Annotated in this window: 50 protein-coding genes; 30 read left to right on the forward strand and 20 right to left on the reverse strand. The window is 47.9% G+C overall.

Annotation, left to right across the window (positions count from 1 at the left end; genetic code table 11):
- Positions 1-132: 132 nt before the first annotated feature.
- The 6 genes from V3O24_RS03925 to arfB all read right to left on the reverse strand — a co-directional run bounded on the left by V3O24_RS03925 (position 133) and on the right by arfB (position 4754).
- Positions 133-309, reverse strand: coding sequence for a hypothetical protein (locus V3O24_RS03925; protein ID WP_181049942.1), 177 nt, complete (start codon positions 307-309; stop codon positions 133-135).
- Between the two features lie 186 nt (positions 310-495).
- Positions 496-1713 (reverse strand): glycosyltransferase, encoded by a 1218-nt coding sequence (locus tag V3O24_RS03930; protein ID WP_331306293.1) that lies wholly within the window; start codon positions 1711-1713, stop codon positions 496-498.
- The gene (locus V3O24_RS03935; protein WP_331306294.1) at positions 1713-1895 is read right to left on the reverse strand and encodes a hypothetical protein; all 183 of its coding nucleotides are present in this window, start codon (positions 1893-1895) and stop codon (positions 1713-1715) included. Before V3O24_RS03935 ends, V3O24_RS03930 begins: the two co-directional genes overlap by 1 nt.
- Positions 1896-1953: 58 nt before the next feature.
- On the reverse strand, positions 1954-3183 hold the full coding sequence (lplT, locus tag V3O24_RS03940; protein ID WP_104425120.1) for a lysophospholipid transporter LplT: 1230 nt from the start codon (positions 3181-3183) through the stop codon (positions 1954-1956).
- 99 nt (positions 3184-3282) lie between these two features.
- Complete coding sequence (locus tag V3O24_RS03945) at positions 3283-4074, reverse strand: UDP-2,3-diacylglucosamine diphosphatase (protein WP_104425119.1); 792 nt, start codon at positions 4072-4074, stop codon at positions 3283-3285.
- A 257-nt stretch (positions 4075-4331) separates the two neighbouring features.
- Entirely contained in the window at positions 4332-4754 is a 423-nt protein-coding gene (arfB, locus tag V3O24_RS03950) for an alternative ribosome rescue aminoacyl-tRNA hydrolase ArfB (RefSeq protein ID WP_104425118.1), read from the reverse strand.
- Positions 4755-5024: 270 nt separating this feature from the next.
- Between arfB and V3O24_RS03955 the strand changes: the two genes are divergently transcribed.
- The 5 genes from V3O24_RS03955 (at position 5025) to dtd (ending at position 8663) form a co-directional block, all read left to right on the forward strand.
- Complete coding sequence (locus V3O24_RS03955) at positions 5025-6029, forward strand: class 1 fructose-bisphosphatase (protein ID WP_331306295.1); 1005 nt, start codon at positions 5025-5027, stop codon at positions 6027-6029.
- A gap of 93 nt (positions 6030-6122) precedes the next feature.
- Complete coding sequence (locus V3O24_RS03960; RefSeq protein ID WP_331306296.1) at positions 6123-7352, forward strand: pyrophosphate--fructose-6-phosphate 1-phosphotransferase; 1230 nt, start codon at positions 6123-6125, stop codon at positions 7350-7352.
- 167 nt (positions 7353-7519) lie between these two features.
- Positions 7520-7759: a hypothetical protein gene (locus tag V3O24_RS03965; protein WP_331306297.1), complete on the forward strand. Its 240-nt coding sequence runs from the start codon at positions 7520-7522 to the stop codon at positions 7757-7759.
- 56 nt (positions 7760-7815) lie between these two features.
- Positions 7816-8220 (forward strand): gamma-glutamylcyclotransferase family protein, encoded by a 405-nt coding sequence (locus V3O24_RS03970; RefSeq protein WP_331306298.1) that lies wholly within the window; start codon positions 7816-7818, stop codon positions 8218-8220.
- The gene (dtd, locus tag V3O24_RS03975; protein WP_331306299.1) at positions 8217-8663 is read left to right on the forward strand and encodes a D-aminoacyl-tRNA deacylase; all 447 of its coding nucleotides are present in this window, start codon (positions 8217-8219) and stop codon (positions 8661-8663) included. Before V3O24_RS03970 ends, dtd begins: the two co-directional genes overlap by 4 nt.
- Positions 8664-8807: 144 nt before the next feature.
- Here dtd and V3O24_RS03980 read toward each other — a convergent pair whose 3' ends face one another.
- The gene (locus V3O24_RS03980; RefSeq protein ID WP_258076708.1) at positions 8808-8939 is read right to left on the reverse strand and encodes a hypothetical protein; all 132 of its coding nucleotides are present in this window, start codon (positions 8937-8939) and stop codon (positions 8808-8810) included.
- A gap of 203 nt (positions 8940-9142) precedes the next feature.
- Here V3O24_RS03980 and yegQ point away from each other — a divergent pair, with 203 nt between their 5' ends.
- The 5 genes from yegQ to V3O24_RS04005 all read left to right on the forward strand — a co-directional run bounded on the left by yegQ (position 9143) and on the right by V3O24_RS04005 (position 13003).
- A complete protein-coding gene (gene yegQ / locus V3O24_RS03985) occupies positions 9143-10483 on the forward strand; it encodes a tRNA 5-hydroxyuridine modification protein YegQ (protein ID WP_331306322.1) in 1341 nt (446 codons plus the stop codon).
- 70 nt (positions 10484-10553) lie between these two features.
- Complete coding sequence (gene rraA / locus V3O24_RS03990) at positions 10554-11039, forward strand: ribonuclease E activity regulator RraA (RefSeq protein WP_331306300.1); 486 nt, start codon at positions 10554-10556, stop codon at positions 11037-11039.
- Between the two features lie 36 nt (positions 11040-11075).
- Positions 11076-12023, forward strand: coding sequence for a 4-hydroxy-3-methylbut-2-enyl diphosphate reductase (gene ispH, locus V3O24_RS03995; RefSeq protein WP_104425112.1), 948 nt, complete (start codon positions 11076-11078; stop codon positions 12021-12023).
- A 227-nt stretch (positions 12024-12250) separates the two neighbouring features.
- Positions 12251-12610, forward strand: a complete 360-nt coding sequence (locus V3O24_RS04000) for a rhodanese-like domain-containing protein (protein ID WP_104425111.1) — start codon at positions 12251-12253, stop codon at positions 12608-12610.
- Complete coding sequence (locus tag V3O24_RS04005) at positions 12611-13003, forward strand: S4 domain-containing protein (protein ID WP_331306301.1); 393 nt, start codon at positions 12611-12613, stop codon at positions 13001-13003.
- A 108-nt stretch (positions 13004-13111) separates the two neighbouring features.
- Here the strand turns inward: V3O24_RS04005 and V3O24_RS04010 are convergent, their stop codons facing one another.
- From V3O24_RS04010 to V3O24_RS04020, 3 genes are read right to left on the reverse strand one after another with little or no spacing between them, the layout of a single operon-like run.
- The gene (locus V3O24_RS04010) at positions 13112-13444 is read right to left on the reverse strand and encodes a TusE/DsrC/DsvC family sulfur relay protein (RefSeq protein WP_331306302.1); all 333 of its coding nucleotides are present in this window, start codon (positions 13442-13444) and stop codon (positions 13112-13114) included.
- Positions 13435-13725, reverse strand: coding sequence for a sulfurtransferase complex subunit TusB (tusB, locus tag V3O24_RS04015; protein WP_104425108.1), 291 nt, complete (start codon positions 13723-13725; stop codon positions 13435-13437). Before tusB ends, V3O24_RS04010 begins: the two co-directional genes overlap by 10 nt.
- Positions 13725-14045: a multidrug efflux SMR transporter gene (locus V3O24_RS04020; protein WP_104425107.1), complete on the reverse strand. Its 321-nt coding sequence runs from the start codon at positions 14043-14045 to the stop codon at positions 13725-13727. Before V3O24_RS04020 ends, tusB begins: the two co-directional genes overlap by 1 nt.
- A gap of 270 nt (positions 14046-14315) precedes the next feature.
- Here V3O24_RS04020 and V3O24_RS04025 point away from each other — a divergent pair, with 270 nt between their 5' ends.
- The 3 genes from V3O24_RS04025 to xseA all read left to right on the forward strand — a co-directional run bounded on the left by V3O24_RS04025 (position 14316) and on the right by xseA (position 17288).
- Positions 14316-15035, forward strand: coding sequence for a flagellar brake protein (locus V3O24_RS04025; RefSeq protein WP_104425106.1), 720 nt, complete (start codon positions 14316-14318; stop codon positions 15033-15035).
- A gap of 123 nt (positions 15036-15158) precedes the next feature.
- Positions 15159-15896: a flagellar brake protein gene (locus tag V3O24_RS04030; RefSeq protein WP_331306303.1), complete on the forward strand. Its 738-nt coding sequence runs from the start codon at positions 15159-15161 to the stop codon at positions 15894-15896.
- A 27-nt stretch (positions 15897-15923) separates the two neighbouring features.
- Positions 15924-17288: an exodeoxyribonuclease VII large subunit gene (xseA, locus tag V3O24_RS04035; protein ID WP_331306304.1), complete on the forward strand. Its 1365-nt coding sequence runs from the start codon at positions 15924-15926 to the stop codon at positions 17286-17288.
- Here xseA and thpR read toward each other — a convergent pair.
- Positions 17275-17814, reverse strand: coding sequence for an RNA 2',3'-cyclic phosphodiesterase (thpR, locus tag V3O24_RS04040; protein ID WP_331306305.1), 540 nt, complete (start codon positions 17812-17814; stop codon positions 17275-17277). The two genes, xseA and thpR, sit on opposite strands and share 14 nt — an antisense overlap.
- A 523-nt stretch (positions 17815-18337) precedes the next feature.
- Here thpR and V3O24_RS04045 point away from each other — a divergent pair.
- The 17 genes from V3O24_RS04045 (at position 18338) to V3O24_RS04125 (ending at position 40602) form a co-directional block, all read left to right on the forward strand.
- A complete protein-coding gene (locus V3O24_RS04045) occupies positions 18338-18922 on the forward strand; it encodes a DUF4255 domain-containing protein (protein WP_104425102.1) in 585 nt (194 codons plus the stop codon).
- The gene (locus V3O24_RS04050) at positions 18919-19734 is read left to right on the forward strand and encodes a hypothetical protein (RefSeq protein ID WP_104425101.1); all 816 of its coding nucleotides are present in this window, start codon (positions 18919-18921) and stop codon (positions 19732-19734) included. The genes V3O24_RS04045 and V3O24_RS04050 overlap by 4 nt, the downstream gene beginning before the upstream one ends.
- 4 nt (positions 19735-19738) lie before the next feature.
- Positions 19739-21415 carry a phage tail sheath C-terminal domain-containing protein gene (locus V3O24_RS04055; RefSeq protein ID WP_331306306.1) on the forward strand — a complete coding sequence of 559 codons (1677 nt, stop codon included), beginning with the start codon at positions 19739-19741 and terminating at the stop codon, positions 21413-21415.
- Between the two features lie 48 nt (positions 21416-21463).
- The gene (locus V3O24_RS04060) at positions 21464-21937 is read left to right on the forward strand and encodes a phage tail protein (protein WP_104425099.1); all 474 of its coding nucleotides are present in this window, start codon (positions 21464-21466) and stop codon (positions 21935-21937) included.
- A 6-nt stretch (positions 21938-21943) separates the two neighbouring features.
- Positions 21944-22426 carry a phage tail protein gene (locus V3O24_RS04065; RefSeq protein ID WP_104425098.1) on the forward strand — a complete coding sequence of 161 codons (483 nt, stop codon included), beginning with the start codon at positions 21944-21946 and terminating at the stop codon, positions 22424-22426.
- 14 nt (positions 22427-22440) lie between these two features.
- The gene (locus V3O24_RS04070) at positions 22441-22920 is read left to right on the forward strand and encodes a phage tail protein (protein WP_104425097.1); all 480 of its coding nucleotides are present in this window, start codon (positions 22441-22443) and stop codon (positions 22918-22920) included.
- A gap of 4 nt (positions 22921-22924) precedes the next feature.
- Positions 22925-23098, forward strand: a complete 174-nt coding sequence (locus tag V3O24_RS04075) for a DUF5908 family protein (protein ID WP_181049940.1) — start codon at positions 22925-22927, stop codon at positions 23096-23098.
- 1 nt (position 23099) lies between these two features.
- Positions 23100-23807, forward strand: a complete 708-nt coding sequence (locus tag V3O24_RS04080; protein ID WP_104425096.1) for a hypothetical protein — start codon at positions 23100-23102, stop codon at positions 23805-23807.
- Between the two features lie 12 nt (positions 23808-23819).
- The gene (gene vgrG, locus V3O24_RS04085; RefSeq protein ID WP_331306307.1) at positions 23820-25460 is read left to right on the forward strand and encodes a type VI secretion system tip protein VgrG; all 1641 of its coding nucleotides are present in this window, start codon (positions 23820-23822) and stop codon (positions 25458-25460) included.
- Positions 25461-25514: 54 nt separating this feature from the next.
- Positions 25515-25691, forward strand: coding sequence for a hypothetical protein (locus V3O24_RS04090; protein WP_331306308.1), 177 nt, complete (start codon positions 25515-25517; stop codon positions 25689-25691).
- Between the two features lie 2 nt (positions 25692-25693).
- A complete protein-coding gene (locus V3O24_RS04095; protein WP_331306309.1) occupies positions 25694-26116 on the forward strand; it encodes a GPW/gp25 family protein in 423 nt (140 codons plus the stop codon).
- A complete protein-coding gene (locus V3O24_RS04100) occupies positions 26109-26543 on the forward strand; it encodes a hypothetical protein (RefSeq protein ID WP_104425093.1) in 435 nt (144 codons plus the stop codon). The genes V3O24_RS04095 and V3O24_RS04100 overlap by 8 nt, the downstream gene beginning before the upstream one ends.
- Positions 26544-26553: 10 nt before the next feature.
- Entirely contained in the window at positions 26554-31050 is a 4497-nt protein-coding gene (locus V3O24_RS04105) for a baseplate J/gp47 family protein (protein ID WP_331306310.1), read from the forward strand.
- Between the two features lie 45 nt (positions 31051-31095).
- Entirely contained in the window at positions 31096-33480 is a 2385-nt protein-coding gene (locus V3O24_RS04110; RefSeq protein WP_331306311.1) for a tail fiber domain-containing protein, read from the forward strand.
- Between the two features lie 74 nt (positions 33481-33554).
- Positions 33555-37190, forward strand: coding sequence for a hypothetical protein (locus tag V3O24_RS04115; RefSeq protein WP_331306312.1), 3636 nt, complete (start codon positions 33555-33557; stop codon positions 37188-37190).
- An 11-nt stretch (positions 37191-37201) separates the two neighbouring features.
- Positions 37202-39271, forward strand: a complete 2070-nt coding sequence (locus V3O24_RS04120; protein ID WP_331306313.1) for a contractile injection system tape measure protein — start codon at positions 37202-37204, stop codon at positions 39269-39271.
- The gene (locus V3O24_RS04125; protein WP_331306314.1) at positions 39271-40602 is read left to right on the forward strand and encodes an ATP-binding protein; all 1332 of its coding nucleotides are present in this window, start codon (positions 39271-39273) and stop codon (positions 40600-40602) included. Before V3O24_RS04120 ends, V3O24_RS04125 begins: the two co-directional genes overlap by 1 nt.
- Before the next feature lie 49 nt (positions 40603-40651).
- On the opposite strand, the gene V3O24_RS04130 is transcribed toward V3O24_RS04125, so the two are convergent.
- The 9 genes from V3O24_RS04130 to V3O24_RS04170 form a co-directional block, all read right to left on the reverse strand.
- The gene (locus V3O24_RS04130) at positions 40652-41278 is read right to left on the reverse strand and encodes a YkgJ family cysteine cluster protein (protein ID WP_331306315.1); all 627 of its coding nucleotides are present in this window, start codon (positions 41276-41278) and stop codon (positions 40652-40654) included.
- A 5-nt stretch (positions 41279-41283) separates the two neighbouring features.
- Positions 41284-41895, reverse strand: coding sequence for a hypothetical protein (locus tag V3O24_RS04135; protein ID WP_331306316.1), 612 nt, complete (start codon positions 41893-41895; stop codon positions 41284-41286).
- 90 nt (positions 41896-41985) lie between these two features.
- Positions 41986-43533: a DUF4157 domain-containing protein gene (locus tag V3O24_RS04140; protein ID WP_331306317.1), complete on the reverse strand. Its 1548-nt coding sequence runs from the start codon at positions 43531-43533 to the stop codon at positions 41986-41988.
- Between the two features lie 506 nt (positions 43534-44039).
- Positions 44040-44597: a hypothetical protein gene (locus tag V3O24_RS04145; protein WP_331306318.1), complete on the reverse strand. Its 558-nt coding sequence runs from the start codon at positions 44595-44597 to the stop codon at positions 44040-44042.
- A 37-nt stretch (positions 44598-44634) separates the two neighbouring features.
- Positions 44635-50655 carry a DUF4157 domain-containing protein gene (locus V3O24_RS04150; protein WP_331306319.1) on the reverse strand — a complete coding sequence of 2007 codons (6021 nt, stop codon included), beginning with the start codon at positions 50653-50655 and terminating at the stop codon, positions 44635-44637.
- Between the two features lie 173 nt (positions 50656-50828).
- Positions 50829-51281: a hypothetical protein gene (locus V3O24_RS04155; protein WP_331306320.1), complete on the reverse strand. Its 453-nt coding sequence runs from the start codon at positions 51279-51281 to the stop codon at positions 50829-50831.
- Between the two features lie 60 nt (positions 51282-51341).
- A complete protein-coding gene (locus V3O24_RS04160; RefSeq protein ID WP_219820902.1) occupies positions 51342-52754 on the reverse strand; it encodes a DUF4157 domain-containing protein in 1413 nt (470 codons plus the stop codon).
- A gap of 262 nt (positions 52755-53016) precedes the next feature.
- On the reverse strand, positions 53017-53862 hold the full coding sequence (locus V3O24_RS04165) for a sulfurtransferase (protein WP_104425081.1): 846 nt from the start codon (positions 53860-53862) through the stop codon (positions 53017-53019).
- 4 nt (positions 53863-53866) lie between these two features.
- A complete protein-coding gene (locus V3O24_RS04170; protein ID WP_331306321.1) occupies positions 53867-54835 on the reverse strand; it encodes an NAD(P)H-quinone oxidoreductase in 969 nt (322 codons plus the stop codon).
- Positions 54836-55810 lie beyond the last annotated feature (975 nt).

Below are 55810 nucleotides of genomic sequence, written 5' to 3' on the forward strand. Positions count from 1 at the left end.
GCATGAAATAACTTGAGCAAGTTTTATTTTTCATTTTTTAACCATGAAGGACATGAAGCGGCATGAAAGGTTTAAGTCTTCATGTCCTTCATGCTCTTCATGGTAATTGCCTAAATTAATTTAGGCACGATCCTAAGCAAAATAATCGGTAGCGCCAAACCAATCTACCGGGTTTGGGTTTGCCGGAGTCGGCTTTTCAATGATCAATTCGTCAAGGATATATTCCAGGCCGTAAAAACTGCCGTTATCGAAAGCCTGATTCATCGGAGCGGCAATATCGTTATAGGTATCGGAATTTTGGGTAGCCATTTTTTACCTTCTTGTTTTTCGGACTGATGTACAAAATTAAGTGTAATACAGATCTGTTTTTTGTCATCGGAAGCGATGACTTTTGTAATGTTTTGCAGGATGCGCTTTGTTTGCTGAATAGAAACTGAAGCGGTAAATGCGGATAGGGGACGCGGTTAAAATAGACGGTGCTGCACCTTAGGGGGCTTACCGCGTTGCGTTGTAATTGATAAGGGCTACCCGCTCGCTGACCGGCCCCGCTGCCAATGCAATCGCCGCCCGTTGATTTTTGGTAAATGATAAGGGCGGAAGGCGGTCTTCGAGCAGGGTATCGACGATGGTCGCCGAGGCATTGGGTTGGGCAAAACGCAAGGCATTGAGTTTCATGCGAGCCAACCGGTCAGGATCTTCCAGCAACCGCTCCAGTTTAAACGGGAGGGTGGTTAAGTCGTTGCATTTGACGGCGATACCCTCTTCCAAAAGATGATCGCTGTTTCTTTCCTCTTGCCCTGGGATGGGGGACACCACGCACATGGGGAGCCCGCAGGCGATAGCCTCGGAGGTCGTCATGCCGCCGGGCTTGCCAATGAAAATATCGGCCATTTTCATCAGTTTGTGCATGTCGTCGGTGTAACCCAGGACTTTAAACCGGGAGCTTCGGCTATCGACTAATTGCAGGACGCGCTGTCTCAGTTCATCGTTGCGTCCGCAAATAACCACCGTTTGCGCGTCGCTATTCAGGTTGAGCATCCGCTCCACCATGAACTCGGTAGGCCCCACGCCAAAGGCTCCCGCCGACAGCAGCAGAACCGGTTTTTCCGGGTTCAATCCGAGTCGAAGCCGTTCTTGTTCGCGGTTGACGGGTTGTTGAAAAACGGGGGCGATGGGAATGCCGGACACCGTGATTCTTTCGCTGGGAATCCCGAGCATTTCAAGATGAGCCCTGGTTTCATCGATAGCGACAAAATAGCGATGGAATGAACGCGACAACCACATCGCATGAAAATCGAAATCCGTTACCACAATCGACAGGCGCGCTTGCAACTGCCGGGTTGCAATCAGGTGGGAGATGATGCCGGCGGGCATGTAGTGGGTGCAGACCGTAATATCCGGGTCGAATTCCCGGATAAATCGCACCAGCGGCTTGGTGTTCAGCCGGTCTATCATGTGTCGCATTCTATCCGTGTGCCAGGGTTCATCGCTGGTTTTATACCACCAACCGAGGAAATTCGGCGCAGACCGCACCAGCGAGGTATAAAAGCTGGAATAGAAATCCCGGAACAGCTTGTTGGTGTATTGCAGTGCATCATTATTGATGACTTCGGCAACCCGGCCGTCAGCGGCAAAGGAAAGCTCCAACGCTTCAGCCGCTTTGATGTGGCCGGTTCCCGCCCCCGCCGACATAATTAAAACCCGTTTTTTCATCAGTGCATGACAAACTTGTTTGATGTGCCTGCAATTTGGGCAGGATAGTCATGTAATTGTGCCATTTGCCCGGTTTCCCGATATTTCTTGCCGACAAGCGTTTGGGCGTGATGGAATGCCGGCGGCTCGGTCAGCCCAATAATGACGTCGGCGGCGAGCAAGGGGTGAATAGGATTAGGCATGGCATCCTCCTAAAAAAGACAATCGCGGCAGATCAAAAACCAAAATCAACATTCCCTTCTATTCATCCTGATCATGGCCATGTATTTTGGCTAACCAACCCATTGTCATCGATACAAATAGCCCAAACACGACCACAATGGTATGCACCGAAAATCCGGCGTCAATCATCAACGCATAAGCGCCGAGCATCAATAAAATACTGAGATTTTCGTTGAAGTTTTGTACGGCGATAGAGTGTCCCGAGCCCATCAATTGATGTCCCCTGTACTGCAACAATGCGTTCATCGGTATCAAAAAACTGCCGGCCAGGACGCCAATCAGGATCAGCATCAGCGCTGCGGGCCGCCAATCGGTGACTAATGCCATGCCTAATACAACGAAGCCCATGGCTATTCCCAAGGGTAATACGTTTACGGCATGTTCCAACGGCACAGCCTTGGCCGCCACCACGGAACCGATGGCAAGGCCCACCGCAACCAAGGCAGTCAATTGAGTGGCTTGTTCCAGGTCGAGCTTTAGCGATACCGCGGCCCAGGCGAGAATAATGAAACGCAAGCTGGTTCCCGCGCCCCAAAATAGTGAGGTTACCGCGAGGGATACCTGGCCCAACGGGTCTTTCCACAGCAGCAGGAAAGATCGCCAAAAATCCGCCAACAGGAATCCCGGCGTTCGATTCGGCAAGGTGTGTTCAATGGGCAGCTTGGGAATATAGCAATTGAGTATCGCGGCCGCGAGATAAAAACCCAAGATGACCAAAATAGCGAACTCGGGGGCGGTATCAATGCCTGCATTGAACTCAAGCCCGCCCAGTCGCTGGATAATTTGATCTTCAACACGATGACCAATCAATAATCCTCCAACTATGGCACCCAGAATGATAGCCGCAACGGTCAGGCCTTCCATCCAGCCGTTTGCCCATACCAATTTATCGGTTGGCAGATATTCGGTCAGAATGCCGTACTTAGCCGGCGAGTATAAAGCCGCGCCAACGCCGACAAAGCCATAGGCGAGCAATGGATGCAAACCCAACAACATGGCGGCGCAACCGATTATCTTGATGCTGTTGCTAATGAACATGACCTGGCCTTTCGGCAAGGCATCGGAGAATGCGCCGACAAACGGAGCGAGAACGATAAAGGCGAAGACGAAAAATTGCTGCAATACAGGGGTTTGCCAGGAAGGGGCATCCAGGCTTTTGAGCAGCGCAATGGCAGCGAATAGCAGTGAGTTATCCCCCAGTGATGAAAAGAACTGGGCCGCAAGAATGGTGTTAAAACCGCGATTCATCGAATGTGTACCCCTGTGCGACTTTGCGGAAAGCAGAATCATTGCACTCTTAAATGGTTAATATGAATTTATTGGATTTATATGTCGTTTGTGGTTCATCTATCTGTGAATGTCGGCTTCCAGAGGCTCATGATGGGCAATGGCCGACTCGGTCTTGTGCCATTTTATGAGTTCCAACGTTCCATTGGCGTGCTCCACTATCGCGGTGCAGCTTTCCACGAAATCCCCGGTGTTGATATATAAGAATCCGTCTATATCCTTCATTTCAGCGTGGTGTATATGCCCGCAAATAACACCGTCCAGGCCCTGGTCTTTAAGCGTATTGACGATGCTTTCTTCATAATCGGAAATAAACTGAACCACATTCTTGACTTTGAATTTAACGAAGGCGGCAAGGGAGAAGTTTGAGTGTATGCCAAACCAAAGCCTGACCATTCGCAGCAGGCGATTGACCTCAATGAGAAAGTCGTATCCGTCGCTGCCTAGTTTGGCAAGCCACTTGTGGCATTTGGCAATGGTGTCATATTCGTCGCCGTGGACAATCAGGAATTGCTTTCCCGTGGATGTGGAATGCACATCTGAATTTTTGACGGCGATGTCGCCAAAGACATAATCGTCGTATTGCCTGATATTTTCGTCGTGGTTGCCGGGTATATAGATAACCTGAGTGCCGTGTCTTGCCTTGCGCAGGACTTTTTGAATCACCGTATTGTGATCTCTGGGCCAATACATTTTCTTGGAAAGCGACCAAAAATCGATAATGTCGCCCACCAAGTAAAGTTTTTCACTCTCGTTGTACTTTAGAAAATCGAGTAAAACATCGGCTTGGCATTGGGTGGAACCCAGGTGCAGATCGGAGATCCAGATGGTTCGATAGGTGTTATTATCCATAATCAATCTTTTAGCAGTGTGTTACAAGCACAGGCGCTTTGTCGATCCGTTTAACCGGTAATTATTGTTCAGGCGGCTCGCCAAAGAAATTGAATTGTTTTTCGCATAACCATGATCATGGGTGACTTATTCCGAAAGGCGGCGTTGGTTAGGGAGCAATATCTGCCCGTAGAGAATTAAAGTTACCAATTAAGTTCGACGGCGTTTTGATGTTAACAGAAACAAATGAAAGTTATGTTACAAGTCGGGGAGGCTTCCTAAAAAGGTGTTAATTTAATAGCTCCTCTTAATGACTTAAGCCGGCCTTGTTTGGTTTTGCTATCCAGGCGCCTTAGCTTCGATCCGTTGGTTGGCTTGGTGGCTTTGCGCTTTTTGTGCGTGACAGCCGCGCTTTGAATGAGCGTCTGTAGCCGATTTAAGGCGTCTTCTTTGTTCTTTTCCTGGGTGCGGTACTGTTGCGCCTTGATGATAATTACGCCCTCTTTTGAAATGCGTTGGTCATTTAAAACCAGCAGTTTTTCTTTATAAAACGCGGGTAATGAGGACGCGCCGATGTCAAATCGTAAATGAATGGCTGTTGAAACTTTATTGACATTCTGCCCGCCGGTTCCCTGTGCGCGAATCGAATGAACTTCAATCTCGCTGTCCGGGATGCTGACTTGATTGGATATTTGCAACATGGGTATCAAGCTCTATGGTTAATCAAGTGATTTTGCATGTATTGAGTATACGTTATGGCGGGGAGTTGTGATCCGGCTATAGGGTGATAACATCCATATTAGCCACATCAATGCCGCCTTTTATGATTTACAATATGCGATTGATATATAAACAGGTAGTTTCTTTGTTTAGCAAAGAGCTATTGCGCAGAACCTCGCGTTCACAGACGCTGTATGTAATTATTGAAAGTATTTTTTAAACAAGACTACACACCATCGGAGCGATAAAGAATGACCAAGCATGTTACTTTGACCCAGTTTATTATTGAACAGCAGCGCGAGTTGCCGGGTGTATCGGGAGCGTTTACTTCATTGCTGAACGATGTAGTGACAGCCTGTAAGAAAATTTCGCACCTGGTTAATCAAGGCAATCTGATTGGTGTGCTGGGCAGCGCCGATTCCGAGAATGTGCAAGGCGAAGTGCAAAAGAAGCTGGACATCATCACCAACGACATTATGGTCGATGCGCTGAACTGGACCGGTCATTTGGCAGGTATGGCGTCGGAAGAAATCGATGACATTATCCTTATTCCCCCGCAGTATCCAAAAGGCAAGTACTTGGCGCTGTTCGATCCGTTGGACGGTTCTTCAAATATCGATGTCAATCTGGCGGTAGGCACCATATTTTCGATATTGCGTTGCCGTGAGGGTGTGGACCCGGCGCTGGAGGATTTTTTACAGAAGGGGGCTGAGCAGGTTTGCGCCGGTTTTGTGCTTTACGGCCCGTCTACGATGATGGTTTTAACGACTGGGCAGGGTGTTAACGGCTTTACGCTGGACCAGGATATAGGCGAATTTATCCTGACTCATCCCAATATGACGATTCCTAATGATACCAGTGAGTTTGCGATCAATATGTCGAACCAGCGTTTTTGGGAGCCACCGGTAAAACGTTATATCGACGAGTGTTTACAGGGCAAGGATGGCTCGCGCGAAAAGGATTTTAATATGCGCTGGGTCGCGTCGATGGTGGCGGAGGTTTACCGGATACTGACGCGCGGCGGGGTTTTTATGTATCCGTATGATTTGCGCGATCCGTCCAGAGCCGGAAAGCTGCGCATTATGTACGAGGCCAATCCGATGGCGTTTATTATCGAACAAGCAGGCGGCGCTTGCTCCACCGGCCGCGAGCGCATCCTCGACATCAAACCCAAAACCCTGCATCAGCGGGTTCCTGTTATATTGGGATCGAAAAACGAGGTTGAGCGCATTGTCGGCTATCATCAGGAAGGTTGATTGTAGACGCCAGGATCAAGGCGAAAGACTAAAAAAGCCTCGCTTTTGTATGATAAAATTTCCGTTTTTTAATTTCACTATTTGAGTTTTCCCATGAACAAACCTAAAAAAGTAGCGATTCTTACGGCGGGCGGCTTGGCTCCCTGCTTAAACTCAGCCATCGGCAGCCTTATCGAGCGTTACACTGAAATCGATCCAACCATTGAAATCATCTGCTACCGTAGCGGTTATAAAGGTCTGTTACTGGGTGATTATTACACGGTCACTCCGGCAATCCGCGAAAAAGCCGGTCTTTTGCATCGTTTCGGCGGCTCGGTGATCGGCAACAGCCGCGTCAAGCTGACCAACGTTAAAGACTGCATCAAACGCGGATTGGTTCAGGAAGGTCAGGACCCGCAAAAAGTGGCTGCCGACCAACTGGTCAAAGACGGCGTGGATATTCTGCACACGATCGGCGGTGACGATACCAATACCGCAGCGGCCGATCTTGCCGCTTTTCTTGCGCAAAACAACTACGGTTTGACTGTTATCGGCCTGCCTAAAACCGTCGATAACGACGTGTTTCCGATTAAACAATCGCTGGGCGCCTGGACCGCGGCCGAGCAGGGCGCTCGTTATTTCTGGAACGTGGTCGCCGAAAACAATTCCAACCCGCGGATGCTGATTGTCCATGAAGTGATGGGACGTAGCTGCGGCTGGCTGACTGCTGCGACCGCGTTGGAATACCGCAAGCTGTTGGATCGCGCCGAATGGTTGCCTGAGTTGGGTCTGGATCGCGCCACTTATGAAGTGCATGGCGTATTTATCCCGGAAATGGCTGTCGATATTGCTGCCGAAGCAAAACGTCTTCGAGCGGTGATGGACAAGGTAGATTGCGTCAATATTTTCGTTTCAGAGGGCGCGGGCGTTGAGTCCATCGTTGCTGAAATGCAAGCTAAAGGCCAGGAAGTGCCGCGCGATGCGTTCGGCCACGTCAAATTGGATGCGGTAAACCCTGGTAAATGGTTTGGCGACCAGTTTGCAGAAATGATCGGTGCGGAAAAAACCCTGGTGCAAAAATCAGGCTATTTTGCTCGCGCTTCCGCAGCCAATGTCGAAGACATCCGCTTGATCAAATCTTGCGCCGATCTGGCTGTTGAGTGCGCGTTCCGCCGTGAGTCAGGCGTTATCGGCCACGATGACGATCAAAACTTTGTCTTGCGTGCGATTGAGTTCCCACGCATCAAGGGCGGCAAACCATTTAATATCGATGCGCCTTGGTTTGATCAAACGTTGGCTGCCATCGGCCAGGCCAAGGGTGCTAAGGTTGAGGTTGGACACTAAAATTTAAATTGTATCGTTCCCACGCTCCGGCGTGGGAACGCAGTTAGTGGCGCCTGTCCTGAGCCCTGTCGAAGGGCTCCAGCGTCACTATTAAAATCTACGCTGGTTACCAAAGCACTTTCCCGTGCTACTATGGCGTTACAGTCATTCCTAATAGAGACAGTGCTATGGCAACGATTACTTTCGATACGTTAAAGTTTGCTGAAAAACTGGAAAAGGCCGGTTTGCCACGCGAGCAGGCGGCTGCTATTGCAGAAGCGCAGAAAGATGCATTTGCTGAAGCGATGGATTCACAACTGGCAACCAAGGCTGACTTAATGGATATGGAGAATCGTTTGATTAAATGGGGAATAGGCTTGGCATTTGGACAAATTGCTATTATTGCTGCACTTGTCAAACTGTTGTAGTTTTGTGGATATTCTGTGGCGCGGAGTTTAGTCTACGTCGCAGGTTGCCGCTGTAAATGTCCCTCGAATATATTTTTGTTTACGGAACGCTCAGGCGCGATGCGAACAGCGAAATGTCTCAGCTTTTGGCGAAGTATGCAGAATTTGTGAATGATGCCAGCTATTGCGGCAAACTTTATAAAATCGATTATTACCCAGGCGCAGTTCCTTCTGACGATCCCAACGACGTGGTGCAAGGCGAAGTCTATCAGCTTCATCGAGCCGATGTTGCGCTTCCCCTTCTTGATCGCTATGAAGAATTCGGTCCCGAATTCCCTGAACCCAATGAATATATCCGTCGGAAGCAGGTTGTATTGCTTAAAGACGGGCACTCCGTTATCGCATGGGTTTATGTCTACAATCATCCCACCGCAGGCTTGGAACTGATTCCATCGGCAAATCTTATTCAACAACCACTATGATCACCATTATCCAACGCGTAACTACCGCGAAAGTCACCGTCAACAATCAGGACATCGGCAAAATCGATACCGGCATTATGGCGCTGGTTGCGGTGGAAAAGGCGGACACGGAAAAAGACGCCCAACGCCTGCTGGAGCGTATCCTCAATTATCGGATTTTTGCCGATAGCGACGATCGTATGAATTTGAGTTTGAGGGATATTAACGGCGGCTTGTTGCTGGTTCCGCAATTCACGCTGGCGGCCGATACCCAAAAAGGCAACCGTCCCAGTTTTATTTCTGCCGCGCCGCCGGAAAAAGGCAGGGAGCTGTTCGATTATTTACAACAATTGGCAAAGCAAACCTACCCAAAAGTTGAATTCGGCCAGTTTGGTGCCGATATGCAGGTTTCGCTGGTCAATAACGGGCCGGTTACTTTTACACTGCGAACGCGTACAGATTGATTAATCACCACGAACGACTGAATGGGCAGGAGGTAGAGCAAGGCATGGAGCAGTTGCCGAGACACGAAGAGCAAGAAGTTTTTACTCTGGTCTTTTCTTCGTGAAATTCGTGCCTTCGTGGTGTATGCTTTGAGCCGATTTTACCTACTCATCATCGTCCTCATAAGGCTGTGCTTTCACATTATCGGGAATTTTCGGCATCTTGGCCGACCGCAACAGCATTAACGCGCCGCCCAAAACAAACAGCACCGCGATTATAAACAATACTATCCACATTCAATCTACTCCCATTTTTGGCTTGCCTAAGCCGGTTACGGTAGAATACCCCATACCGTTCATTTATATACTTCAACATGACAAATATGTCTGGAACAAATTTACATTTACCCGAAGGGCGTCAGGCAGGACAGCCTGACGTGACCAATCCGCCGGGAGCGGATTTGCATTTATCCGAAGGGCGCAGGGCAGGACAGCCCTGCGTGAAACAAGTCGAATTACTTTCACCTGCCGGAACCCTTAAAAATATGCGCTATGCTTTCGCATATGGCGCTGACGCCGTGTATGCAGGATTGCCTCGTTACAGTCTTAGGGTCCGCAATAACGATTTTCTTGCTGATAATCTGGCTAAAGGCATCGATGAAGCCCACCAGTTGGGCAAGAAGTTTTTCCTGGCGACCAATGTGATTCCGCATAACGCCAAGGTTAAAACCTTTATCAAGGATATTGCCCCGATTATCGCGATGAAGCCTGACGCCTTGATTATGGCCGATCCGGGTTTGATTATGATGACCCGCGAAGCCTGGCCGGACATGCCGATCCATCTGTCGGTACAGGCCAATACCGTCAATTATGCGTCGGTCAATTTCTGGAAAAGCATGGGCGTCGAGCGGGTCATTTTGTCCCGCGAACTGTCGCTGGATGAGGTTGAAGAAATCCGCCAGCTTTGCCCCGATATGGAACTTGAAGTGTTTGTCCACGGCGCGTTATGCATTGCCTATTCCGGCCGCTGTTTGTTATCCGGCTACTTCAATCACCGCGATCCTAACCAGGGGACTTGCACCAATTCTTGCCGCTGGAAATACGACACGCTGCCTGCAGAAGAAAATGCAGAGGGAGATTACTTGCCGGTTGGCGAAGTATTGTCGATGTCCGACATCAGCAATGCCAGCTGCGGCGGGGCACAGCGGCATCCGTTGGCCGACAAGGTGTATTTTCTGGAAGAAGAGGGCCGCAAAGGCGAATTGCTGCCGGTGATGGAAGACGAAAACGGCACCTACATCATGAATTCGAAAGACTTAAGAGCCATCGAGCATGTGCAGCGCTTGGTCGAAATCGGCGTGGACAGTCTTAAAATCGAGGGCCGTACCAAGTCGCATTATTATGTGGCGCGTACCGCACAAACCTATCGTCAGGCGATTGACGATGCGTTGGCGGGGCGTCCATTCCAGCCTGAATTAATCGGCGTTTTGGAAAATCTCGCCAACCGGGGTTACACCGACGGTTTTTATCAGCGCCACCATACCCACGAGCACCAAAACTATATGACCGGCTACTCCAAAAGCCATCAGCAGCAGTTTTGCGGAGAAATCAGGAGTTACGACCCGGCAACCGGCCTTGCAACCATTGATGTTAAGAACAAGTTTTCGGTCGGCGACAAGCTGGAATTGATACTGCCGGAAGGCAATCGGGATATTATCGTCGAACGCATGGAAGGCATGTATGGACAAGAAATGGAAGAAGCGTCGGGCGGCGGCTATGAAGTGAAAATACCGCTGCCGGGCATTTGCGGCGATAACGGCTTGTTGGCACGATATACTTGAGATAGGCGAAGGACAAAAGGCAAAAAACCTTTCGCTCTTCGCCGCCTTTTATCCTTTTGAGATTTGAATCATGACTTTTACTACAGCCGATCTTTGCGATGCCCATTCAGTGGAAAGCCACTTCCAAATTGCCGAACCGCTACTTAAATCTTATGGCGGCCACTCAAGTTTTTGCGGCCAAATTACTACGGTAAAAGTTTTTGAAGACAACGTTTTGGTCCGAAAAATTCTGGAAGAGAAAGTGCAGGGCAGGGTGTTGGTTGTTGACGGCGGCGGCTCCCACCGATGCGCTTTGTTGGGCGACGATATGGCAAAGCTTGCCATCGACAATGGCTGGCAGGGCATTGTGATTCATGGGTGCATCCGCGATTCTGCAATTATCAATCAACTCCCGATTGGCATTCGCGCGCTGCATACGCATCCGTTGAAAAGCCATAAGAAAGGCCACGGCGACCGTGATTTATTAGTCACATTTGCCGGTGTCAATTTCAGACAAAATCATTTTTTATATGCTGATGCCGACGGAATTATCGTATCAGAGACCATGTTGAGTTAGAATAACTCCAAATTAACCTAGTAAAGAAGTCAAGATATGCAAATTGTACTCGCCAACCCTCGTGGATTCTGTGCCGGTGTAGACCGGGCTATTGAAATTGTTGACCAGGCCATCCAGGCTTTCGGCGCCCCCATTTACGTTCGTCACGAAGTTGTTCACAATCGCACGGTTGTTGACGGCCTTAAAGAAAAAGGCGCAATCTTCATTGAAGATTTAACCGACGTACCGGTCGGTTCTTATCTGATCTTCAGCGCTCACGGCGTTTCCAAGCAAGTACAGCAGGAAGCCAAGGAGCGTAATTTAACGGTTTTCGACGCTACCTGCCCGCTGGTCACCAAAGTCCATTTACAGGTCGCCAAACATGCCAAAGAGAATCGTGAAGTCATCCTGATCGGTCATGCCGGGCACCCTGAAGTTGAAGGTACGATGGGGCAATATGAAAGAGGTACGGACAATGGCGGCATATACTTGGTAGAAACCCCGGAAGACGTTAAAAATCTGAAGGTAAAAAATCCCGATGACTTGGCTTATGTTACGCAAACCACCTTGTCGATGACGGATACCAAGATTATGGTCGATGCTTTAAGGGCGCGCTTCAAGGCCATACAGGAACAGAAAAAAGACGACATCTGCTACGCCACGCAAAACCGTCAGGACGCAGTTCATGAATTAGCCAAAACAGCTGATATTATCCTCGTGGTTGGTTCGCCGAACAGTTCAAACTCCAACCGGTTGCGCGAAATTGCCGAGCAGCTGGGTAAACGGGCTTACCTGATTGATACTGCAAAAGATATGCAGAAAAACTGGTTTGACGGTATCGCAGTGGTGGGTGTCACCGCCGGCGCTTCCGCGCCTGAAGTACTGGTTCAGGAAGTTATTGATCAGTTAAAACAGTGGGGTGGACAATCGGCTATTGAGATTCAAGGTATCGAGGAAAAAGTGGTGTTTTCTTTACCCAAAGAATTAAAAAAGCACATCAACTAATTTCACCTGTTATGGGCGGCTGCTTCGGCGGTCGTCCGTCCCGGCTCTTCTTTTTTTGCGTATCAATGCCTGTTTAGTCGTAAGTCTGGATGAAAATTAAAGACAAAAATCACCGTTTTTATCTAAAATAGCCGCCGTACAACTAACCTTACGCTGATAATGGCGGGCCCAAATAAACCGGCCCTTCATTATGGCTAACATTATTTTTTATTTTTCCAGAGATAATTATGACACTTACCGCAATGGATCTTGTTGCTCAAGCCAAACAGCATATTGTTGAGATTGATATTGATGACGCCAAAAAAGCCCTGGGAGCAAGCCTCGTCATGGATGTCAGGGAGCCGGCAGAGTACACCGCAGGTCACTTGCCGGGAGCGTTTAACATACCTCGCGGCGTATTGGAGTTTAAAATCGGCGCGCATCCCGATTTTCAGGATAAACAAGACGCCCATATCATCGTTTATTGCCAAACCGGCGGCCGTTCCGCATTGGCTGCGGAAGTATTAAACAAGATGGGTTTCAATAATGCTGTCAGCATGGCGGGCGGATTTAAAGCTTGGGCTGAAAGCGGTAATGAAATAGTTTAAATGTCCGAACCGGAAGTGATCCGTCTGGATAAATGGTTATGGACGGCGCGTTTCTTTAAAACGCGAAAATTGGCCGCTGAGGCTATTTCGGGCGGGAAAGTTCATGTCAACGACCAGCGCGCGAAGCCCGGAAAAGAGGTCAAAACCGGCGTGGCGCTCTCTATCAGCAAAGACAATTATCGGTGGGATATCAGGATTACCGGCATTAACGGCCAACGGCGCTCGGCTAAAGAAGCGGTTTTGCTTTACGAGGAGAGTCCTGAAAGCCTCGCCAAACGGGAGCAACAAATCATTCAAAACCGTGAGCAGCGGGAATTGTTCGATTTTAGCGCCAAGGATCATAAACCGAACAAAAAAGAAAGGCGCTTGATTCACCGGTTTAAGCAAGGGTAGGGATTATGACAATCCGCTTTCAAGCAATTACCGCGAAGAAACCGAAGTTTTATTTCTTCGCGCCTTCGCGGTGAATTAAGTACTCTAGTTGATGCGCATGAGGAGCTGCTATAAACAGGTGGGCGGTTTAGGCAAACCGGCCAGCTTGCATGAGTATTTTAACGGACCGTCGGGAAATAATTTATGTAAATAGCGACTGTTACCCTTTGCTTCGCCCAGTTCCTTGGCAATCGCTTTAGTAAAGACCCGCGCATTGGGTAAATGCTTAAACTGCTGATAATAATGCCGGATAAACAAAATAATTTCCCAGTGTTCAGCGGTTAGGGCGATATTATTTAATTCGGCCAGTTGTTGCGCGATATTTTCATCCCAGTTTGCCGGATTGATCAAAAAACCCTGATCGGTCGTTTCCAGCGGTAAATCCCGATTTGTTACGACCATGACTGAATAACCGGATTGTTGGCGGTCAACTCAACCAGACCGGCGTAATCTATCACCTCGATGCCTTTTACTAGCTCATTAGGGATGATTCCGCGCACGGTAATATCATCTAACAATACACAAAGACGGTTGCCGGCTAGCTGTTGCGTTAATAGGCTGCTGATGTCGCTATTTTGTAAGGTCCGCAAGACTGCGTTGTCAAGAAACACTGCAACATCCCCTGTATCAATGCGTTTTAGAATGGCGGCTTCAATCGATGGTTGAAAAATAAGGTGCAGCACTAAGAATTGTCAGTTAATTTGAGGCCGATAATCCCAGCAATTACCAGCGTAATTGATAATAGTCGATACAGCTCGGCGGATTCTTTAAAAAGGATAATACCCAAGATAGCTACTCCGACTGCTCCCATGCCCGTCCAAACGGCATATGCGGTTCCCAGCGGTAAAGTTTTAATTGCCAGCATTAGTAAATAAAAACTACAACCTCCGGACACCATCGTTATGATGCTCGGCCACAGCTTGGTAAAGCCTTGATTGTATTTTAGACTTAAAGCGAATACTATTTCCGAAACTCCGGCGGAAAACAAAAGCAACCACGCCACACGACACCCCTATTTGTACTTGAATAGTAAATATTTTACAATATATTGGACTTAGCAGTATTTAAAAACATTTTGGATGAACCAATCCACATAAACCTCAAAAAATAAACGATAAGCTGAGGATTCAACTGAATACACCGGCTTTGCATAATTCATTGAGCTTGATAGGCTGAAAGGTTGACAAGGGGTTTACAGAAACGGTGAGTTTTTATGTATGCGTAATGATTTGCGCTTAATGCAAAATAATTACTAACTAATTAACACATATAAATGAACGACATATCTTCTTTTGCGATCCAAAATACAAAGCAAATAATCAGCCATTTATCATTGATGGTGAAAAATAAATGCCTGCTTAGTGCTCGTTTTGGGACAAATAATGAATCCTATATCACCGCATTGCTTGGTATCGATGAAAAAAATAACACACTGATTTTAGATTACGGTCCCAAGGAAGATTTAAATCAACGCATACTTAATGCCGGTAAAATCTCGTTTGATGCCGATTATACCGGCATTAAAGTTTCTTTCGTGGGTACGGGGCTAAAAAAAATCACCCATAAAGGGGAGCCTGCATTCAGTATGCCTATCCCTAAATCGCTCTTTTGGATGCAGCGTAGAGAGTATTTTAGGGTAAAATCGCCGCTTTCGAAATCCAGTTATTGCCAGTTGCTAATGGAAGGCAATAAACCCGTCAACCTTAAATTGTACGATATCAGTCTTACTGGTTTCGCAATGCTTAATGTTTCCAAAGAAGTTTCGGAACTGATGATACCTGGCGAAATAATTACGCAAGGCAAGCTCGTACTTGCTGATGCGGGTGAGGGTCTGGTTTCTTTTGAGGTCTGCGCTAAATACATAATCAACCCTGACAAATTACAGAAGATTCAAAAAATAGGTTGTAGGTTTGTCAAGTTAACACGACCGGTTGAAGAAGTTATTCAGCGATATATGCAGCAGATTCAACGGGAAGACTTACAGAAAGAGTAATGAGCAATAAGAACCGTACTAACATTCACCGAGAGTGAAAATTAATTTTTTTCACAATGCAAGATATTTACGGCTACACGTTACTTCGTCCTGTAGCCGGCAAAAACCACATGGCCATTACTAATGAGCGAAGCCTCCTCTTTTTCAATCTACAATCCAAGGCAAATAATCCATAATTTATCTGTATTGATTAAGAACAAATGCTTGGTGAGCGTTCGTTTTGGCGAAGGCCAAGCATTTTTTCTTACCGCAATACTCGAGATTGATGAAGCAAATAATGCCCTGATTTTCGATTACGGCCCTAAAGAAGAATTAAATCAACAGCTTATCAAGGCTGCCCGAATTGTTTTCGAAGCCGATTTTGCTGGCATTAAGTGCTCTTTTAGAGGAAGCAAGCTGGAGCCTATCCTTTATAAGGGGGACCCGGCTTTTGCTATGCCAATTCCTGAATCAATCTTTTGGATGCAGCGCAGAGAGTTCTTTCGGATAAAGTCGCCGCGTTCAAAAGGCAGCTATTGCCAGTTGGCATTGGACGAGCAAAAAACCGTTAATTTAATATTGTACGATATCAGTCTGACGGGGTTTTCCCTCCTTAATACGTCCGCTGAAATATCCGATTTGATGCTCCCCGGCACACAATTTGAACAGTGCAAGCTTGTACTTTCGGAAACAGGTGAGGATGCTATCTCATTTAAGGTCTGCTCTAAGCTCATCATTAACCCCGAGAAAATCGATTCACTCAAAATTCAAAAAATAGGCTGTGTTTTTACCAAGATAACGCCGGTATTTGAATCAACCGTTCAGCGCTATATCAATCAGCTTCAACGAGAGAGCATACAAAAAAAGAGCGAACGGGCATAAGCTTCCTACAATACAAAATACATTTAAATGGCTATAACCCGTGCATCAGCGTCCATCCGGCGCGACATAATCACCGTTACTCAGCTGAACCGTGAAACCAGCCAATTACTTGCCGAGCACTTCCTGTCGGTGTTGGTGGAGGGTGAAATATCCAACGCAACGCAACCTTCTTCAGGTCATCTTTATTTTTCGCTGAAGGATGCTAATGCTCAGGTCCGTTGCGCCATGTTCCGCACCCAGCTGCGCCGGTTGGCGTTTAAGCCGGAAAACGGCAAACAGGTTGTGGTCAGGGCGCAAGTCAGTCTGTACGAGCCCCGAGGCGACTACCAACTTATTGTCGAACATATTGAGGAAGCCGGTGACGGGGCTTTACGCAGGGCATTTGATGCGTTGAAACTAAAGCTGTCGGAACAAGGTCTGTTCGATGCCGCGCATAAACAACCTCTGCCCACGTTGCCTAGAGCCATTGGCGTGATCACCTCGCCGTCAGGTGCGGCCATCAGAGACATACTGACCGTGTTGCGGCGGCGTTTTGCGGCGATACCTGTGATTGTTTACCCGGTTGCCGTGCAGGGCGATAACGCCAAAATTGAGATTGCCGGGGCGATAGCCACGGCCAACCGGCTTAAGCAATGTGACGTTATTATTGTTGGGCGGGGCGGCGGGTCGCTGGAAGATCTCTGGGCATTCAATGAAGAGCTTGTCGCCAGAGCTATTTATGACAGCGAAATTCCGATCATTTCAGCCGTCGGGCACGAAACCGATTTTACCATTGCCGATTTTGTCGCCGATTTGCGCGCAGCAACGCCTTCGGCGGCCGCAGAACATGTCAGCCCTGATCAGCAGCAATGGTTGTCCCGATTCATTTATCTGGAATCGCGGCTGCAAAAGCAACTGCAACGCAAGTTGAATCAAAAACAGCAAACGCTGGATTGGCTGAGTCAGCGCTTACAACAGCAGCATCCGGGACAGAAACTGGCAAGAAACGCGCAGCGTATGGAGGAGCTGGAGGCTAGGCTTACGCTAGGCATACATACCAAAATCCGCCATATGACGGCCAGTATTGAGGCAAAATCCGCCAAATTATGGCAACATAATCCTGCGGTAATCATCAACAGCCATAAACAACGGCAGGATTTTTTGAGTAAACGCCTGGCTTTCGCTGCCACACATAAGTTGGAGCAGCTTAAGCAGCGCTTATTAAACTCCAGCCAGACTTTGCATGCAGTCAGTCCGCTGGCAACGTTAAACCGGGGTTATGCCATGGCAATTCGGCCGTCTTCCGGGGAAATCATCCGCTCTACCGAGCAGCTTAAACTGGGCGATATTGTGCAAACCCGTCTTGCGCAAGGCCGGTTCACCAGTCAAATTAAAAATATTAATCAAGATTAGCGGTTGGGTTTATAAAAGGCCATTGCTGTATCACTTTATAACGGACGCCACCCGCTTCACTACAGGATTCAACAAGGCAAAAAGCTTCGGCTCGCCAAGCTATAGGTTCAAATTTGATGTCCGGTAAATGGCAGGCATGCCGCGCCAGAGTGATGTGAGGGATATAGGGCCGGCTATCGGTGGGCAGACCGTTGGCGCGAACACGAATGTCTAATTCGGCTGCCAACTTTGCCGCTTCCGGCGCAACTTGCTTGCAGGATAAACATAAAACTCTGGGTTTACTCCAATAACTTAAGCTGTCGAAAGTCAGTGCAAAAGGTTGGGCGCTAATGTCGTTGACGGACTGTTTAATCGATAATTCAGTGGCTGGGTCAACATGGCCTAAAAACACTAACGTTACATGCAGGTTGTGCGGCTGTACCCATTTGAGGTCTTTGGACGGGAGAGATCGTTTTAAACACGTCAGCGTTTGCCGGGTTTCATCGTCAGGCCATAAGGCGAAAAACAATCTTGACGTATCTGGCATAGTTTTAAATTATGGTTATATGAATGAATCCTATCTACGCAATAAACCGATAATTTTACGGCAGCGGGAGAACAGATAAGCCGAAATATACTTTGATGAGTCTGTCACGAAAATCGAAATCCGTCACTGGAATTTTTTTATGAATTCACGAGCAACAATGCTGAGAACGCTTAAAGAGTACCGGTGGCAGAGGAATTATTGGGTGCTTTAACATTAACAGAATAAGTGAGTTGCAATGTTGCATTTAATGCGCATATGTTATATGTTAGGGCTCAAATTTCATGAGCTCTCTGCGTTCATGTTTTTAGATTGATGGGGTGAATAGTTTTAGCGGCTTATAAGATAGGTTAGTCTTGGGGTGTGCTTACGTCATCACATTGCGTGGCCTTTCGAATGTCTGAAATTGTAATGTCAGCAAGGTATCCTGGTTTTTATCTATGTTGAAAGATATCAATTTGTTCTTTCTTTGGATGTGATTGCTGGCTGGTTTTTCTTTTTAAGTATTGAATAGCAGTTTACTAACATGATTGCAGACGTATTGGTTTTTCTGAAAAATCGCCTTAACGCGCATTTTCATTCGCTATCGGGAGCTGGCCTCGCCGATGCGGGCGAAGATAAAGTGGTTTTTGTCGATGGCGACCAAAAACCGGATTCTACGAGTTTTAAGCTCGGCGCAGTATCGTTGCTGTTGTTTAACATTGAACGAGACGTCATTAACCGGCAGGCCGATAATTATGTACGAGTGGCTGATGATGGATCAACGCGTAAAGTGAGTCCTGAGATCAATATCAACCTCCATATCCTGTTCGTAGCCAAATTTAAGGACTATGAACAAAGCCTGCACTACCTTTCTATGATTCTCAGCTATTTTCAAGCTAATCATTATTTGGATCGGCAAAATGCACCCGAGTTAGGCAATCCTATCGATCATCTGGTGTTAGAGCTTAATACCCTCACGACCACGCAACAAAATGAGTTATGGGGGATTTTACGAAGCAGCTATTTGCCCTCGCTGGTTTATAAGGTAAAAGCCCTCACTTTTGTTGACGACGGAGGAATGCCGGCAGCCGATATTAGCGAAATTATCCTTAATCAGGAGCGGTTATGAATTATTCGCCATTAGTCATGATTAAGCTAATGCATTCTTTCTATGACCGTGGCGAATGCCCTGATTTTTCCATTACTGCCGATGCTCAAACCGCAAGTTTACTGAACAATCATCGCTGTGTTGTTAAACCCGATCCTTACGGTTTGACGGTTTATGTACCGCTCGATAACCAACAACCTCTGATTCGTTTTGCTGACAACAGCCAGCTATCTTTCGATCTTAATCTGCAAAACAACGATTTTGCCTTGTATTCCGATCAGCGTCTTGAGCTTTCTAATTCACTGGGTTGGCAAGGGCTTACAGCTAATCCTCAGCAAGGCTTTTTGACTAGGCCTAATGATAACGAGCCGCTGCTTAGTATCGCTATTAAACGCGACTTTAATCAAATTGCGCCCACACTCGGAGCTGATGAAATTCGTTTTTTTGCTAAGCCGGTTTTATGGTTTTACTATGTGGTAACAGATCAAAGCAATAGTGATCAATTTGCGATTGTCGATGTCGGACAAGACATTCAAAAAACGACTTGGCAGCGCTGTGAACAGTTATCTGACGATAGCATCTATACTCAACTCGCCAAGCAGTATCCTTCCATGCCCATTGTTTGTTTTGTATGCGAACAGACTTTAGATTGCCGTGAATCCTGTACTAAGCATTTGCAGCTTAAGCTAGGTGAGCACATCGTTTTTGAACATTTGCCCAGCCCTTGTTATCGGAATTATTTTCATGTCGAGGCCAAGACAGGTTCAAAACCTACAGACGCGATTTATGAAATCGTGAAATATTTTACTAACACAATATTAATCAAGGGGTAAATCCATGGCGACTTCTTACAGTACTCCAGGCGTATACGTTGAAGAAATTTCTACCTTAGCGCCCTCTGTCGCTTCGGTGGCGACTGCAATACCGGCTTTTATCGGCTACACGGAAAAAGGGCCGCTTTTAAAACCTACCCGTATTGACACCATGCTTGATTACGAGAATCTGTTCGGCGGTGCCAATCCGAGCGCTTTTAGCGTGGCGGTTAATAATCCCGGCACTGATTCGCAAAGCATAGGGGCAATTACCCGAACCGATGCCAAGCAAGACCAGTTTTTGATGTATTATGGCCTCAGCTTGTATTTTCAAAACGGCGGCGGCAGTTGCTACATTATCTCAGTCGGTAATTATTCGGCAACGCCCGCTAAAGCTGATTTTATTCCGGCGATTGCGGCTCTTGAGAAGGAGGATGAGCCGACGCTGATAGTATTGATAGATGCTACGCCACTCAAAGCGGCTGATTATTACAGTTTGTGTACGACAGCATTGGCTCAGTGTAAAAAACTGGGTGATAGGTTTTTAATTGTCGATGTCCCTAAAGGCGAAAAGATTGATGACTTTAGAACCGGTATCGGCAGCAATAACCTTAGTTACGCCGCCGTTTATTACCCTTACTTAACGACCACGCTGAATTTTCAGTATAAAGAAACCGACGTCAAGCAAACGGCTGTGGGTAAGAGCTTTCAAATTACCTCTAACACCAACGGGGTTAATGTGATTTACACTGGCGCTGCTACAGATGTGCCAAAAATCAAAATAGCTACCGATGCCGATGTGACTACCGGCAAAGCCGAATTCACTGTTTCTTCAGGCGCCAATAATATCAAAACCTTGGAAATAAAAATTCCTATTGCGGCAGCAGATGTATTGCAACCGACGGGTACGGAAATGGCTGATCTATGGGCGGCCTGGAAAAATGCCAATGCTGCCGGGGGGTTCAATGTGACCATCAACGGAACCGGCGGTGACACAGTTGCCGCAATTACCCTCAAAAATATTGACGCAGTTGCAGCGACTGAACCCACATTATCTGATCTAAAAGGCGCCAATACCGGACTGTATAATCAAATCAAAACCAGCTTGAGCAGTCAGCGCGTAGAACTGCCACCCAGCGCCGCGGTTGCCGGTGTTTACGCCAGTGTTGACCGGGATCGTGGCGTTTGGAAAGCGCCGGCCAATGTCAGCTTAAATTCGGTGATAGGCCCTGTCAGCAAAATTTCCGATGTAGAGCAGGATTCGCTCAATATCGACCCGACTGCCGGTAAATCTATCAACGCTATCCGTACCTTTACCGGTAAGGGAACTTTAGTGTGGGGAGGGCGTACCTTAGCCGGTAACGATAACGAATGGCGTTATGTTTCGGTACGGCGTTTGTTTATTACCATTGAAGAGTCGACACGCAAAGCTTCGGCATTCGCCGTTTTTGAACCGAATGACGCAACGACTTGGCTGAAAGTTAAAGCGATGATCGAAAGCTATCTTTATGGTTTGTGGCAACAAGGCGCTTTGGCCGGTTCCAAACCGGAGTCTGCTTATTTCGTCAGCGTCGGCTTAGGCAAGACCATGACGGCCCAAGATATACTCGAAGGAAAATTGATAGTGACTATTGGCGTGGCAGCTGTCAGACCCGCTGAATTTATCGTCTTGCGTTTCTCGCATAAGTTGCAGGAAGCTTAAAACTGCTCACGTCTTTTGACCTACTACTAACTTCATGGAGTCACTGTTATGGCACTTACCAAAGATGAAATAAAAAAATCCTATCCTTTGCCCGTTTACAACTATAAGGTTGAAATTGCCGGTGTGGCGATCGCCTTTACCGAAGTATCGGGTTTAACCATTGAATACAATACCAGCACCTATATTGAAAGCCAAACTGCAAGCGGCATTGCCGGTACCCGCACTTTATATATGCCCGCGCAACTTAAGCCTGTAAATATTACCTTAAAAAAAGGCATGGTGCGCGTGACCAGTGTTGCCACACTGTATAAATGGATCAGCACTGCGACTATCAATCAGCTGGAAAAGAAGGATATTTATGTCCGCTTATGCGATGAACAAGGTAAAGCCGTTATTAGCTGGAAAGTCATCAATGCATTTCCGACCAAACTCGATGCTCCCAGTTTTGACGCCAAGTCTAACGATGCTGCGATTGAAAGCATGTCGCTAATGGCTGACGGCGTTGTGATTGAGGAAGCTTAAACGCCGATGGCATTAAGCAAAGAGGACATTAAGTCGACGTATCCGTTACCCGCGTACAACTATCGGGTAACGATATTAGATAATGGCGCGGCTAATGTGTTGGGCTTTTCGGAGGTATCCGGTTTGTCGATTGCGTATGAACCGGTGACTTACAAACATGGATTCAGTTTCCTGATGGGCATTCAGATCGTTCCAGGGATGCGTCAGCCGATTAAATTGACTTTAAAAAAAGGCTTGACCCTGAATGGCGATTTTTTGCAAAACTGGCTCAATAGCTGTTACTTAGACCCTTGGTTAATAACCAGCAGGCGCGATGTTATTATTGATCTTTGTGATGAAAAAGGCTTGCCGGTGATTCGCTGGAAAGTGAAACAAGCTTTGCCAACCAAACTTGATGCGCCTACTTTTACCGCAAACAGCAATGAAGTTGCGATCATCAGTATGGAATTAGTCGCTACCGATTTGGAAGCGGATTACCACCCCTCTTAACTTATGTGACGATTATGGATATACCCGGTGATCTTTATCAAGCCGTACACGGCGGGCCGCCATTGGCGTTTCGCTTCGGCGTGTTTTTTCTTGTAGGGGGCGTTGTTCCTAATCCTTTGGACATTCGTTTTAGCAAAGTCTCGGGACTTAACTCTCGAATCGATACGCAAGCCGTCAATGAGGGCGGGCAGAATTTATTCACGCATCATTTGCCGACGCACGTACAGTATGACAATCTGGTTTTAGAGCGGGGTATGGCAATCGGTTCGATATTAGTTGCGGAATTTAATGCCACTATGTCGTTATTTAAATTTAATCCCTGTAATGTACTGGTGACCTTATTCGATGAATCCGGTATACCTGTTAGTGGTTGGTTGTTTATGACGGCATATCCGGTCAAATGGACTGTTTCCGAGTTGTCTGCCGAGTCGAATCAAGTTGTCATTGAAACCATGGAATTAGCCTATCAACGTATGCAAGCAATCAGGTTATAAAGGTATGGCGGTTGAAATTCGTGAACTTGTCATCAGGGCAGTCATTAAAGATGAACAAAACTCATCTGAGGAAACGGGTACTGAAACAGGGGAACATGACATGCAGGGTCGCGACGCGATTATTGAAGCCTGCGTTAAACAAGTGTTAAAAATTCTGAACAGAAAACAAGAGCGATAACATGCCACTAAGCAATCCATTCAAGCTGGAAAAGTTGACCATAACGGCCTACAAGGATGACAAACGAACCGAAAAGGTGGGTGATCCTTTTAAAGCCATGTTCAACCCGGAATCTTTTAGTGAAAAGTATTCTACCAAACTGCTTAAAAAGCCCAGCTTAAATCCTGCCTCGCAGACAGTGACTTTCGGCTATACGCCGCCGCCGCTGTTATCGTTAAAGCTGCTACTTGACGGTACCGGTAGCAATGAGTTGGGCGTGGAAGCCTTGGCCAATGCGCTGACGGGTAACAACTTAAGCGTGGCGGACAGAATTAAGCAGTTTCTTTCCATCGCCTCTGACATAAACGGTAAACTCCATCAGCCGAATTATTTGGACGTGACCTGGGGTAAGCTGACTTTTCCCTGCCGACTTCAAAGCGTTGATATTAACTATACCCTTTTTAACCCTGATGGCACACCGTTACGCGCAGAATTAAACATTTCTTTGCTATTCGACCAGAACGCTAAAAAAAGTCAGTCGATTGCCGGCTTAAGTTCCCCCGACTTAACCCATAGCCGTATAGTCAAGGACGGCGATACGCTGCCTTTATTAAGCAAAGAGATATACGGCACATCAAACCAGTACTTGTGGATAGCGCAACAAAATCAACTGGATGATTTTAGGAATCTAAACCCTGGACAACGCTTGTTTTTTCCGCCTTTAGTGTAAGAACTTGCCGCTATGAACTTTGTTACCGTTACCATACAGAGTGATAGTAAAGACATAGACCCCATTTACGTCTTATTGTCAGTTCACGTAAATATGGAGGTTAATCGGATTCCGTACGCCGAGTTGGTCTATGTTGACGGTGATGCTGCAAGTAGGGAATTTGTGCTCAGCGATACCGATATATTTGAACCGGGCAAAAAAATTACAATCAAGCTGCGCTACGAAGAAGATCCGTCTACAGAAAAAACCGTCTTTACAGGCTTGGTGGCGAGACAGGAGATTAATGCCGAACCGGGTAATTCAACGTTGACCGTGATCATTAAAGATGCCGCGGTTGCCATGACCCAAGGTAAAAATCACCGTGTTTTTGCCGAAATGAGTGATGATGAAGTTATAAAAAAAATAATCGGGCTGCATAAGTTAAAAGCCAAAACAATCGACAGCACTCAGCCTAAACATGCGGAACTTGTGCAATATGCGTGCAGCGATTGGGACTTTGTCTTGGCGAGGGCTGAAAGCAACGGTTTGCTCATTACAATACAGGACGAGTCGATTTCCGCATTATCGATAAAAGCTCCCAGTGCAGCGGCGGTAACCTTGGAGCAGGGCATCGATGAGATTTATAACATCGATATTGAGGCCAATGGCGTAGGCCAGTATAAAAAAGTTTCCGCCTCAGCTTGGGATGTCAAAAATCAGCAAAGTCTAAAGACCGACAAGTCAGATAATCTTAGCTTGACGCCGGGCAATTTAAGCAGTCAAGATCTGGCTGGAAGTTTAGGCGGTGAAGATTATGCGTTAGCGACTTCGGCAGCATTGAGCCAGGCAGAGTTAACCGCCTGGATCACCGGCAAACTGGCTAGAACTCAGTTGAGTTTAATTCGCGGATGTGTGTCTTTACCCGGAAGAACCGATGTAGCGTTATTGGATGCGATAGAAATTAAAGGCCTAGGCAAACGTTTTGATGGCAAAGCGATCGTTACCGGTATCGGCCATCGTGTTACTCCGGGGTCCTGGATTACCGATATACAGCTCGGTCTTGCCGATCAATGGCTGTTAAACAGCGATGAGGCTAATGGTCTGCCTGCCTCGGGTTTGCTGCCCGGTATTTCAGGGCTGCATATCGGACAGGTGTTAGATCTTAGCGAGGATCCCGACAAGGAATTGAAAGTAAAGATTAAATGGCCGACGTTACCGGATGATGGCAACACCTTGTGGGCACGTCTTGCCTCGCCGGATGCAGGCAAAGATCGCGGTTTTTTTTTCCGGCCGGAAGTTGGCGATGAAGTGGTCATGGGGTTTGTTAACGGCGACCCGCGTCAAGCCATTATTTTAGGTTCTTTGTATGGATCAAAAAACAGTACGCCAACGCGTTTTGGTCAGCCGGATGATAAAAACAATGGCCGGGGCATTGTCAGTAAAAAAGGTATGGTCATCGGTTTTGATGATGAGAAAGCGATTGTGTATATCGAAACACCGGGCAAAAATACCATTACCCTTGATGATGACGGAAAAAAAATTGAACTAAAAGATCAGCATGGCAACTGTATAACGATGGATGATAAGGGTATTACTTTAAAAAGTGCCAAAGATTTCAAGCTGGAGGCGAGTGGTGATGTAGAAATTAAAGGCACTAAGGTGGACATTAAATAAACGTGCGGAAGAGGTAGGCACGCCGGATAAAAATTTTAACTAACAAGGTACAACATGGATAAGCAAGCTATTAATCTACAACTTTCCGCTGATGAAATTAACCTGTTACTCGAAGGCCTAGGCAGTATGCCTTTTGTAAAAGTCTACGGTCTGATTGGGAAAATTCAGGAGCAAGCTTCAGGACAGCTTAATAAAACGCCTGAGTCCCCCGTTGCAGGCGGGGAAGAATAATCATGAGCAGAAACGCACAGGCTTCTTTTTTGGGTAAAGGCTGGAGCTTTCCGCCAAGCTTTAGTCAAAATGGACTGGATGTGCATTGCGTATCGGAGCATCAGGATATTCAGCAAAGCCTACAAATTTTATTAAACACCGCTCAGGGTGAGCGCATTATGCGCGAAGATTTTGGCTGCGACTTACAGCGCTTTATGTTTGAAGAAATCAGTCAAAGCCTGGTCAATACCCTGACCCGATTGATTACCGATGCGGTACTGTATTATGAGACGCGCATCGTATTGAATGCTATCAATGTTGATGAGAGCTCCCAGACCCAAGGCTTGTTGATGATTGCTATAGATTACACGGTAAGGAGCACTAACTCCCGCTTTAATCTGGTTTATCCGTTTTATCTGAACGAGGCGAGTTACGCCAATGCTTGATTCTATTCTCTTGGAAGGCGATAAAGCCATTTTTATGCCCAATTTCGGAGCCGCGATAGTCGTCGTTCAACCCGGCGACTTAAAAGCCACCGGACCTGCAACCGTCAAGGGTAAAAAAATCTGTGTAGACGGCGATGAGAAAAAAGTCTCTGTCCCCGGCTGCGCTTATATGACACCGCAATATTGCATTCCCGGCGTCGGTACGTTGGAAATTGATGCGCTAGCCGGGGATCAGAAAGCCGGAAAAACTAAAACCGGCGGTAAGCTGGTGTTACTCAAAGGAGGAACTTTTACCGCCAAGTTTTCCGTTCAAACCCCGGCGCAACAGCCGCCGCCGGGGCCAGGTGGGCCTATTCCCGATAGCACCGCGCAGTATTCAGGTAGCGGTATGTTTCTGACCACCAATCTCACCGTTAAAGGTAGCTGAGTAAATTATCATGACCGAGCCGGTATCCCCTTTTGCTTCTAATCGCGACGGCACTAGCCAAATACAACGTTTATTGCCTGCATTACAAGCAGATTTTGTAGGAATTGACGAGCGCAGTTTACGTGATCAGTTAATGCTTGCTCATGAGTTTGCCAAAGAGCTTCGCTACTTCAATGATGAAAATGTTGCGACCGGTAACTGGCAGGCGTTGTTAAATCCAGAGGCTAAAGACGGTAGTGATTTTGCCGCTTGGTTAGAGCAAATAGAAAACTTTGTTAAACAACCTGAAAACTATGCTGATGAGCGTTTTTACAATCTGCACAGGCCTCATTTTGTTTTATATCTGACATTTTTACAATTGCTGAAAAATACCCAAGGGCAGCTGAATCAACTCACTGCAAGGCATTTGGATTTTTATTACCGCACGGTATTGAACTTCAAAAAAAAACCGCCGCAAGCCGACCGTGTCAATGTGCTGATTGAACCTTCCAGTCAGGTGAGCAAGGTATTATTGCCGATGGGTGCCCTACTGGCTGCTGGGAAAGATAGTCAGGGTAAAGAGCTGGTTTATCGCACCGAATCTGACTTGGTTGTTAATCATGCCAAAATTGCCCGACTCAGTTCTGTTTACGTGAATAAACAAATTATCGGTATTCGGGAAGCGCGTGAGCAGTACACCGGTACTAAAAATGATGCGGTCATGGAAATGTTAAAAGTCGTTCTAGGCGATCCCCTGCCGGGCGATGCATTGCCAATCTACCCGCCTAAGGCCGTAGCCACTTTTGACCTGTTGACGCAACTGTATACACTGGTGAAATTTATCGGGATAGACAGTGGCTTGTTTATGGAAATCGGTGAGCTGCGTAGCTTGATACAACGAAAATATAGTCGAGGTCCTGCGGCGGATGGCGACTGGCAAACCATTAACCGGCTTTTGACGGAAATGGGTAAAATCCGCTCCGGTGATTCGAGTTTTACCTTACCTGCAAAGAATGATTTTAGGGATTTTGATAGTAATATTAAAGCTGCTTTAGGTTTTAGCTCAACAACAGACTATTTTTCCACACTGACGCTGGCAAAGAACTTTACTCAGCTTTATGAGCAGCGCACCAATGATGATGTTAAAAAATTCATGTTCGATAATAAATTGGATGTTGAACTTTTTAACGAAATGATGCTGATTAAAGTCCCGATTGATAATGACTGGCGAGAAATAAACAGGCTTCTGGAAAGAGCGGGACAAAGACAAAGAAAACAGCCCGAATACCAATTGCCGACTACCGAGCCACCCAATTTCGACAGCAACTTTACAGCGGCTCTTGGCGCTCCCGCCTATCCAAAGATTAAAGGCCTCCCGAGCATAGATAGTCTGGACAGTTTTTATCAGGCCTTGTGTGTTATAGAAGAATATTTCTTTATGCCGTTGGAAGATTTTTTGTTGCTGATGGATGCCGCAACAGCCGCCAATGCAGCTAATTTCCTATGGGCCATTGTGTATGACAATTGCGCCAAGGCTTACCGGAAAAAAGTCACAGCCACGCATAAGAGGCAATTAAATAACTTACGTTCGGCTTCTGAATCTGGGCAAACAGAAGAAGATCGGATATTAGCTTTCCAATCGGTAATGCAACTGGTATTGGGCGTTCCTGCTACCGACAACAGTGATTTATTGAATCGCGTCAAGGCGTATTTGCCCTTAGCAACCAATTTATCCTTGCCTGAACAGGAACAAGCCGATAAGGAGGTAAAGTTACTTGATTTTGCTGCGGCAGGTGCCGAGCTAACAGCCGGTGACTGGGAGAGTGTCGTCAATACCTTGGAAAAGGCTTGGCGTAATCGTCTCCCGACACCGGTTGCGCAAAAAGTCACTTGGCTAAGCTTAAATGCCAGGGCGGACACCTCGACAGCAAAAGTTTCAAGTAGTAGCGATTCCAGTTACTGGTACACTTTTGGTCAGCGGCAGGCTCTTGTCGACACCGAGCAAAGCCTGCCGCCGGTCGGCAACATCGGTTTCGCCATCAGTTCGCCGATGCTGTGCTTGGCCCAGGGAAAAAGAGTTTTGACGCTGACTTTAGTATTTAAGCAGGAACAATTTAATACTGAAAAAATCAACGCCGCGTTAAGCAAAAATCCATTCCTTATCGAATTGAGTTCGGCAAAGGGCTGGGTAACGGCAGATAGTATGAATGTGAAAGCGGGCGATTATCCAGTCAAGCCACCCGCCGAAGCTTTAAAAAGTATTAGCTGGACACTAACGTTTGAAAAAAGTGCGGAACCAATAACCGCTTTACCTGACTCTGATGCCACGTACATTAAAACTTCCTGGCCGGTACTTAGGTTAATGTTGCAGCCTTGCTGGGATGATGTAGGTAAACGCTATGTGACTGACTACCCTTTGTTTCAAGATTTGTCGCTGGAAAAAGCATTGCTTGATGTCTCAGTGGAAGGTTTGGCGGATTTCAAACTGCAAAACGATGACTACACGCTAACGCCTAGCAAACCCTTTGAAGTATTCGGCAGTAGCCCTGCCATTGGCGCCAGATTGAATTTCGGCTATTCCGAGTTAATGCAAAAAAAGCTTACTGGCCTTAATCTTAATCTGCAATGGATGAATGTGCCTGCCGCTAAGATGGATGAGTACTACGCAAATTACGGTACGGTAAGTGTCACAAGCAAGACTGACGCGCAGGGTGTTAAAACGAACGTTACTAGCTTTATCCCCACTATAGCGGACAACACCGTCTTTAAATGTAAAATCGGCATGGTCGATCAACGCCTTGAATTGCCGTTAGACGATTCGGCGGCTTTGTTGCCCTTATTTAATAAAAACGATGCCAAAGCCTCCACTAGCTTGGCGATTGCCAATATTCCCGTGCGCATTCAAGCAAATAGAGCGGGCTACCGTTATGAACGCTTGTTTGCCGAAGCTAATGACGATGATGTAACCCATTGGTCGCGTTACTGGTTCTTAGAATTGGCGGGACGTGATTTTCAACACAGCGCATACCCTGGCATTGCCTCAGCCAAGTCCGTAGACTTGGCGGCAGCTATTGTTAATGCTAAAGAGACTCCTGTTAATGCCAATGACTATAAAGTCAACCCACCCTATACGCCGAAGCTTAAAAGTCTTAGCATTGATTACAGCGCGGCAATAGAAATAAACCTGGCTGCGGTGCAAAGTGATGATGCCGACCAGCTTTACCACCTGCATCCTTTTGGTCATGCGCCAATACAAATCGATAGCCAAAGCGGCGGTTATAGCTTGTTGCCCGCTTATCACAACGAAGGCGAGTTATATATCGGTTTAAGTGGTATGCACGCCCCGCAAACCTTATCGATGTTGCTGCAAATGGCTGAAGGCACTGCTAACCCCGATCTAGCGGTGGCCAAAGTGCAATGGAGCGTATTAAGCGATAACCGTTGGAATAGCCTTGACAAAGGACAATTGCAGGCCGATGCCAGTGATGGCTTATTGCAATCCGGCATCGTTTCATTACAGTTGGAAGCAGTGAAACCGAGTACTTTGTTGCCCCCCGACTTGTTTTGGCTTCGGGTTGCGATTAGCGAGGGTTGCGATAGCGTTTGTGACACTATTGGCGTTTACTCTCAGGCGGTGGCGGCAAGTTTTATCGATCAAAATAATAGCGAGGATCATCTAAATCAGCCGCTGCCGGCCAATTCGCTCAAAGGATTGGTAGAACCCGTTGCCGGCATTGCTGGAATTAAGCAGCCGTTTACCTCGTTCGGAGCTAAGCCCAGTGAGCTGGATAGCCATTTTAATACTCGCGTCAGCGAACGTTTACGGCACAAACAGCGTGCTGTCGGTCTTTGGGACTATGAACGATTGGTTCTGGAACAATTTCCCGAGCTTTACAAAGCCAAATGTATTCCGGCTCAATCTTTGGAAAATTTAGGGCAAGTCACCGTGGTGGTGATTCCCGATGTGCGCAATCGGCTACCGTTCAACCCTTTTACACCTAAGGCTCCCGCCAGTTTACTCAATGACATTGGCGACTTTTTAAACACCCACGCTCCTATGGGGGCGCATATTGTAGTTAAAAACGCCTGTTATCTCCCGGTAAAGCTGCGCTTTGCGGTGCGTTTTCAGCCAGATGTCGATACTGGTTTTTATACACAAAAGCTTAACGAAGACGTGAATCATTTTTTATCACCCTGGGCGTATGAACAAGGGAAAGACGTGGTTATCGGCGGAAGAATATACGCCAATGCCATCATCGATTTTATCGAAAGATGCGCTTATGTCGATTACGTCGAGCACTTTAAGATGTTTTTGGGGGCTGAAAACGGCCTTGATTATCAATTGATAATCAAACCCCCTTTAACATCCAGTAGCGAGGGTTACTTTGTCGAAGCCCCTCGTCCAGATGCCGTGCTGATTGCGGCCCGAGAACATGATATTGATTTAATCACAGACCTTAACGTCGACGGACAAACATTTAAAGGTATTAATTATATGAAGCTGGAACTTGATTTTGTGGTCAGCTGATTAACCTAATTGTAAAAAACATTGCATTCAATATAAGAGATCATCATGGATATTAACAAAAAAAACCGTTCCGATCTAAAATCCTATTTCGTCAAAAACAGTGTTCCGACGGAAAGCAATTTTGCCGATCTTATTGACGCGGGGTTTAACCAAAAAGACGACGGCATCGTTAAACTGCCGGGCGACCCGTTAAGTATTGAGGCCGCCGGTGATGTGGCCGGATTGCTCAAAGTCATCAATTTGTACGCAAAATTTCAAGACAACAACCCGGCTTGGTCGCTACAACTGAATCCACGCACCGACCCTAACGCAGCGGCTACAGCTAAAGCCGGTCTTGGTGTGGTCGACGGCAGCGGTGCGACGCGTTTGTTTATTGATAAGGCAACCGGCAACCTGGGTATAGGTACTCTCGCCCCCCCAGCAGGATTAACGGTCATCGGCACAGCCAATATTAGCAATGGTAATGGTTGGGCCAATGCCAATGGCAAGATGGCGAGCGGTTCACTTACAATAGGCGGCATCACTGCCAATTATGGCGGGGGGAGTAACTGGACAGCTAATACTGCCGCATTATTGCTGGAAACACTGGCCAATACCGAAATCGCAGTAAATGATGCGAATACGCGTGTCGCCAGTTTAATGTATTACGAAGGCGATGCGGCTAATCGCATTACGATTGGACGCGATATGGGCTGGGGCGTTACGCCCGTCACTATCGCCAATAACCTCATTGTCAAGGGCGTAATGACGCCTAGCGCGGGAGCCACCGAAACTAACGGTATCCTGTTTCCAAAAGACCCAGGTGGCGGCGGTGGCGATGCGGCTTGGTTGCGTTACTATGCCCGAGCCGGCGAGTCCATGACGCTGGAGCTGGGTATTAATAACGATCCCGATGATCATATTGCCCTAATGCCTTCCGGCAATGTTGGCATAGGAGTCAACAATCCCGGTTATTCTTTAGACGTAAGAGCATCGAGAGGAATAAAATTGGGCTTGGAAGGCAACGGTGGCGGGCAATTAATTTTAGCCAACAACAAGGATGACAATAGAATATATTTAGAAGCTTTCAGCAAAGACGGTGCGGGCTCCGCCGCTGAATTATTGTTAACCGGTAAAAACGCAGCGAGCGTTCCCAAGTTAAGCTTTGTGGCGGATGTCACTAACATCACCGGTAATGCCGGGATTGGCCTAACAATCACCCCCATTGCCAAACTCGATATTGCTCAAGCTGCGCGTAGCGGCGCACATCCAGCGGCAGTTAAAGGACTCTATATTACCGGAGATTTCGGGCCTGATGCGGACGGCATTGAGTTTCGCCACAGCAATGCCACCCAAGGCATCGGCTTTGGATATAACACAATCTATGCCTCAGGCAGTAACGCCGATCAGCATTTACAACTGAAACCCAAGGGCGCGGGGGTGATGCGCGTTTTAGGCGCCGCCAATATTTCCAACGGTAACGACTATGCAAACGACAACAAATTTATGAGCAGCGGTTCGCTGACTATAGGCGGCACCAATGCCAATTACGGCGGCGGTAAGGGTTGGAATGCCAGCACCGCAGGCTTGTTATTTGAAACGCTGGCGAATACCGAAATTGCCGTGCATGATTCCGGTAATCGGGTGGCCAGCCTGATGTACTTTGAAGGTGATGCAACTAACCGCATTACTATCGGACGGGATATGGGCTGGGGCGTTAGTCCCGTTAATATCGCCGGCAACATCACTTTAGACGGCAATGTCGCCTTAGGCGGCTTTACCGGCGCCGACGCAGACGAGTGGCCGAAAGTCACTTGGTATCGGGATACTCCTAATAATTGGGATGAAGGGCTTATTAAACACGCCTCTAATAGGGGGTTTTTTGGACGTACCGGTTTTGGTATTCATTTACATTCAAGCCGCGATTGGACATTTTTCTCAACCGGCTGGACTCCCTTATTGGGTATCGAGGGCGGGACTGGCAATACCAAAATTAAAGGCATGTTAACAGTCGGTGTTCTGCGACTAGGGGATAAATGGCGGCTTTCAGCTGTAGGCGACCATGATGGCAACGATGACTGGTTGCGTTTGATGAAAGCGGATAACTCCGGTTATTACGGCGGCTTTGCTGCGGGTAGGCTGTGGACTGCTGTTGGTGCACTTAGTGGATCTGATAAGCGGTTAAAAAAGGATATTAATCCATTGGAAAGTTCGCTAAGTAAGCTTTCATTGTTGCAAGGCGTCTCTTTTAAATGGAGGGACTTGAAAGTGGAGGGCACGCAGATCGGCCTTATCGCTCAGGAGGTTGAGACTGTATTCCCTGAATTAGTGGAAACAGGGCCCGATGGCATGATGGGCGTCAATTATACCGGCCTTGTTGCCGTTCTTATCGAAGCGCTCAAAGAACAGCAAAATCAGATTCAGCAACTTTTTGCGGCGGTTAAAAGCTAACCTTGCAGCCGTGTAAGATACGCACAACGTACCTTTAAACTGAACTAATCGTATCGTAAGCCGTGGTAAATCTTATGTTAACCAACTTTTCACCGACTGATACAACACCTGTGCCGACCCTTGACTACGAAAATTTGCGCAAGGAGGGGATTGCTTGGCTGGAAAAGCTTGCCGGTCCCGAGTGGACTGATTTTAATGCCCATGACCCTGGCATTACTATTTTGGAGCAAGTTTGTTACGCACTCACCGACCTTTCTTATCGAATTAACTATGACATGGAGGATTTGTTAAGTCGGGAGGGCGAGGATACTTACGACAGTTTATACAGTCCGCAGCAAATATTGACTTCGAAGCCGGTTACTTTATTGGATTTGCGTAAACTGGTCATTGATGTGGAAGGCGTTAAAAATGCCTGGATTGAACCGGTTTGCGACCCCACGCCGCCTTTGTATTACAGAGAAAAGCAAGCTTCTGAGGCTGGCGAGAAAGTGATTGGTTTAAAGCTTGACGAGGGTGCCAGTCCTTTAGCTTTGCATGGAGTTTACCGGGTTTTGATAGAAAAATCCGAAGCAGAAGCACTCAACAAGGTCGGGGGAGCGATTGTTCGCGATGTTGCCGAACGTTTGCACGCCCAACGCAGTTTGACGATAGATTTTGAATCCATACAAGTCCTAGACGACCAGAATGTTCAATTGCAAACCAGTATCGAAATTGATACGCAGGCTGACCCGGAAGAAGTCTACCTTGGTATCCTAGGAAAAATTGCTGCTTATCTGTCGCCAAGTCCATGCTTTTATAGCCTCGAAGAATGTTTAGCTCAAGGTAAGCCGATTGAGGAGATTTTTGACGGCCCGTTGTTGGATCACGGCTTTATTGACAGTCAGGAGCTTATCGGTCTAAAACGCAAAAAAAATCTCTATGCTTCGGATTTGATCCGGGAAATCATGGATGTTACTGGCGTGCGTATGGTTGAATATGTGGTCTTTAAAAGCGGAGATAAGCTGAATGATGCAACTTTTGTGCTGGATAGCGCTAAAACCCCAAAGCTGGATATTGATAACAGCAAAGTGACTCTGAAAAAAAGGCAATTGCCGATTCAGTTGAATAGTGAAACTCTGGTTAAGCGCTACTTTAGCAATCAACAAAACGCGTTACAGCGTAAGCTTGTCAGTTCAGGCCTACCGCGACCCAAAGGGCGTGATCGACACATCGAGCGTTATTATTCGCTGTTGCTCCAATTCCCTAAAGTCTATGGAATTGGCGCAGCAGGTTTGCCAAGCACCGCAAGTGAGCAGCGCAGAGCGCAGGCCAAACAGCTTAAGGCTTATTTGCTATTGTTCGAGCAACTGCTTGCTAATAGCTTTAGCCAATTAGCTCATGTAAAAGACTTATTTTCATTTCGGGTTGAACAACCGGCCAGTTATTTTGTCGCCAGTTTGGATGATGACAATGTAGGCGGTTTGTGGGTAGACCCAAATAACAAATCTCGCGGAGACAGCCTGCAAAAAATTTTCGCCGCTAATTTGGTGGACGATACGGCAGCCCAAGCTGACGATTGGCCGAGGAAAACTCGTTTTATCGACCATTTGTTGGCGCGTTTTGCAGAACAATTTACCGATTACAGCAGTTTTTTTATTTCTGGCGCCGGCCAGCAAGAGCCGCTTAGCCCGGAAGAACGTCTTAACGAACAGGAGGGTTTTAGGACACAAGTACAGCTTAATAAGCTAGCGCTACTCCGCCGATATAATCAAATCAGCAGCAAGGGTACCGGTTTTAATGTATTGGCGCCCTACGGCGCGGATAATCGTTCAAACTTAGAGCAAAATTTGCGGCTTAAATTGGGTATTTTAGAGGACGGTAATGAGAAATTGTTCGTCGTCGAGCATGCCTTATTGCGCCCCATGACCGGAGACATCCCGCAACAGAGCTCCCTCCTTAGCAACGCCCGCTCTAGCGATCCTTATTCGCTGCAACTGAGCGTGGTTCTTTTTGCGGCCGATTTTCGTAGCGCTGATTTTAAACACTTGGTTGAGCAAATTGTGCGGGATGAGACGCCGGCCCATTTGATTGTTTATATCCGCATGGATCTGAAGGATGCGGCCTATTTCGATGCGACCTATAAACATTGGCAACAGACACACTTGGCTTATCGAATACTCAGCGATCAAGGCATTTTAAACGGCTCGATAGCGCAGTCAGCCGCCATTTCTTTGCGTGATGCGCGGGATCGGCTGATCGACCTGTTGGGCATAGCTACGACCTATCCTTTACGCGATTTGGCTATTGCCGACGTCAGCACAGTCGCCTACAACATGAGGGCCAGAATCGTTATTAGTAATAGTCAGCAAGGCGTTAGCTATTGTTTGTGCGATGACAAGCAGCAAGCCATAGCCTCAGACGCTAAACAGCCGGATATGAAGTTGCTGGCTGATGGCAATGGCGGCGATGTGGAACTGGTTACTCCAGTCATTATTAATGATCGCAGTTTTAGCATTAAAGCAACTAAACTAAACAGCGGCTTATTTAACTTTTTGCTGAAAACGCCAATCGTTAAAGTTGGGCTGGATGTGACCCTAGTTGCGAGCATTCAAAGTGGAGAGTTGCTGGTAGCCAGCGATACCCCAGCTGCAAACGCGGCCAGGATTGTTAATTACGGGGTAAAAATTCAAGTCGCTGTTGAAAAGGCGCAAGAAGGCGTTGATTACCAACTGCGCACCATGAATGACGCCGAATTGTCGGACAGTGTGCGCGGTAACGGCGGTACCATATTGCTGGAAACGACGGCAGTAGTCACTGAAGACATCGATATTCGCATTCGCGCCACGAAAACTTTTGAGAAGTCGGAAAAGAAAGCGACTCAAACCGATTTCCTTACTACGATATTACCGCTCAAAGTAAGAGCCAATCCGGCTGTCGGCGTTTTGGTGGCTAAGCCCATCATCGATTATTCCGGCACGGCGAGCATTAAAATTCAAGGCTCACAAGCCAGTACCCGTTATCAGGTGCTAACCCGCAGCATTGCCGATCATGAATTTATTCGTGGCGCAGTAGCCGGGCCTGTACTCAGTATTGCCGTACCCAAGCAGCCAACTGTGGTATTGCCTATACCCTCAATGACTGGTTTTGCAGTTGCAACGGACGCCGTTCAAGGCAAGGGCGGAGATTTAGTGTTAACTTCTCCCAATCTGACGGTAGACAATTTTATCGCACTTCAAGCCGCTAAAACTCATCTGGACAATAATGGCGCTCAGGTAACTTCAACCGTGAATGTGTCCCAAATGGCCGCTGTTTTAGTGCGCCCTGATGCCAACCCGGCATTGCAGTTTAAAGCAAGTGTCGCCGATTCCTTGTTGCAGGCTCCGATTCAAGTCAGTGGAGGGCAGGCAGGCGTATTTTATGAGTTCACGACCCTCGGAGATGGTAAAGTTCAAGGATTGCCGGTTTACTTCCATCAATTAGACCGTGCCGATAACACGCAAAATAAAGGCTTAGGACAGCTGCAAATCGGTGTCGATATGGTTATCTCGCCTGCGTTGTTGCCGGAAAGAGTAAAAGCTAATCCGAATTTGGCCGGTTTACCGCCCGAGCAGCCTGAACTTAGCGCCGATGCCGGCATAAAAAGCGATGCGGAATTAGCCATTCGCGCCATCAAGGCCCAAACCCGCGTTGAGGTTGTTTTTAAACGTTCAGTGAGCAAGTTACTGGCTTAATTAACTCGCTTATGGACACACAGCGTCATGTCATCAAACGGCAGATCGTAGAAATAACACTGGCAAAACAAGAAAATGCATGGCAAATACAACAAACGTTGAGCCGCATTTTTCAGCAACAGTTGCCGCTGCTCGATCGTTGCCTATCCGAGGCCAGCAGCTCCGATTGCCTGCACCGGATCGAGCGTCTGGAGCTGAATTTGGGGGAGCTTGACGGCAATCGTTTAGAAGCCGAATTATCGGAAAAAATTGAAGCGGCCTTGCGACTAGCTCTCAGTGAGCAGATAGCTCCGTCAGAATCTGTGCCGGTAGTCGCTAAGCAACAAATCGATCCAGTGTCGGCGCACTTGGAGTTGCTTGATCTTTTTATCCGCGAAGGTTATCTGCCGTGGTGGGCCGAAATCAGTCAACGCCAATTACCCGAAAAAAGTTTCGCAGTTCTTATAGAGACTGCCCCCCATGCTTTAAAACGCTTATTGCCCAAACTTATTCAGGAGCCGCGTAGCCGGCAACGTTTAGTCGGCTATTTTGACGATAACAACTTAGTCGTCATGACGGCTTTACTCTGTTCCGTTCCCCAAACGTTGGTTGCTTCGCTGCTGCAAACCTTGCTGGTCGTGCAGGCACAATTCCAGCAATCGAGCCGGGTTTCTAGGCTGTATTTAAGAGCCTCGCTCTGGCAAAGTCTTCTGCAAGTGGCTATAACAGGCGATCCGCTTATTTCCCAGCATGCCGAATTTTTAACAGCCGTCATTGCGCGTTGGGCCAGATTACAAGGCTTGTCTCACCAGATATTAGTCAACTGTGTGCAGCAACTGGCATCAAGCCAAAATGTGACGAATAACGAATGGCGTCCAGCTGCTCTATCGGCATCGATAGAGCAGGTAGCGTCTCTTATTGCCGAAGAGGCGACCGGCAACAGCTCTTTAATGTTGCATCCCGCGCCGAGCGACCCATTAATTGCCGCTTCTAAGACTCAGGTTAAAGAGCCACTAGGTTACAGGCATCGGTTAAAAAAAATCGGCGGCGATGCTAACTATGCGCAACAGAATACCAATGAGCCGACATTGGCAAGCAGTGCAACACAACAAGTTACAGAAAAAAGCGGCTTTTCAGAAGAGTGGGTAAAGAATGATACGGCCTATGATAACGTGGATTACCAACGTGGGTTGACCTCGATTGGCAACAGGTATCCTCTGCTTAAAAAAATGGGCGGCGACTATGCAATACAGGCGCAAAAGACTGTTCGCTCGTCATTAACAACAAAGCCATTCGCACATGAATTCGCTCAGTCGCCGGTAGCCAAAACGCCGTCAGCAAAAAACGGCAGCGTTCTTGAAGGCGAGGTAAACGCCGATACGACAGAGGATAGCGTAGTGTATCGGCACCGGTTGGCATCTACTGCAATCAGCAACAGACACTCATTGCTAAAAAAGATCGGCGGCGCGCGACAAGGACAAAAAACCGCAAACGAGACGGCTGCCGAGAATATTGCAATAAAACAATCGGAACACAAAGCAGCTCGCCTCGAAGAACAGGCGGACATTGAGACAATAGGCAGTAGGCAGGCCTTTAGCGATACCGATGCGCTTTATATTAATAATGCAGGGCTTTGTCTCTTATGGCCGTATCTTGCGTCCTTTTTCGAACGCTTGGAGCTGGTGCGGAATGGCCGGTTTCATGATCAAGCGGCAAAGCAATACGCAGTCAGGCTTTTACATTACTTGGCCGCCGAGGACTTGGAACCGCCTGAATATTTGCTGCCGTTCAATAAGCTGTTGTGTGCGATGGAAATCGATGAAGTATTCGACTCTGATAGTCCCTTAACAACTGCACACATCGAAGCCTGCGACGAATTGCTGGCGGCGGTGATCGACAACGCCCCGATACTCAACACTATGTCGGTTAACGGTTTTCGCGGCAGCTTTTTATTGCGCGAAGGCAGTCTCAGCGCCAGCGAAGGCAGCTGGTTGCTGCGCGTTGAACGAAAAACCTATGATGTAGTATTAGAGCGTTTTCCCTGGTCATGGCAATGGTTCAAATTGCCCTGGATGGAACATCCTTTTCGCGTGGAATGGTAATGCAGCTAACAATCAATGCCGATGATTTAAACAGCGAGATGGCCTGGTTAAACCAGGTGATTGATACCCGCTTTAAACTGTTTTTTGTCCAGGAATGCGTCTATCAAAGCGTGCAGGAAATTCAGCCGCCGACGTTAAAAAATTCCAGCTACGCCCAATGCATTGAGCGTAATAAATTCGGCTTTGCCGAACGCATCACCTTGGCGCTGGCGTTGGCTCCCGTGCTTAATCCTGAACTGCTGGATGTGTTTTTTCTCAAAAACCAACTGTTCGATCGCCGCTTCAGTGAATTTGGCGGGCACAACGGAAGCGGCAGCGGCTTTATACCGACCGTGCAAACCCTGCTATTTGTTCTTGCCGACAACAGCCTTGCGCAGCGCTTGGCACTACACGATCTGTTTGAGCGGGATCATGCTTTTATTCGGCAACACATGCTGCACCTTCAGAGACTGGATAACGAACCGCTATTACACAGCCCGCTAAGGCTTAGCGAGGAGTATCAGGCTTTGCTGACCACTGGGCAACACTATAGACCCAGCTTCGGCAGCCAATTTCCGGCTCAGCTTATTGAAACCGGACTCGGCTTTGATGATTTGGTGCTGCATCCCGGTACGCACAAACAGGTCCAGGAAATTCAGACCTGGATAGCGCACGGCCCCACCCTGATGCAGGATTGGGGCATGAAGCACAAATTGCGTCCCGGTTATCGCAGCCTGTTTTACGGCCCGCCCGGAACCGGCAAAACCATGACCGCCTGCATATTAGGCAAAGTGACCGGGCGCGATGTGTACAAGGTGGATTTATCATTGGTGGTATCCAAATACATCGGCGAAACCGAAAAAAATCTCGGCAAAGTCTTTGACGAGGCCGAACACCGCGACTGGATTTTATTTTTTGATGAGGCCGACGCCTTGTTCGGCAAACGCAGCGAAATACAAGACGCGCATGATCGTTATGCGAACCAGGAAACCGCATTTTTGCTGCAACGCCTGGAATGTTTTGACGGCATAGCCATACTGGCATCCAATTTAAAAGATAATCTCGACGAAGCGTTCGCCAGACGTTTTGAATCGATGATTTATTTTCCGTTGCCGCGCCCTGAAGAACGGCTGCGTTTATGGCGGCAGGGTTTTTCCAGCAAGGCCAAATTGGCGGATGATATTGATCTGAATAAAATCGCCAAAGACCATGAATTTGCCGGCGGCGCTATTTTAAATGCGGTTCGTTACGCGTCCCTGCAAGCGCTGGCCCGTAACAGCGATACCATTGTTTTGGAGGAATTGTTGCTGGGTATTCGTAAGGAATATGCCAAAACCGGCAAAAGTGGTTAATAAAGTTTGATGCGTGGCGTAATTATCCTGCCCGGCCGGCGACAGAGTTTTATTGCTTCATATAGACTTCGGTCAACTGTAATTTTTCTATGCTCAAATGAGCATCTATCCATTCTTGATTCAAAATCATATTATCAAAATCGGTCCAAATACGGGTATCCTTAGCGCAACTATACTTACGGCATATCGAGGGGCGGCTCCCATAAACCGAACAATGCTGTTCATTGTTGATATGACAACAGTAGCCATTTGATTGGTGGCGAATATGGTAGGGTTTGCCAAGTTCCCATTTAAGCAGCCCCGATTCAATTTCTTCAACGCTTAATGCAAAAGACAATTTGCAGCACATCCCTTTGCATATAGGCATTCGCTCATTGCAATTGACGGGAACAAAAGCACTCGCATCATTCTCTCCGTCAACTCTTACGGCAACGCCTAAGGAAGCAAATTCCTTTTTCTCAATTATTTCTTCTTTGACCGAGGCGACAACTGCCTGTAATTCATCGGGCAAAATAATGCCTTTTTGTGTCAGGTAATCAATCAGTCCGTATAAAAAAGCGTCGCTTTGATTTTGACGAGTAATTTGTTCGGTCAGTACGGTGTGAGTAAAAAGACTGGCCTTCTCGGTTTGTCGTTCTAATTCTATAAATTCTTTTGATGTGGTCGTTGTGTCCATTGGCTTTATTTGAGCTGTTCTTTGAGGCGTTCTATTTCGGTATCTCTATCAGCATGGTTTTCGTGAAACTGAACCGGAATACCTGCTATTTTGCCGATATAATAAGCGGCAGCGTCCTTTACGCGGTATTTCAGGCTATTGCCGATGGTGGCTTCTTCACTGCCTTCATACAGTAATAAGTCATTATTATTTAATAATCCAATCAAATGCGGTACCACTTTCGTTTCCGTTTCCATAAGGTGAGTTCCCAATGTTCCATAATCAGCAATGTCCGCCTTATCTGCATAATACATGAATCCCCATTGGTTCCCTGATAAGAAATGTCCTTCCTGTTGTCCGGAAATCGCTAATGCCTGCGCATAAATATAAGCCAATGTATCCCCCCAATCAGTGGGGGGATAATCAGCATTTTTAGCGTACAAAACTTCAGAGGCTAACAAACGAATATAAACCTCATATTCAGGATGAAGGACTATCTGCCGCAAAGCCTCTTCATTTTTTCCGTCTTGCCAAACGGCATCAGCCAAACTACGTTCGCCATATTGAAACAGGCCGCTATAACCGGCTTTTTTTAATTGATTTGCAAGACTATCTTTTGTTGAATTTTTATTATCCATGTTCGATTCGTTTATTGTTGAACAACCTGATATTACACAGGGTATAAAAAAGATGACAAAAGCGATTATGGAAACGGCATCCCTCATTGTTTAAGGTCTTTCATCTCTTAAATTTGCCATGTCTGCCGGCATGACGTCTAAAGTGTTTCCTGTGAAAACACCATCCACCACTTTTATTTGCCCATTGGTACTTGGAGGGGTAGCGTTCCGTATTATTTGAACCCTTGTCCCTGCCGGAATTTGAAGAGGCGGTCCGATAAAGCCCGCAGGGTATTGCGCCGTAATAGGTGCGGTAGTTATTTTTACATTCACTATGGGTAAATCAATGGTATCTGCCCCGGTGGAATCTTTGCCTGCATTCCATAGTGAGGCAGCTTTCATAAAACTTGATGAAGGTACGCCTTGCGAAACAACTTGGAGGGGGATAAGGTCTTGCTTGCCAGCTGAATCGGTTTTCCAACCCCATTTTACAGAACCAAAATAAGTCCCTATTTGCGTCCCTTTCAGACCGAGTGCTGTTACTTCAAATATATTTGCGGAACCTTTATCAACGTTCGGCTGCACTGGTTTGTCATACATTTTTGCGTCCTTGTGCTTCAATGCCCCAGCGGACGTATAATGAAAACCCAATTGATAAGTGGCATTGACACCTAAATTAATTGGGTTTGCAGTGGCGTTATTGTCCATCGGCGTGTCTTTTAAAGTACTACCCGCAGCTAAGCTGGTAGAGCCATAGATGGGATTATTTCTTGGTGCTATTCTATCAATATGCGTTCCTTCATCAGTTTCCTTTGTTAATGGGTTGATTACTTGTGCGTTCGCCGAATCAATTCCATGGCTTGCTCTGGTTGCATCGCCTATATACCAGGCAGTATTATTTTTGATCGCACGGGCAGTTTGAGTTAGACCGATCAATTCTGCATCTACATTATCACCTGGAGTGAACTTTAATGCGATTTCAGCTCCCCTCGCCCCCCCTGCGACTCCGGGTACAATCTTTTCATATTTCTCGGTATCCCAGTCACCTCCCCAGGTTTTTAAGAGTTGAATAACGGGTTTTGTAGTTGAACTTATCGAAAGATTGGAGCGCATTTGCAAAGCAGGGGAGCGATAGCCTCCATTTTCAGCATGCGCAGCATTCGATCCCACGGTGTCAGGTTTGGCATCGTGCATCTTTCCTAACATTTGCACGGCCTTCTCTCCCATAACATCCGCCTCATGCTCCAAGCTCCTGTCGTCGTTGACAGGAACTTCACCCTTCATCTGCATTGTCGGTTGAACCCGGCCTTGAGCTTGCTGCACGACATGCCAAGTCTCATGGGGCAGATGGCGTTCCTGCCCAGGCCCGACGTGAATATCGGTTCCTTGGGTATAGGCCAATGCCTGCAACTGGGCAGGTTTTGACGAGTTGTAATGAACCCGCACATCGTTCATCGACAAGCCGGACAGATTTTCGATGCCGACCTTAAGCTTGTCGGGCAGGCCGGTGGGGTTTGATTGTTCTTTTTGGTGGTCGAGAAAATCGATACCGTAGGCAGGCGGGGCTGCGGAAGCGCCGTTACGGTCGGAATCGCTAGTCTGGCGGGAAACCGTGTCGTTGGAACGGCCAGCTTGGGTTTGGACGATTTTTTTTTGCATTGGAATATCTCCAGATGGTGTTTTTTTCTCGCGTTTCAGCGATCCGTTTCGAGGAACGCACGTTCAACCGGCCAAAGCGATATATCCATCGTTTCCGTATCGAGAGATCGCCCGTACCCGGCAAGATCAAAGCAGTCATACCTATAAAAGCAATTTGAGTCTCCCGGCTATCATCAGTTGCCTTGATGAGGCTGGAAGATTTGTTGGCTTGTTTCGGTGTAATGTCCATTATTCCACTCTCTATTCCACAACCGGCATCGCCTATCCATGGGCGAGAGTACTTCGTATAAACCCCATGAAGCTGCGTATCCTCTCTTTCGCTGTTGCCGTGATCTTTCTACGCACGGATGATTCAGCCTGAGTGTCCCGGATAGGAGAATAGCGAAATTGAGGTGTTGACGCAAGAGTGATTTGCGCCGTTAGATTATTGGGCCTTCCATCATTTTTACTGATGGAGTTTACCTTTCAATTCCCGGCGAATCTTGAATTTGGGCTCGTCCTTGTCGTTAGAGAAAAAAATGAAATAAAGGCGCGTCATCTTGCACAAGTTTCTGGAAGGGTATTCCAGCGAATGCCTCCCATACCGCAAACAGGTGGGCTTCGTCTTCGCTCATCGAAAAAATATCAGGGGGGGCATTTTTGGAAACAGAAGATGTCTCCTGATCCACCGGATTACCTTCGTTGCACCAGATTTTTCCGGGTTCGGCAGCCCAACGGCGAATGCGCTTTCCGTCGCTGAACAGGGAAAAGCAATAGGTTCCCGAAACGTCGTCAACAATATAGTTCATGATATCGCTTTCGCTAGAAAGCGGCATCAGTAGTTCGTCCAGCCGTCCCTCAGCGCCGGGCTCATAGGAGCAGTCGTAAGGAAGAAAGTGATGAAGCAACAGGGTGTTGCCATTAACCTGGCCCAAGGCGGTCGCTTGGTTTTCGCGGCTGATGGCGTCGGCAAAGGTAAAGCCTTCCGCAGATTGGCTGTATTTAACGTCCAGCTGTTTCAATAGCTCAGGGTAGGCGGTTTTATAGTTCTTTTTAAATATAATCCCGGCAAATTTCCAGCTCATTGCGATTATCCTTATACTCAATTGAGATTTGATTTTATCATTTAATAATTTCCGATTCCCTGGCCGTTATAAATTTGATCTTTGACGCAGGGTCGGCGAATTTTTTTGCCAGCGCTTCATCGCCGCTGAGCATCACGCTTTTGAATTTGCCGTCCTGCAATAAGGGGTAAATAATGTCTTGGCCTTTAGAGTAAGTGGCGCCGCCGCTCTTGCATTCCAATACAATAATTTCGTTGCCTTTTTCCAGGATGATGTCGGCTTTGGCGAGAGTCGTGCCGTTGCTGATGCCGACTTCGCGGTAAACTTTATAGCCAAGCTCCCGGTATGCTTCGGCGTTTACCCGGGTCCACATTTCCCCGATGATGTTGTTTTTAATCGAAGTCGCTATATTGGAATCATCAATCACTTTCCTGAATACTTTCCACTTGTCTTTGCTGAGTGCGCCTCCCGATACCATGTTTTTTGCCAAGGATTCTCCCTTGCCCAACTGGAATACGGTTTGGTATGCATCCGAGCCGCTCTTGCCTAATGCTTCCGTGACTTTAATCGTGCCGCCTTCCACGGCGACCGTTTCTCCCCAAATCAGTTTCACCATCGCATCGTAACCGGTCGCGGGATCTTTCATCGCCTTGGCTACGTCGGCGGCAAAGGAATCGGCGGCTTGAATGATTTTAACGGCTTCGTCGTAAGAAGTAGAAGGCGCTTTGACGGTTGATAAAATTTCCCGCAATCGGCCCAAGTCGCCTGGCGCTTTACCGCCGCCTGCCTGGGTGACCAGGGCTTTGATTTCGTCAAATTTAAGCGTCGGCATTTTATCGGCTACTTCGTAAAGGCTATTGACAAAACTTTCCGACCAGCGGGCATTCATCAGCGTGTTCAGTTCGCTTAAGCTGAAGCGGCCCAGCAATATATCGGCTTTTTCCAGGCCGCTGTATTTGAATTTCTTTAGCCCTGTGGTGGAGGCGTTGGCAAATCGTTCCGCTTCATCCAATAGATGGCGGGCCGCTCTGAATTCGATGTCGCTACCTTCCGCGAGGCCTTTAATGAGTTTATCGAAATGGGTAAGGGAAACATTTCTTTCAAACTGAAGCACCCGCAGCAGGTCGGTAATGATTTCCGATCCCCCTTTGACAGCGGCCGCTTTGGTCATGATTTTATTGAGTTCCGATACCGGCAAACCAAGATTCAGGATGGCGCGCAAGGCTTCGTCAGAAGCTGTAAAGCCGACCGGTTTTTTAAGCACCGGTAGTTTTATGTCTTTGAGGGCGTCGGCAAAATTGGTCTCCAAGCTGCCAAGAGCCGACTTAAAACCGTCTTCCGAACCGCGATTGGCATAGAGGAATTCACGGATGCGTAGAGCATCGTCTTTCGACTTGCCCGACATAATCAGGGCAACCTGATTAACTTGTTCGGCGGTGACAAAGGTCGGCAGGCAAGGCGACGCGCATTTTTTAAGTACCGCTACAGTCTCAGGGCTTGCCGCAAGCGCTTGACGAAGCTTTTGTCCGGCCGGGGCGAGTAGCGATTGGATAGTTCCTTCATCGGTCATCGGCCCGATGCGGATCAGGTCATCGAGAACATCCGCAGCCGGTTGCTTTCCGGCGTTTGCTTTAAGGATCAGTTCGACGTATTTGTCTTTTCCGGCCAGCTGGGATGCACCTTCCCATAAAGCGCGCCGGGATGCGGGGTTGTCGAGCAGACTCACCACTTTCGAGAAGTCGCTTTGGGTTTCGATCACGCTGCCCAATACCCTGATTTCGCGCAGCATTCTTTGCTGCGCCGAAGACAGCCGGGTTGATTGAGCCAGCACGTCGGAATTAAGCAATACCTCCAGCGCCTTTTTCAGTTCGGGCGAAAGGCCGCCGGTGTGGAATGCGTGGAGCAGGCGGGGCTCTACGGTACGCATGATATAAGTGTTCTTCACCACATTGGATAACGTGGCGAACGACTCGCCAAACATATCCACCAGTTTGGTATCGGTGGCTAATTTGGTGATTTGATTTTCGGCTTCCAGGAAGTTGACGAAACTTTGCGATTTTCCCGCTCCGATGGCTTTGTTCCATGCTTCGAATTGGCCGAGCACAAACGCAGGATCCTGCGTGTCGAGCAGCACTCGTTGAGTGCGCGGGTCCGACAGTAATTCGGTCATCAAGCGCTTGTTAGCACCTAAACCGCCTTCTTTTATCAAGCGCATCAGCTCCGGCAACTCATCGAGTGAGTTTCTTCCCACGCCCGCATAAAATTTGAGGCTGCTTTCGAACATCTCTTTTTCGACCAGCTTGCCTAGGGCCGTAACGGCCTTGACGATTTTTTTGTCCTTAAGCGCTTCGCCCATGACCACGACGGCCATCGGATTGGATTTGAGCGGTTCAAGCAGTTTGATATTTTCGGCAAATTCAGTGGAACTTATTTTTGATAGCGCTTGGTCTATTTCTTCTATCTCCTTGAGTATTGCTTTGCCTTTGCTGGTCGAGCTGCCGCCGGCTTTCAACAGCTCCAGCTCCTTGGCGGCTTTTGCCTCGCTGAGGCCCTTGGTGACGCCTTCAGCCAAATCGATGCCTTTGGCGATGGATTTGAGCAATTTGGCAGCCTGGACGACATCCAGGCCTATGCTGACCAGGCTGACCCAAAACCAGAAATAAGACGGATCGTCCGTACCCAAAGCCAAAACCGGGTCCAGGGCGGTATTGGCCGTTGTTTTTTTGAAAGTAATGTCGCTGTAGGTGCGCGCGGCATCGTAGGCGCCAACGCCTATGCTGGCGGCGAGTGCGAGCCAGCCGGCGGGGCCGGACGCAAGAGCGAGCAAGCCAAGGCTAATGCCGAGCACGGCAAGGCCGACGCTTTCCCAGAAAGCTTTGTTTGCCACGGCCTCTTGCTTGGCTTTGATCAGGGTGGCGGGGACGCCCTCTATGACACCTAATGCATATTGGGCCTTGAGAATGACCACAGGAAGCTCCCAGATCTTTTCGCGATGTTCCGCCAACGCTTTACGGGTGTCTTCAATGTTTTGTTTGATGCCTTTTTCGTCGTCTGTTCCGTTGATAATGGCGAGCAGTAATTTTTGTACCGCATCGTCGGTCATTGCGGCGTCTTTACCGGCGTTCCTGCGCAGTTCAAGCTTGGGGTGCGCAAGGATCGGGAATTTTTTAACCGAGTCCTGAAGGGAGGCGACGACTGTTTTCTCTTTTTCCTGCCACGGTGCAAAATAGGGCGAAGGCTTTTGTTCCTGAGCCTTATACATGGCCGCTGCATTTTCATCATTGTAGTAGCGGGTGGGGTCGGAGGTATCGACATCGATATCGCCATGTGAAGATTGATTTTTTGAGCTGTAATCAGCGCCGCTACTGTAATAACTCTTATCTTTCCCCGCCGTATCTTCCAGGCTTACGGCTTCCCACCATAACTTTTTCGAGTCGTTATATTTATTTGATAAATCGCCGAGCACGGCTTTGATGGCGGCCACTTCTTCCGCTTTGGCATAATGCTGGGCTTCAATATTGGCCTGCATCTCGTTGTCTGACAACATGCGGAATGCAATAAGCACGGCGAATTTTTCGAAATTGCCGATAAAGTCAGTCTGTAACTTTTCATAATCGTCCAGCGTTATACCCAGGCGGTTTAATTCCTCCTGCCGCTGTTCTTTCAACGCTTCCAGGCGGGCTTCATCTTTTCTGACTTCATCCCAGTTTATATCCCGTCCGTGCATGTCCGGGTCGCCTTTTCTTTCTGAGGCGATCACAGACTCCAGGCTCTTAATTTCCTGGTTGAGCGAGTATAGGTTTCCTGTTTTTAGCAGGTCGAGGGTTTGCTTTTCGAGCTTTTCCTGTACAGGCTCGCCCGGTTTGTTGCCTGCGGTTTCGTCTATCTTGCCCATCACGCTTTGATAGGAAGACTTTCTAATGGTGACTTGCATATACCCTACGTCGACATCGGCCTGCGTCGGTTCTTTGTATATTGTCCAGTGCCAACCGGAGCGCGCCAATACGTCTATCTGGTCTTCGGTGACCGGGAACGCTACTTTGAGGGTACGCTTTAATAAGTCCGCTTTGAGGGCGTCTTTAGCTACCAGTAAATCCGAAGCCGACAGGGGGACATGGAATGCAAATGCGGTACCCGCCGAAACCGAAGGCGATTTAAACGCAGGCGCGCCGATGCGTTTATCCAGCAGGCGCAACGTCATTTGCCCGACAATGCCGTCCACATCTTTTCCTTCAAAGCCGGAATCTTTCTGGAACTCTATGACCGCCTGTTTGGTGCCTTTACCAAATACCCCGCTGGGCTCTTTTGCCTGTGTTTTCTTGTCTTGTTTCAGGTCGGCGCCAATGTCGTAGTTCAGCGCCAACAATGCCGCCTGCAACTGTCTTACATAATCGCCGCGGTCATCAAATTGAATATAAAAGCGCTTGTTCCGGTTGACCATTTCCAATTGGCGAACACCGGCGAAATATTCCGATATGAGCGGGGGCGGGGAACTTTCAAATTCATTAAAGTACTGATAAAGGCGTTCCAAAAGTTTAGTGTTAAAGCCATTATGGGCCGCGGGGTCGCTGTGATAATGAATGGCTGTGTCGAGTAATTTGTATAAAACGCTATCGGCGGTGATGACCGGTTCCAATATACCGGCTTCTTTCGCTGTCCATTTGCCCGGAAAAGCCCCTTCCAGCTTTATTTGCAGTTCGTAGACGTGATTGGCGTAAGCAATTGGCGTACTGCCGGGATATACGTCTATTTCCTTGAACAGATTGTAAAATTTATATTGCTCATACCAGGATTTGAGGTTGTCCGATTTGGCTTTGTCGTAATCGATTACGGAGTTCTTCTTGGGTTCGTCAACAGGCGCCCGCTGGATAACTTTTTTCTGCACCCCTTGGTTTTGTTGAACGACGTGAGTGAGTTCATGCGCCAACAGGTGTTTGCCTTCGGACGAAGCAGGATTGTATTTGCCGCTGTTAAAATAAATATCGTTGCCATGAGTGAATGCCTGTGCATTGAGATTTTTGCTCATTTGCACGGCGTTACTGTCGTTATGGATTTTTACCGCGCTAAAATCGGCTCCGATGGATTGTTCCATAAAAGCACGTATGTTTTTGGGGAGATAACTTCCGGCCCCTTTAGATTGACTGAGACTGCTTTCAATGCCTTCGGGGGCTTGCGGTGCATCGCCGCCGAAGGATTTCATGCTGATTTCGCTTAATTCCTCCTCTTTTTCTTCTTTAAGTTGCAACTCTTCGTCATTAGCATTCGGCAACCGCAACAGGCTTGCTTTGGGAGCCGGTGTAATTGTTGATATGGGTTCTGAAGATGATAAAGGGTTTTGAGTCAGGGTGTTTTGCCTGATTCCTTCGGATATTTTCGAAGGATCGGAAGGCAATTCTTTGCGTTGGATGGCTTCTTTGTCTTCGGCCTCGCAAGCGGCGCATTTTGTTTGGATAATGGCGGGGACAGAAGACTGTACGTCGCTTTCGTGAAGCTTAACAACCTTGTCGGCTACTGAATCGGCTTCTTGCTCATAGATGTCATTCGGTTCACCTATTTTCAGCTTGAATTGAATAGCGGTGGAATGTGAATGGCTGCTGTTTTCGTGGGCTTCAAAATTGATTGGATTCGGTACCGCGTCCTTAACGTCTTTTGCCTGGATCAATTCAGGAAAGGGCTTTTTTTGTATGTTTTCCTCGGCTTCGCATCGGCTGCATTTCTTTTGTAAAAAGGATTCCGTCATTTTTGTAACAGGGGCTGGCCGTGTGTCCGCCCCATCCATCATCTGTATTGCTTTGTCTCCTGTCGCATCACGTTTTTTTAAACGCTGAATGCTTTGCTGTTGATTTGTTTGAGGACTGGGAACAGCTGTTTGCTGATTTGTACCCATGTAGCTTTCAATACGCTGACGCTGCGCCGTCATACGCGGGCTGTCAGAGATACCGGCCAAAAAAGAGCGTTGCGCCGTTGCTTCCTTGCTGTTGTTCTCGGTTTGCGCTAATTGTTTCTGCCAGCTGTCTTGAGTGGCTTCGGTTGTTGAGTGGCTTGAATCGGGGTTGGCTTGTTTTGGTGCGGCTTTCATCGTTCACCCTTGCAGTCTGAGTTCAACTTGTCATATTTCGGTGGGGAGATTCTTAACCGGAAAGCCGAGTACCGGAAAACTGCCCCACAGCTGGGATGAAAGATGGATCGAGAGGCTTTTCTCATCCCGGTTAAATAAAACGCTGGACATGTTCACTTCGTATGGCGCCGTTTTCAGTGATCCGCCTCAAGGAGAAGCGCCTGAACAGTCTTCGAGCGTTGGGTGCGCGCATCGATCAGCCCATGAAGGCGCACGACGGCGAAGGGCCACTTCTCCCCGACTTTGCGCGTTTGAGGCTGGTCAAGCTCAATCGATGAGCCCCAATATCCGTCGAGCCAGACGGCGCAGGAAATCGACGCTTTCGGGCAACGCTCGTTCAGCAGGGACCAAAGGGATATTCCCATCGCCGCCGTATCGAGAGAGAGCCCGATTGCGTCCTCCGCCAGCCGTTCTTCGGAAACCCCAATGAAGGCATTTCCGAGTTCAAGGCGAAATTCATCCTCGAAGCTAATCACCACGGGGAGCCGAAAGAGCCTTTGCTGCCCGGAAGCGGAGCGTGCATTGCTGTTTAACCACTCCAGCAGGGGCTCCGATGGTTGGATCGACGGACCTTCGATCATTTTCACGGGTTCGGTTGCTCGCTTCCAGCCTAGCATTGCGGCTTACCTTTTATTGCCATCATTATTTCAATTGCCGGCAGCCGCACCGGCAGGATCCAGGTGATCGTACTCTTTGCCGGCCGCGGAAGCGCGCGGGTGCGTCCAGAGATGACCTACGTTGCCGACGAAATGGGCGGTGTCCACCGGAGACAAAGTTTCCGCGATAACCTGTTGGCCTTCCGGGGTGAGCTGAAGACCGGCGCTGATTAGCGGCTCCACGTCCTGTCCATCCGCCACCATTGACCTGTTCTGGTTAATATCCATGTGCCAAGACGTATATGCAAAATGATCTTCCCATAGCGTCGCTTTCGCCTGTGTGGGCCAAGGATCTGCCACGGCTATCTCGCTGTCTGAATCGCCGATCCAGGTACGGAGATCGCCGATCAGGACGAACGCATGATCAAGCCCATCTATGGAACATTTGGCGATTTTTTCGCCTACGGCATTGACCCGCAGATAGCTATACGCAACGTCGGCGTGTTCGCCGCAATTGCCTCCGTGGGCGAGACGGGCTTTCGCCTTGACGTAGTCGGCGGGATTGTTTCTGGCCAAGGTTCTGGCCGCATCGCTGGTGAAGTCCCAGTAGGGCGGGGCGGGATAAACATGGCCGTACCTTGCCGGCGGCTGTTCGTTGCGCATGACTTTCAGGCGAAAGTAGGGATTAATGTTTCCGGCCGTCAGTGCGGTCGTCTGATTGCCGGCACGCGGAATGGTTGCCTTGGTGTAGTTGATTGCGTCCCGCGCTTTGTTGAGCCGACGCGCCGCCAGAGCGGTGACGTTCTTGTTTACGCGTTGCACGATGGATGACGATGATGCCAGCGCATGTACCGTCTCATGCGAGAGCCCTGCCTTGGCATCGGCGAAGCCTTCCGAATGTCCGGCGTTGGCCGCTTTGATCCCCATGACGTCGGCCTCCTGCTCCAGCCCCTTATCGTCGTTGACCGGGACGCCATTCTTCATCTGCATCGTCGGCAGCACACGTCCCTGCGCTTGCTGCACGACATGCCAGGCCTCATGCGGCAAATGCCGTTCCTGCCCCGGTGCGATATGAATGTCTGTTCCCTGGGCATAAGCCAAGGCATTGAGTTGTGCGGGCTGGGCTGAGTTGTAATGGACCTTGACGTTGTCCATGGACATGCCGGACAAGGACTCGATGCCGGACTTAAGGTGGTCCGGCAGGCCGGTGTTGTTGGCGTTCTGTTCCACTCGCTGCGCTGTCGTTTGTTGTCGATCGGGATCAATATAGCTTTCAATGCGTTGGCGTTGCGCCAGCATGCGGGGACTGTTGTTGATGCCGGCAATAAAAGCTCGCTGAGCTACCGCTTCTGTACTGTTATTGGCCATCTGGGCCAATTGGTTCTGCCATCTACTTTGAGTGGCTTCGGTGGTTGAGCGGCGATTGGAATCATTGTTGATTTGTTTTTGTGTAACTTTCATCATTCCCCCATTTATTCTGAGTTTAGCCGATTGTGTCCTTATGGGACACACAGGGAGCAATAATCCTGTTAAGGAAATTATTTTTCCATGAATAGTACGATCGGCCAATAACATAACACAGTATGTTAGTTTCCGGCATGCAAAACTTTGCAAATTTCAGAGGCTTTTCCGGTGCTTAAACCGGGAACAATCATTGCCAACCAAAATGCTGATGGCAGCGATTTGGTTGGCAATGTTATTGTGGGAATTTCGTCGCTATCAACGATCAGCCTTTCGCAACCGCCCGGTTTTTATTCCTGATCCACTCGCTCCACGATCCGGCATAAAGCTTGGAACCGGTTAATCCGGCGTGTTCCATCGCCAGTAAGTTATGGCAGGCGGTGACGCCGGAGCCGCAATAATGAACGACTTGTTCGGGGGCGCTAGCGCCGATAAGCCGTTTAAATTGCTCGCGTAATCTTTCTGCCGATAAAAACAGGCCGTTACTGTCGAGATTCAATTGAAAGGCTCGGTTTAACGCGCCGGGAATATGGCCTGCAACCGGGTCGATGGGTTCTTGTTCGCCGCGGTAGCGTTCGGGCGTTCTGGCGTCGATCAGGCAAATGGATTTTTTTGCCATGCTGTTTTGCACTTGTAGCGCATTAAGCCATGCGCCATCGTTCATGTACGGCCTGAATGTGGCGGGTTTAACGGCGGGCAAGGTTGTGGTGACAGCCAGACCCTGTTTTTGCCAGTGCTTGATGCCGCCGTCCAATACCGCAACCTTGTCATGGCCCATGCAACGCAACAGCCACCATAAACGGCCTGCAAAAGCGCCGCCCGCGTCGTCATAAGCCACAACCTGACTGTTGTTGCTTATGCCCCAGTCGCCCAGTTTTTTTGCCAATAAGGCGAAGTTCGGCAAAGGGTGGCGTCCGGTAAAATCGGTGATAGCTGAAGACAAGTCCTTGTCCAGATGGGCGTAGCGGGCGTTCGGGATATGTCCGTGCCGGTAGGCTTTGGCGCCCGCTTCGGTATCCGCTAATGAAAACCGGCAATCGACGATAATCCAGTTGGCATTGTTAAGCTGCTGGTGGAGTGTGGCTGCGGAAATGAGGGTGGTGTAGGTCATAGTTTTATACCGTTAAGATGATTTTGCCGATATGTTGGCTGCTTTCCATGAGTTGATGGGCTAAGGCGGCATCGGTGAGCGCAAAAGTTGAATGTATAACCGGTTTGATTTTACCTGATTCCAATAAAGGCCAGATTTTTTCGAGCAGTTTGCCTGTGATTCCGGTTTTAAAGGCGTCGTCTCTGGCTCTTAAGGTGGAGCCGGTGATAGTCAGCCGTTTAAGCATGACCGGCAACAGGTTTATTTCGGCTTTCGGGCCGCTTTGAATCGCGATTTGCACCAGTCGGGCATCATCGCTCATGCATTTTAGATTGTGCGGGAAATAGTCGCCGCCGATCATGTCCAAGATAACGTCGACGCCTTTGCCGTTGGTAAGCCGCTTGATCTCGTCAACAAAATTTTGTTCCTTATAGTTGATCGCGGCATCTGCGCCGAGTTGCAGGCAGAACTCGCATTTAGCTTCTGAGCCTGCGGTGACTATGACCTTGGCGTTAAATGCCTTGACCAGTTGTATCGCCGTCGTGCCGATGCCGCTGGAGCCGCCGTGCACCAGCAGCGTTTCGCCGGGCTGCAAATGGGCGCGGTCGAAGACATTGCTCCAGACGGTAAAAAAAGTTTCCGGTAATGCGGCTGCCTGAGTAAAAGACAGATTTTCCGGGACAGGCAGGCATAACGCCGCCGAGGCTAGACAATATTCGGCATAACCGCCGCCGGCCACCAGTGCGCAGACTCGATCGCCGACATTTAGATGGCCAATGTTGCCGCCCAATGACTGAATGGTTCCCGCAACTTCGAGTCCCGGAATGTCCGATGCGCCGGGCGGGGGCGGATACAGGCCTTTGCGCTGCATTACGTCGGGTCGGTTGATACCGGCGGCGGCGACTTTAATTAATACCTGGTTGACTGACGGCACGGGTATGGCGCGCTGAACCGGTTTTAAAACACCGTTGTCGATTTCAATAGCAAGCGTCATAGATACAGCATCATCAATAAATTAGGTGCGGTTATTATATGCTTCGGTTATTGGGATGTTAATTTTTATAAGGGTAAATGGATGATAGTGGTTAAATGAGATTTTAAAAGAAGTCAAACCAAGTAGGCTATGGTGATCGGAGCAATTGGCGGATGAACGAGGTAAGTTTAGCTTTGATGAAAGCAATTACGGTTTCTCTTATTTAGTCCATTTTAGCCTGCCGTACCTCTTGGTTGTGAATTTGAAATGAATGTTGCTGATTTTTTAAAAATACGTGCATCATCAATGATAGCTAACACTTTGCTTTTGAAGAATTGTGTTGTCGGCATACATTGCGGGAACCTCGTTTTTATGGAGGTTCATTTTTTCGTAATGCAAACTGTACTGAAACCGGCTGGCAAGCAAAGTTCCATGATTGTTTCGATTCTAAAAAATATGTCAATTTACCGAATCATTTCAGACGGCTATTGAAAAGCACTCTCAATTAAATCGTTACATAGTCTATTTCCTTATAGACCTTAAAGATGGGCGAACCGGAAAAAAACAAAACGGAAGGGCAACGCTGGGAAGGCTAGAAAACTGCTCGTCTTGCCAAGTTGGATGTTGAGCGCGCACATGGAAATGGAGTTATGGCGGGCCACAAATATTCGAGAAAGCTTTTACAGTCATGACCCGTATTATTCAGGCGAATGCATTTTTTTCTATGAAGTCCATTTTTCAGGTGATTGGTTTCATCAACAATTCAGCACTGCATGTGATGTGTTAAGTGCTCGCTATACGCCATAATTGATACGTCAACGCTTTTAGCCGCGCGCCCGGAAAAGTGTTGATACATCAGTCGCACTGTTTAACAGTTATAATAACTTCTTGACCATATTGGCTGTAGTTGTATAATACGCAGCTCTTCCGGGTATGAAGCCTTTGGAAGGGCGAGCAGGATGCTTGGTAGGAAATAAAGCCAGCAAGGACGTTGAC

It is taken from the genome of Methylobacter sp. Wu8 (assembly GCF_036440755.1).
Lineage (GTDB): Bacteria > Pseudomonadota > Gammaproteobacteria > Methylococcales > Methylomonadaceae > Methylobacter_A > Methylobacter_A tundripaludum_A.

Excerpts from the sequence above, each read along its gene's own strand:
- V3O24_RS03925 (WP_181049942.1), bottom strand. The coding sequence starts at position 309 with ATGGCTACCCAAAATTCCGATACCTATAACGATATTGCCGCTCCGATG.
- V3O24_RS03930 (WP_331306293.1), bottom strand. The coding sequence starts at position 1,713 with ATGAAAAAACGGGTTTTAATTATGTCGGCGGGGGCGGGAACCGGCCAC.
- V3O24_RS03935 (WP_331306294.1), bottom strand. The coding sequence starts at position 1,895 with ATGCCTAATCCTATTCACCCCTTGCTCGCCGCCGACGTCATTATTGGG.
- lplT (WP_104425120.1), bottom strand. The coding sequence starts at position 3,183 with ATGAATCGCGGTTTTAACACCATTCTTGCGGCCCAGTTCTTTTCATCA.
- V3O24_RS03945 (WP_104425119.1), bottom strand. The coding sequence starts at position 4,074 with ATGGATAATAACACCTATCGAACCATCTGGATCTCCGATCTGCACCTG.
- arfB (WP_104425118.1), bottom strand. The coding sequence starts at position 4,754 with ATGTTGCAAATATCCAATCAAGTCAGCATCCCGGACAGCGAGATTGAA.
- V3O24_RS03955 (WP_331306295.1), top strand. The coding sequence starts at position 5,025 with ATGACCAAGCATGTTACTTTGACCCAGTTTATTATTGAACAGCAGCGC.
- V3O24_RS03960 (WP_331306296.1), top strand. The coding sequence starts at position 6,123 with ATGAACAAACCTAAAAAAGTAGCGATTCTTACGGCGGGCGGCTTGGCT.
- V3O24_RS03965 (WP_331306297.1), top strand. The coding sequence starts at position 7,520 with ATGGCAACGATTACTTTCGATACGTTAAAGTTTGCTGAAAAACTGGAA.
- V3O24_RS03970 (WP_331306298.1), top strand. The coding sequence starts at position 7,816 with ATGTCCCTCGAATATATTTTTGTTTACGGAACGCTCAGGCGCGATGCG.
- dtd (WP_331306299.1), top strand. The coding sequence starts at position 8,217 with ATGATCACCATTATCCAACGCGTAACTACCGCGAAAGTCACCGTCAAC.
- V3O24_RS03980 (WP_258076708.1), bottom strand. The coding sequence starts at position 8,939 with ATGTGGATAGTATTGTTTATAATCGCGGTGCTGTTTGTTTTGGGCGGC.
- rraA (WP_331306300.1), top strand. The coding sequence starts at position 10,554 with ATGACTTTTACTACAGCCGATCTTTGCGATGCCCATTCAGTGGAAAGC.
- ispH (WP_104425112.1), top strand. The coding sequence starts at position 11,076 with ATGCAAATTGTACTCGCCAACCCTCGTGGATTCTGTGCCGGTGTAGAC.
- V3O24_RS04000 (WP_104425111.1), top strand. The coding sequence starts at position 12,251 with ATGACACTTACCGCAATGGATCTTGTTGCTCAAGCCAAACAGCATATT.
- V3O24_RS04005 (WP_331306301.1), top strand. The coding sequence starts at position 12,611 with ATGTCCGAACCGGAAGTGATCCGTCTGGATAAATGGTTATGGACGGCG.
- V3O24_RS04010 (WP_331306302.1), bottom strand. The coding sequence starts at position 13,444 with ATGGTCGTAACAAATCGGGATTTACCGCTGGAAACGACCGATCAGGGT.
- V3O24_RS04025 (WP_104425106.1), top strand. The coding sequence starts at position 14,316 with ATGAACGACATATCTTCTTTTGCGATCCAAAATACAAAGCAAATAATC.
- V3O24_RS04030 (WP_331306303.1), top strand. The coding sequence starts at position 15,159 with ATGAGCGAAGCCTCCTCTTTTTCAATCTACAATCCAAGGCAAATAATC.
- xseA (WP_331306304.1), top strand. The coding sequence starts at position 15,924 with ATGGCTATAACCCGTGCATCAGCGTCCATCCGGCGCGACATAATCACC.
- thpR (WP_331306305.1), bottom strand. The coding sequence starts at position 17,814 with ATGCCAGATACGTCAAGATTGTTTTTCGCCTTATGGCCTGACGATGAA.
- V3O24_RS04045 (WP_104425102.1), top strand. The coding sequence starts at position 18,338 with ATGATTGCAGACGTATTGGTTTTTCTGAAAAATCGCCTTAACGCGCAT.
- V3O24_RS04050 (WP_104425101.1), top strand. The coding sequence starts at position 18,919 with ATGAATTATTCGCCATTAGTCATGATTAAGCTAATGCATTCTTTCTAT.
- V3O24_RS04055 (WP_331306306.1), top strand. The coding sequence starts at position 19,739 with ATGGCGACTTCTTACAGTACTCCAGGCGTATACGTTGAAGAAATTTCT.
- V3O24_RS04060 (WP_104425099.1), top strand. The coding sequence starts at position 21,464 with ATGGCACTTACCAAAGATGAAATAAAAAAATCCTATCCTTTGCCCGTT.
- V3O24_RS04065 (WP_104425098.1), top strand. The coding sequence starts at position 21,944 with ATGGCATTAAGCAAAGAGGACATTAAGTCGACGTATCCGTTACCCGCG.
- V3O24_RS04070 (WP_104425097.1), top strand. The coding sequence starts at position 22,441 with ATGGATATACCCGGTGATCTTTATCAAGCCGTACACGGCGGGCCGCCA.
- V3O24_RS04075 (WP_181049940.1), top strand. The coding sequence starts at position 22,925 with ATGGCGGTTGAAATTCGTGAACTTGTCATCAGGGCAGTCATTAAAGAT.
- V3O24_RS04080 (WP_104425096.1), top strand. The coding sequence starts at position 23,100 with ATGCCACTAAGCAATCCATTCAAGCTGGAAAAGTTGACCATAACGGCC.
- vgrG (WP_331306307.1), top strand. The coding sequence starts at position 23,820 with ATGAACTTTGTTACCGTTACCATACAGAGTGATAGTAAAGACATAGAC.
- V3O24_RS04090 (WP_331306308.1), top strand. The coding sequence starts at position 25,515 with ATGGATAAGCAAGCTATTAATCTACAACTTTCCGCTGATGAAATTAAC.
- V3O24_RS04095 (WP_331306309.1), top strand. The coding sequence starts at position 25,694 with ATGAGCAGAAACGCACAGGCTTCTTTTTTGGGTAAAGGCTGGAGCTTT.
- V3O24_RS04100 (WP_104425093.1), top strand. The coding sequence starts at position 26,109 with ATGCTTGATTCTATTCTCTTGGAAGGCGATAAAGCCATTTTTATGCCC.
- V3O24_RS04105 (WP_331306310.1), top strand. The coding sequence starts at position 26,554 with ATGACCGAGCCGGTATCCCCTTTTGCTTCTAATCGCGACGGCACTAGC.
- V3O24_RS04110 (WP_331306311.1), top strand. The coding sequence starts at position 31,096 with ATGGATATTAACAAAAAAAACCGTTCCGATCTAAAATCCTATTTCGTC.
- V3O24_RS04115 (WP_331306312.1), top strand. The coding sequence starts at position 33,555 with ATGTTAACCAACTTTTCACCGACTGATACAACACCTGTGCCGACCCTT.
- V3O24_RS04120 (WP_331306313.1), top strand. The coding sequence starts at position 37,202 with ATGGACACACAGCGTCATGTCATCAAACGGCAGATCGTAGAAATAACA.
- V3O24_RS04125 (WP_331306314.1), top strand. The coding sequence starts at position 39,271 with ATGCAGCTAACAATCAATGCCGATGATTTAAACAGCGAGATGGCCTGG.
- V3O24_RS04130 (WP_331306315.1), bottom strand. The coding sequence starts at position 41,278 with ATGGACACAACGACCACATCAAAAGAATTTATAGAATTAGAACGACAA.
- V3O24_RS04135 (WP_331306316.1), bottom strand. The coding sequence starts at position 41,895 with ATGGATAATAAAAATTCAACAAAAGATAGTCTTGCAAATCAATTAAAA.
- V3O24_RS04140 (WP_331306317.1), bottom strand. The coding sequence starts at position 43,533 with ATGCAAAAAAAAATCGTCCAAACCCAAGCTGGCCGTTCCAACGACACG.
- V3O24_RS04145 (WP_331306318.1), bottom strand. The coding sequence starts at position 44,597 with ATGAGCTGGAAATTTGCCGGGATTATATTTAAAAAGAACTATAAAACC.
- V3O24_RS04150 (WP_331306319.1), bottom strand. The coding sequence starts at position 50,655 with ATGAAAGCCGCACCAAAACAAGCCAACCCCGATTCAAGCCACTCAACA.
- V3O24_RS04160 (WP_219820902.1), bottom strand. The coding sequence starts at position 52,754 with ATGATGAAAGTTACACAAAAACAAATCAACAATGATTCCAATCGCCGC.
- V3O24_RS04165 (WP_104425081.1), bottom strand. The coding sequence starts at position 53,862 with ATGACCTACACCACCCTCATTTCCGCAGCCACACTCCACCAGCAGCTT.
- V3O24_RS04170 (WP_331306321.1), bottom strand. The coding sequence starts at position 54,835 with ATGACGCTTGCTATTGAAATCGACAACGGTGTTTTAAAACCGGTTCAG.